Here is a 57450-nt window from a genome sequence, read left to right on the forward strand (position 1 = left end):
GGGTTGGGGGGGGGGGGGGGGGGGGGGGGGGGGGGGGGGGGGGGGGCCCCCCCCCGGGGGGGGGGGGGGGGGGGGGGGGGGGGGGGGGGGGGGGGGGGGGGTTAACCCCAGTGGTGAGAGGCCGACTCGCCGCATGGTTCGGGGGTGGGGTGGGGCGGCAGGGTGGGGGTGTAGACGAGGAGCGGAAGGGCGGGTCGGGATCATGGACAACGGCAAGGGCACGGGCGGTGGTGTCGGCGCGGTGCTGCGGGCTCCCGTCGAGGGGCGGACCTGGCGGGAGTTCGGGTACCTGCTGATCGGGCTGCCGCTGAGCACGCTGTACTTCTCGCTCGCCATCACCGGTGTGAGCCTCGGCGCCGGGCTGCTCGTCACCTTCCTCGGCGTGCCGGTGCTCGCCGGCGTGCTCGCGATGTGCCGCGGGTTCGGGGCGGTGGAGCGGGCACGGGTGCGCGTGCTGCTCGGGGCGGACATCGCCGGCCCCGCGCCGATCCGGGCCGCGAAAGCCGGGCCCCTCGCCGCCATGGGGGCGCTGCTCAAGAGCGGGAGCGCCTGGCGGCACGTGCTGTACTCCGTGATCCACTTCCCGTGGGCCGTGTTCGGGTTCTGCCTGGCACTGACGTTCTGGGCGTCGGGCTGGACGCTCCTGCTGTACCCGCTCTGGTTCTGGGTCTTCCCGACCTACACCGACCAGCCCGGGATGATGCTCTTCCAGAACGGCGACTACTCCTTCTTCGTCGATTCGCCCGTGGAGATCGCCCTCGCCTGCCTCGCCGGGCTGGCGCTCACCCTCGCCACGCCCTGGGTGGTCCGGGCCCTGACCACCGTCGACCGGGTGATGGTCGGCGGGCTGCTCGGGAGTTCCCGTCTGGCGAGCCGCGTCACCGAGCTGGAGTCGGACCGGGGCGTGGTGGTGGACACCGCCGCGGCCGACCTGCGGCGCATCGAGCGCGATCTGCACGACGGGGCGCAGGCCCGGCTGGTATCGCTAGCGATGGACCTGGGGCTGGCGAAGGAGAAGCTCACCGAGGATCCGCGGGCCGCCGCGCGCATGGTGGACGAGGCGCACGGCGAGGTGAAGATCGCCCTGCAGGAGCTGCGGGACCTCGCGCGGGGGATCCATCCGGCCGTGCTGACGGACCGGGGGCTGGACGCGGCGCTGTCGTCGGTGGCGGCGCGGTGTGCGGTCCCGGTGCGGGTGGCCGTGGATCTTCCGGCCCGGCCGGTGGCGGCGATCGAGGGGATCGCGTACTTCACCGTCTCGGAGCTGCTCCAGAACGTGAGCAAGCACGCGATGGCCCGGTCGGCCTCGGTGGACGTGTGGAAGTCCGGGGAGCGGCTGCTGATCCAGGTGGCGGATGACGGGCGGGGCGGGGCGGGTGCCTCCGGCGGGGGGAGCGGGTTGGCGGGGTTGACGGGGCGGTTGGATGCGGTGGACGGCGTGCTGGTGGTGGATTCGCCCGCGGGGGTCGGGACGACGGTGACGGCGGAGCTGCCGTGGCGTGACCGGGGGTAGCCCCCGGGCCCCCTTTTTGTGGTGGTGAGCGGGACTCCCGTCCGGGGTGGGCGGGGGTCCCGCTCGTGTGTCGGGTGCGGGTGCGTTTCCCGGGGCTCCGCCCCAGACCCCGCGCCTCAAACGCCGGCGGGGCTGGATTTGGCGGCCCCCGCTTCGAAGGGCCGCGGGTGGGCGGGGGCGCCTCGAACGCCGGCGGAGTGGAATTGGCGGCCCCTGCTTCGAACGCCCCGGGTAAGCGGGGGCGCCTCGAACGCCGGTGGGGCTGGAAGGGGACGTCGGCGCTTCGAACGGCCGCGGGGCGGCATGTGACCTTCCGGTTCGGGAAAAGTGGCCCCGGACGCCCACGGGTTGGCTCGGCTCTGCCTTCACCAGGACTTAAGGCTGGGATGCTTGGCTGAGTCGTGTAGTGCGGGAACGAGTGGACGCGGGAGCTGCGAAGTCGTGGAAGACAGGGTGCGGGTGGTCATCGCCGAGGATTCAGTGCTGCTGCGTGAGGGCCTGACCCGGCTGCTGACCGACCGGGGGCATGACGTCGTGGCGGGCGTCGGGGACGCTGAGGCCCTGCTCAAGACGATCGCGGAGCTGGCGGCCGAGGACGCGCTGCCGGATGTGGTGGTGGCGGACGTACGGATGCCGCCGACGCACACCGACGAGGGCGTACGGGCGGCCGTACGGCTGCGCCGGGAGCATCCCGGGATAGGCGTGCTCGTGTTGTCGCAGTACGTGGAGGAGCAGTACGCCACCGAACTGCTGGCCGGTTCGAGCACCGGGGTGGGTTACCTGCTCAAGGACCGGGTGGCCGAGGTGCGCGAGTTCCTGGACGCGGTGGTCCGGGTGGCCCGGGGCGGTACGGCCCTGGACCCCGAGGTCGTCGCCCAGCTGCTCGGCCGCAGCCGCAAGCAGGACGTCCTGGCGGGGCTGACCCCGCGCGAGCGCGAGGTGCTCGGGCTGATGGCCGAGGGACGCACCAATTCCGCCGTGGCGAAGCAACTGGTCGTGAGTGACGGAGCGGTGGAAAAGCACGTCAGCAACATCTTCATGAAGCTGGGCCTCTCGCCGAGTGATGGGGATCACCGGCGTGTACTGGCCGTTCTCACCTATCTGAAATCTTGATCCACTGACACTCTGTCAGATACGGCATACCGGTCGGGCCGTCTCAAGGGGCGGTCCTACGGTCCAGAATGTGGTCGCCTCCGGGGAGCCTGATCCCTACGGACGTAGGGTGGGTTCTGGGGGTGCTCACGCCTCGAAGGAGGTCCAGTTCAGTGACCAGCCAGGTCAGCAGCCCAGCCGAGCAGGCCGACGGGGCCGGGGGTGCGGTTGTCGGCGGACAACGCACCTCGGCGAGCCCGGGCAGCAAGGAAGTACGCCGTCTCGATCGTGTGATCATCCGGTTCGCGGGTGACTCCGGTGACGGTATGCAGCTCACCGGTGACCGGTTCACCTCGGAGACGGCGTCGTTCGGAAACGACCTGTCGACGCTGCCGAACTTCCCCGCCGAGATCCGCGCCCCCGCCGGAACCCTCCCGGGTGTCTCCTCCTTCCAGCTCCACTTCGCCGACCACGACATCCTCACGCCGGGCGACGCCCCGAACGTGCTGGTGGCGATGAATCCGGCGGCGCTGAAGGCGAACATCGCGGATGTGCCGCGCGGCGCGGAGATCATCATCAACACGGACGAGTTCACCAAGCGCCCCATGGCCAAGGTCGGCTACGAGACCTCGCCGCTGGAAGACGGTTCCCTGGACGCGTACAACCTCCACCCGGTGCCGCTGACCACCCTGACGGTCGAGGCGCTGAAGGACTTCGGGCTCTCCCGCAAGGAGGCCGAGCGCAGCAAGAACATGTTCGCGCTGGGCCTGCTGTCGTGGATGTACCACCGGCCCACCGAGGGGACCGAGGCGTTCCTGCGGCAGAAGTTCGCGAAGAAGCCGGAGATCGCCGAGGCGAACATCGTCGCCTTCCGGGCCGGCTGGAACTTCGGGGAGACGACGGAGGACTTCGCGGTCTCCTACGAGGTCGCCCCCGCCACCCGCGCCTTCCCCACCGGCACCTACCGCAACATCTCGGGGAACCTGGCCCTCTCCTACGGCCTCCTCGCCGCGAGCCAGCAGGCGGACCTGCCCCTCTACCTGGGCTCTTACCCGATCACCCCGGCCTCGGACATCCTCCACGAGCTGAGCAAGCACAAGAACTTCGGCGTACGGACCTTCCAGGCCGAGGACGAGATCGCCGGCATCGGCGCGGCGCTCGGGGCGGCCTTCGGCGGGGCGCTCGGGGTGACCACCACCTCCGGGCCCGGTGTGGCGCTCAAGTCGGAGACCATCGGTCTCGCGGTGTCGCTGGAGCTTCCGCTGCTCGTCGTGGACATCCAGCGGGGCGGGCCCTCCACCGGTCTGCCGACGAAGACGGAGCAGGCGGACCTCCTCCAGGCCATGTTCGGGCGCAACGGCGAGGCGCCCGTCCCGATCGTGGCGCCGCGGACCCCCGCGGACTGCTTCGACGCCGCCCTCGACGCGGCCCGGATCGCGCTCACCTACCGGACCCCGGTCTTCCTGCTCTCCGACGGCTACCTCGCCAACGGGTCCGAGCCCTGGCGGATCCCGGAGGTCACGGACCTGCCCGACCTGAAGGTCAAGTTCGCCACCGGCACGAACCACACCCTCGCCGACGGCACCGACGTCTTCTGGCCGTTCAAGCGGGACCCGGAGACCCTGGCCCGGCCCTGGGCCGTTCCCGGCACGCCCGGCCTCGAACACCGCATCGGCGGCATCGAGAAGCAGGACGGCACCGGCAACATCTCCTACGACCCGGCCAACCACGACCACATGGTCCGCACCCGTCAGGCGAAGATCGACGGCATCCGGGTACCGGACCTGGACGTCGACGACCCGGACGGAGCAACCACCCTGGTCGTGGGCTGGGGTTCCACCTTCGGCCCCATCACCGCGGCCGTGCGCCGGCTGAGGAGCGCCGGACTGCCCGTCGCCCAGGCCCACCTGCGCCACCTGAACCCCTTCCCCAGGAATCTCGGAGAGGTCCTGGAGCGTTACGAGAAGGTAGTGGTGCCGGAGATGAACCTCGGGCAGCTCGCCACCCTGATCCGGGCGAAATACCTGGTCGACGCGCAGTCGTACACCCAGGTCAACGGAATGCCGTTCAAGGCGGAGCAGCTCGCAAAGGTCCTCGAGGAGGCCGTCAATGACTGAGGTGACCGTGACCGACGGGTCCCGCACACTGCTTTCGCTGGTGCCCAAGGCCGAGTCCAAGCAGTCGATGAAGGACTTCAAGTCGGACCAGGAGGTCCGCTGGTGCCCCGGCTGCGGCGACTACGCCGTGCTCGCCGCCGTGCAGGGCTTCATGCCCGAACTGGGGCTGGCGAAGGAGAACATCGTCTTCGTCTCCGGCATCGGCTGCTCCTCCCGCTTCCCGTACTACATGAACACGTACGGGATGCACTCCATCCACGGCCGTGCGCCCGCCATCGCCACCGGCCTCGCCACCTCCCGGCGCGACCTGTCCGTATGGGTGGTCACGGGCGACGGCGACGCGCTCTCCATCGGCGGCAACCACCTGATCCACGCCCTGCGCCGCAACGTCAACCTCAAGATCCTGCTGTTCAACAACAGGATCTACGGGCTGACCAAGGGGCAGTACTCCCCCACGTCCGAGGTCGGCAAGATCACCAAGTCCACGCCGATGGGCTCGCTGGACGCGCCGTTCAACCCGGTGTCGCTGGCGATCGGCGCCGAGGCCTCCTTCGTGGCCCGTACGGTCGACTCCGACCGCAAGCACCTCACCGAGGTGCTGCGTGCGGCGGCCGACCACCAGGGCACGGCGCTCGTGGAGATCTACCAGAACTGCAACATCTTCAACGACGGCGCCTTCGATGTCCTGAAGGACAGGGAGCAGGCGCAGGAGGCCGTGATCCGGCTGGAGGACGGCCGGCCGATCCGCTTCGGCGCGGACGACGCGAGAGGCGTCGTGCGCAATCCGGACACCGGTGACCTGGAGGTCGTGGACGTCACCCCGGCCAACGAGTCGCGGATCCTGGTCCACGACGCGAAGACCGCCAGCCCCACGACGGCGTTCGCACTCTCCCGCCTGGCCGACCCCGACACCCTGCACCACACCCCCATCGGGGTCTTCCGCAGCGTCGAACGGCCCGTCTACGACACCCTCATGGCCGACCAGCTCGACACGGCCATCGACCGCAGCGGCAAGGGCGACCTCGGTGCGCTGCTGACCGGCAACGACACCTGGACCGTCGTCGGCTGACCCGCGTGGCACGGCCACGGCCGTACGGAGCCTCACGAAGCCCGGATCTCGCAGGAGGTCCGGGCTTCGGCGCATGTCCCCCACGCGCTGTCGAAAGTGAGCGCTTTCCGCGGGGTGGTGTGGAGCCACGCAAGACCCTGGAGATGTCATGAGTATCTCGGAAGAACGGGCATGACATCCGGGCCGCGCGGCGCTACGGTCGTGAAGTTGGCTGGAAGTCGTACAGGAGGCCCCGTGAAGGCGGAGAACGAGCAGCGCACGGGTTTGCTCTACGGATTCGGCGCATACGGGATGTGGGGGCTGGTCCCCCTCTTCTGGCCGCTCCTGATGCCCGCGGGGGCCGTCGAGATCCTGGCCCACCGCATGACGTGGTCCCTGGCCGTGGTCGGGCTGGCGCTGCTCGCGGTGCGCCGCTGGGGCTGGATACGGGAGCTGCTGCGCCAACCGCGCAAGCTCGGCCTGACCGCGCTGGCCGCGTCGGTGATCAGCGTGAACTGGGGTCTCTACATCTGGTCGGTCAACAACGGCCACGTCGTCGAATCGAGCCTCGGCTACTTCATCAACCCGCTGGTCAGCATCGCGATGGGCGTGCTCGTCCTGGGCGAGCGGCTGCGCCGGGTGCAGTGGGTGGCGGTCGGCCTCAGCTTCGTCGCCGTCCTCGTGCTCGCCGTCGGCTACGGGCGGCCGCCGTGGATCTCGCTGGTCCTGGCCTGCTCCTTCGCGACGTACGGGCTGATCAAGAAGAAGCTCAACATGGGCGGGCTGGAGTCGCTGGCCGCCGAGACGGCCATGCTGTTCCTGCCGGCCCTGGGCTACCTGCTGTGGCTGACCGCGCAGGGCCGGTCCACCTTCGCGTCGCAGGGCGTCGGGCACGCGCTGCTGCTGGCCGCGACCGGACTGGTCACCGCGATCCCGCTGGTGCTCTTCGGGGCGGCCGCCATCCGCGTCCCGCTGTCCACCCTCGGGCTGCTCCAGTACATGGCTCCCGTCTTCCAGTTCGGGCTGGGCGTCCTGTACTTCCACGAGGCCATGCCGCCCGAGCGCTGGGCCGGGTTCTCCCTGGTGTGGGCCGCGCTCGCGCTCCTGACCTGGGACGCGCTGCGCACGGCTCGCCGCTCCCGGGCGGCCCTCGCGGCGGCCCCCGTCGTCGTGGCGGCGCCGGCCCGCGAGCCCGCGTAACAGCCACCGCCGGGTACGCACCGGCAAACGCTCCACCCTCACGATCCCCGGCACGGACCACCCGTCCCGGGGATCGTCCGTTTTCCGAACTGCCCTGACCGAATTGTGGTCTTGACGGACAGTCATACTCTCGCTGAACATCAGGCTCGCACTGACGCACTAACGCTCACCTGCTCTATCCCGCTCGTTCCGTCATATCCCCGCGGAATCCCGGAGCCCCCACATGAGCCTGTCCGTCTCCCGGCGCCTTGCTGCCGTGACCGCCTTCGCGGTCGCCGGCCTGATCGCCTCCACCGCCCCCGCCGCCCTCGCCGCCCCCACGGCGGTCACCGCGGCGCCGACCCCGCCCGACATACCGCTGGCCAACGTCAAGGCCCACCTGTCGCAGCTCTCCACGATCGCCGCGAACAACGGCGGCAACCGCGCCCACGGCCGGACCGGCTACAAGGCCTCGATCGACTACGTGAAGGGCAAGCTCGACGCGGCCGGCTTCACGACCACGCTGCAGACCTTCACCTCCAGCGGAGCCACCGGATACAACCTGATCGCCGACTGGCCGGGCGGCGACCCCAACTCGGTGCTGATGTCCGGCTCGCACCTGGACTCGGTGACCGCGGGCGCCGGCATCAACGACAACGGCTCCGGCAGCGCCGCCGTCCTGGAGGCCGCGCTGGCCGTCTCCCGTGCGGGCCTGCAGCCGACGAAGCACCTGCGCTTCGGCTGGTGGGGCGCGGAGGAGCTGGGCCTGATCGGCTCGAAGTACTACGTCAACAACCTGCCGGCCGCCGAGAAGGCGAAGATCTCCGGCTACCTGAACTTCGACATGATCGGCTCGCCGAACCCGGGCTACTTCGTCTACGACGACGACCCGACGATCGAGCAGACCTTCAAGAACTACTACGCGGGCCTCGGCATCCCGACGGAGATCGAGACCGAGGGCGACGGCCGCTCCGACCACGCGCCGTTCAAGAGCGCGGGCATCCCCGTCGGCGGCCTGTTCTCCGGCGCCGACTACACGAAGACGGCGGCCCAGGCGCAGAAGTGGGGCGGCACCTCCGGTCAGGCCTTCGACCGCTGCTACCACTCCTCCTGCGACAGCCTGTCGAACATCAACGACACGGCCCTGGACCGCAACGCCGACGCCATCGCGTACGCGATCTGGAACCTCGGGGCGGGCACCCCGATCCCGCCCGGCCAGTCCTTCGAGAACACGACGGACGTGAACATCCCCGACTCCCCGGCCGCCGCGGTCAACTCGCCGATCACGGTCTCGGGCGTCGCGGGCAACGCCCCGGCCACCACCAAGGTGGACGTGAACATCGTCCACACCTACCGCGGTGACCTGATCGTCGACCTGGTCGCCCCGGACGGCACGGTCTACAACCTGCACAACCGCACCGGCGGCAGCGCCGACAACCTCGTGCAGTCGTACACCGTCAACGCCTCCAGCGAGGTCGCGAACGGGGTCTGGAACCTGCGGGTCAAGGACGCCGCCGCGCAGGACGTCGGCTACGTCAACAGCTGGAAGATCACCTTCTAGGCGCACCGCCGGCCACGCGGCACACGGCCCGGGCCCCGAAAGCGCCACGAGCACCAAGGGGCACCGCGAGCTCCGGCACGATCCGAACCGATCGTGCCGGGGCTCGTCGCCGTCCCGGACCGGGCCTACGCGTCCTCGGCGCGGCCCTGCAGCGACGCGGGCAGCGGTTCCTGGATCCGGGCGCGCAGCTCCTCGGCCACGGCCGCGATGTCCGCGCGCCCCAGCTTCGCCGCCTCCACGAGGTCGCCGAGCTCCTCCGGCGAGGGCAGCTGACGGGCCCCGGCCACGCGCAGGTACGAGCGGGTCGCGGCGGCCGCGTAGAACTCGTTCATCGGGGATTCCAGCGCCGGGCACACCGCGAGGGTGTGCAGAAACGCGGCGGCCCGCCACGCGGTGTCCGGGGCGGGCTGTTCGGGCACGAGGACGAGGTCGTTCTGGTGCCGGGCGACCGCGGCGGCCACCCCGGAGGGGTCCCACACGGCGGGGTCGGACGGGAGATGGTGGGCCAGAGCGGTCCAGGCCCACTCCATGGTGATCTTCAATGCCCGAACCGCTCCTGGAAGTAGCTCCAGTGGTCGGCGAACTCCTCTATGCCGGACAGGAACTTCTTCCGGTCCTCGTCGAGTTCGCGTTCCGTGACTTCGGTGATCAGCGCGGTGACCGTCGTCCCCAGCGCCGCCGCACGCGCCTTCAGGCGTTCGTGGAACTCCTCGTCCAGGCGGATGGTGACGTGTCTCGACATGTCCCACACCGTACAGCGGCCGTGCTGTACGGGCAGCCGGAATGCCGCAAGGGTGGGCAGGGACACAGTCCCGGCCCACCCTCGCGGCGCTCTCGTGGGCGGTGACCGCCCGAGTGACTACTTGTTGGCGTCGGCCGCCTTCACCAGCGCGTCCTTGGTGACCGCGCCGACGTAGACCTTGCCGTCGTCCGTGACCAGGGCGTTGACCAGGCGGGTCGACAGGACCCGGCCCTCGCCGAACTTCCCGTTGACCTTCTCCCCGAGCGAGTCGAGGAACTGCTTGGCCTCCTTCGGGGCGTTCTTGTCGTTCGCCGGGTCCTCGAAGTCCTTGAGGCCCTTGCCGGCGCCCGAGTCGATCCGCGCGACGGTCGCCCAGCCCTCGCCGAGCACCTTCACGTCGCCCTGGCCGTTCGGGCCGCCCAGCAGGCCGTCCAGGCCCGGGAAGGACTCCAGCGCCTTGAGCCCCTCGCCCTTGTCGCCCTTGCCCGCCTCGTCGACGCCCTCGGTCAGCTTGGCGCCCTTGGGCGGGGTGAAGGCGAAGGTGTCGGCCGCCGGCTTGGCGAAGTCCACCTTGGTGAAGCCGGCGTCCACGATCGGCTTGCCGCCCTGGGAGGAGAGCAGTTGCACGCGCAGCGGCACGCCGTTCTTGGCGTCCACCGCGATCTGGACCGAGCCGACGGTGGAGCCGCTCTGCTTGGGCTTGAGGACCAGCTGGTAGGCGTCACGGCCGGCCACCTGCGCGGTGTCGCCCACGCTGACGTCGGTGGTCGGGCCGGCGGCCTTCAGGAGCTCCTCGGCCATCTTCTGGGGGGAGGCGGCCAGCCGGTCGGCCGTCTTGTGGTCCGTGCGCTTGTCCTTGTCGCCGTCCTTGCCGGACTGCGGGTCCTTCTCGTGGAAGACCTCGTTCGACTTGGAGTCGTAGCCCCAGACGTCGTCGCCGTTGTGGATGAGGCTGTACTCGTCCTTGCCGTCCAGGAACGTGAGCTTCTGGCGGTCCGGGCCGTCGGCCGCGACGCGGAAGGTGTGCGTGCCGTTGGCCAGCTGCGCGACCTTGTCCTCCGGGTTGGCGGAGCCGCCGGCGACCCCACCGCCGCCGAGCAGGCCGGTCGCGATCTTCGGAAGGCCCAGGTCGGTGCTGATCTTGGCCGTGCCCGACAGCTGCTGTACGTCGGAGGCGGCGACCTTCTCGATGAGCTGCTGCGCCGTCACCTTCGGCAGGTCGGGCCCGCCGGCGTTGGCGAAGGCCGGGACCATCGCCACGGTCGCCGCGGCCACACCCGCCACCGCCACCGGTACGGCGTACCGGGCGACCTTGCGAGAAGTCTTCGTGTTCGCTGCCATGTCAGTGCCCTGCCCTCTTGTGTCGACGGCGGCGACCGCCGTGTCGCCGCGCTCACCCGATCTGGTGGGGTTTGATGACTCCATCTGACCAAATCACCGGCGTCGGGGCGTCAGTCCCCGGACGCAACTGCGCGTACGACCGTGGGATGACACGGGGAGGGCCCTCCTGCCCGGACCCGTAGGGGTCACCGGGGCGGAAGGGCCCGTTCCGATCTGTGGGGTGTCGGCCACCCGCACGGCAGGTCTAGCCGGCGCGGTGCACCACGGCGTCGCAGAGCTCTTCGAGCGCCGACTTGGCGAAGCACTCGGGGAGCGGCGCGAGCGTGGCCCGCGCCTCCTCCGCGTACCGGATGGTGTCGCGGCGGGCCTGCTCCAGGGCGGGGTGTGCGCGCAGCCGGGTCAGCACCTCGGCGTGGCGGGCGTCGTCCGTCAGGTCGCCGTCCAGGAGGCGTACGAGCTCCAGGTCCTCGGGGCGCCCGTCCCGCTCGGCCATCTCGCGCAGCCGCAGCACGGGCAGCGTGGGAATGCCCTCGCGCAGGTCGGTGCCCGGGGTCTTGCCGGACTCGTGCGCGTCGGAGGCGATGTCGAGGACGTCGTCAGCGAGCTGGAAGGCGGTGCCGAGGCGCTCGCCGTACTGGGTGAGGATGTCGACGACCGACTCGTCGGCGCCGGCCATGAGCGCGCCGAAGCGGCCGGAGACGGCGATCAGCGAGCCGGTCTTGCCGGCGATGACGTCGAGGTAGTGGGCGACGGGGTCGCGGCCGTCGCGCGGGCCGGCCGTCTCCAGGATCTGACCCGTCACCAGCCGCTCGAAGGCCTCGGCCTGGATGCGGACGGCCTCGGGGCCGAGGTCGGCCAGGATGTGCGAGGCGCGGGCGAAGAGGAAGTCACCGGTCAGTACGGCGACCGAGTTGCCCCAGCGGGCGTTGGCGCTCTCCACGCCGCGGCGCACGTCGGCCTCGTCCATGACGTCGTCGTGGTAGAGGGTCGCCAGGTGGGTGAGCTCGACCACCACGGCGGAGGGGACAATTCCGGGCGCGTGGGGGTCCCCGAAGCGGGACGCGAGCATCACCAGCAGCGGCCGGAACCGCTTGCCTCCGGCCCGGACCAGGTGCTGTGCGGCCTCGGTGATGAAGGGGACTTCGCTCTTGGTGGCCTCCAGCAGACCCGCCTCGACGGCGGCCAGTCCGGCCTGGACATCGGTCTCAAGAGCCTGGTCCCGCACGCTCAGTCCGAACGGCCCGACGACGGTCACGAGGGGTACTCCTGTCTGCTGACGATCACGCTGACGATCACATGGATTGTCGATGTGTCGCTGCCATCACTCAAGCCAGCGTATCGGGTCTGTTTTCGATCACCGAGAGCGCCTTCCCGGCCACCACCCGAGCACTGTCCGATGCGCACCGGTATGTTCTGGAGGAGCCGAAACAACCGGAGCATACGTTTTGTCCAGAACTGCGACCGAGAGGGACGAGCCCGCGGACCCGGCGGACGAGCAGCCGCCGCCCCGCGACGACCACGCCTTCCTCGGCCACCCGCGCGGCCTCGCCACGCTCTCCGGCCTGGAGGTCTGGGAGCGCTTCTCCTTCCTCGGCATGCAGGCGATCCTCGTCCTCTACTTCGCGGACGCAGTGGCGAGCGGCGGCCTGGGCATGGCCCCGGGCACCGCGGCCTCCGTCTCGGCGGCGTACGGGACCATGGTCTACCTCGTCTCCGTCGCCGGCGGATGGCTCGCCGACCGCATCCTCGGTTCGTACCGGGCCGTGCTCTGGGGCGGCGTCCTGATCGCCGGCGGCCACTACGCGATGGCCGTGCCGACCGCGGCGATGACCTGGGTCGGCCTCGGCCTGATCAGCGCGGGCACCGGCCTGCTCAAGCCGAACGTGGCCACCATGGTCGGCAAGCTGTACCGGACGGACGACGACCGGCGCGACGCCGGTTTCGCCCTCTACTACATGGCCATCAACATCGGCGCCTTCGCCGGCCCGCTGGTCACCGGCTGGCTCGGCGAGCACCAGGGCTGGCACTGGGGCTTCTCCGCCGCCGCCATCGGCATGACCGCGGGCCTCGTCCAGTACGTGCTCGGCCGCCGCCACCTGGCCGGACGCAGGCACTCCGCCGAGTACGCGCTGGCGCCCGACGCGATGCGCAGGGCCGTGTGGCGGATCATCGGCGGCTGCCTCGCCTTCGCCGCGCTCGCCACCCTTCTGGCGGCCGCCGGTTGGCTGACGATGGACCGCTTCGTGGACCTGCTCACCCTCGTCTCGGTGATCGCCCCCGTCGTCTACTTCGCGGTGATGTTCCGCAGCCCGCGGGTGACGGGCGAGGAGCGCGGGCGGCTGCGCCCGTACGTGGTGCTCTTCCTGGCCTCGGTCGCCTTCAACTTCATCCTCTTCCAGGCCTACTCGACGATGATGCTGCTGGCCTCGACCAACGCCCGCACCACCATCCTGGGCTTCGACTTCCCCGCGAGCTGGTACGCCTCCGCCCTCGGCGCCTTCGAGGTGGCCCTCGCACCCGTCGTCGCCGCGCTGTGGGCCCGGATGGGCCACCGCCAGCCGCACGCCTCGAACAAGATCGCGATCGGGGTGATCCTGGGCGGCCTGTCCTTCCTGCTGATGGTGATCCCGACCTCGGGTCACGAGGGGGACGCCTACGAGATGGCCGCCTGGTGGATCGTCGGCTCGTACCTGCTGCTCGGCCTCGGCGACGTCCTGCTGGAGACCTCCGGCATGTCGGCCACCACGAAACTCGCCCCGAAGGCCTACCGCAGCCAGACGATGGCGCTGTGGTTCCTCTCCCTCGCGCTCGCCAACGGCATCCAGGCCCAGGTGGTCAAGGTCTACGGCCAGGTGTCGAACCCCGTGTACTTCGGCCTGAACGGCGCCGTCGCGGTGGCGGTGGGCCTCGCCGTGATCGCGCTGGCCCCGTGGCTGCGGCGCACGATGCACCCCGTCCACTGAGGTCCATGGAGGTGGTTCCCGCATGATCATCCGTACCGCGTTCCCGTACGAGACCACCCACGAGGATGTCCGGATCCCGATGGCCGACGGCGTGGAACTGTACGCGCGCGTCTGGCGGCCGGTGACGGACGAGCCGGTTCCGGCCCTGCTGGAGTACCTCCCGTACCGGCTGACCGACTGGACCGCCCCGCGCGACTGGCAGCGCCATCCCTGGTACGCGGGCCACGGCTACGCGTCGGTACGGGTGGACGTGCGCGGCCACGGCTGCAGCGGAGGCCGTCCCGGCGACGAGTACGACGCCCGGGAGCTGGCCGACGGCGTCGCGGTGGTGGAGTGGCTGGCGGCGCAGCCGTGGTGCACGGGCTCGGTGGGGATGTTCGGGATCTCCTGGGGCGGTCTCAACTCCCTCCAGATCGCCGCCCTCGCCCCGGAGGCGCTGAAGGCGGTCGTCACCGTCTGCTCGACGGACGACCGCTACGACAACGACGTGCACTACATGGGCGGCTCGGTGCTGGCCGTGGACATGCACGCCTGGTCGGCGACCATGCTGGCCTTCGCCTCCCGGCCGCCGGACCCGCTGTTCGTCGGCGACGGCTGGCGCCGGCAGTGGCTGGACCGGCTGGAGGCCGTCGAACCGCTGATCCACACCTGGCTCTCGCACCAGACCCGCGACGCCTACTGGCGCCACGGCAGCGTCTGCGAGGACTACGGGGCGATCGGCGCGGCGGTGCTCGCGGTGGGCGGCTGGCACGACCCGTACCGGGACGCCGTGCTGCGGCTGGTCGAGCACCTGCCGTCCGGGCGGGTACGGGGTCTGATCGGGCCCTGGTCGCACCAGTACCCGGACCGCGGACTGCCCCCGGGACCGGCGATCGGCTTCCTCCAGGAGACCCTGCGCTGGTGGGACCACTGGCTGCGGGGCATCGACAACGGGGTGACGGACGAGCCGCTGCTGCGCGCCTGGATCAGCGAGTCGCACCCGCCGGCGACGGTGTACGAGGAGCTGCCGGGCCGCTGGGTCGGCGAGAAGGCCTGGCCCTCGGCGTCCGTGATCCCCGTCCCGTACGTGTTCCAGGGCGCGCCGGTGGACGTCGCCTCGCCGCAGCACACCGGGGTGGACGCAGGCCGCTTCTTCCCCTTCGGCAACGACGCCGACCTGCCGCCGGACCAGCGGGAGGAGGACGCGAAGTCGGCCTGCTTCGAGTTCCCGGTGGGGGACGGGGAGCCGGTGGAGATCCTGGGCCGGCCCTCGGTGACCCTGCGGCTGCGGCTCGACGTGCCCTACGGGCAGGTCGTGGCCCGGCTGTGCGACGTCGCCCCGGACGGGTCCTCGACGCTGGTCACGCGGGGCGCGCTGAACCTGTCGGCCCGCCAGGGCCGGGACCGGGCCGTGCCGTGGCCGGTGGGCTCGTACGAGGACGTCACCTTCGAGCTGAACGGCATCGGCCACGCCTTCCCGCCCGGGCACCGGATCCGGCTCGCCGTGTCCTCCGCGTACTGGCCGTGGATCTGGCCGCGGGCCGGGTCGGAGGCCGGCTGGACCCTGGACCCGGCGGGCAGCGCGCTGACCCTGCCGGTGCGGGCGGCCTCGCCGGCCGGGGACGGGGGGATCGTCTTCGAGCCGCCGGAGCAGGCGCCGCCGCTGGGGGTCGCCTTCCCGGCGACGCTGGACGAACCGCGCCCGGAGCGCGTGGTCGTACGGGACGTCGCGCGCGGGACGTGGCGGCTGGAGGTGGACCCGCGGTACGGGGGCACGCGCGTGTACCCGGACGGCCTGGAGTTCGACGAGGACGCGGAGGACGTGTACGAGATCCAGGACGCCGACCCGCTGTCCGCGCGGGCCCGGTCCCGGTGGCGGATCCGGCTCCACCGGCCCGAACTGGCCTGGGACGTACGGGTGGAGACCCGCTCGGAGATCTCCTGCGACGAGGGCGGATTCCTGACGTCGAACGAGGTGGTGTGCCGGGAGGGCGGCGAGGTGGTCTTCCACCGCACGTGGGAACGCCGTCTGCCGCGCGCGGCGGGCTGAGCCGCCCCGGCGGGCGGCCCCCGCGGCGGCGCCCCGGAGGCGGGTGTCAGCCGTACAGGCGCTCCAGTACCACCGCGATGCCGTCGTCCTCGTTGGACAGGGTGATCTCGTCCGCCACCGCGACCAGCTCGTGGTGGGAGTTGGCCATGGCCACCCCGTGGGCGGCCCACGCGAACATCGGGACGTCGTTCGGCATGTCCCCGAAGGCGATCGTCGCGGCGGCGGACGCCCCCAGCACTTCGGCGGCCCGCGCGAGCCCACTGGCCTTGTCGATGCCCGGCGGCTGGAGTTCCACCGTGTGCTCCCCCGCCATCGTGACGTTCACCAGGTCTCCGACGACCGCCCGTGCCACCCGCGTCAGCTCGTCGTCGTCCAGTTCGGGGTGCTGGAGCAGCACCTTGTTGATGGGGGCGGCCCACAGGTCGGACCGCCGCGGCACCGACACCGTCGGCAGGTGCGGGTGCCACATCCGGTAGCCGGGCCCTATCAGCATCTCCGCGTCCAGCCCCTCCTGGTTGACCGCCGCGTAGACCTCGCCGATCTCCGCCTCGATCTTGCCGAGGGCCACCTCGGCCAGTTCCCGGTCCATGGCCGCGGAGTGCAGCAGGCGCCCGCGCGCCGCGTCGTACACCTGCGCGCCCTGCCCGCACACCGCGAGCCCTGTGTAGCCGAGGTCGTCGAGGACGTGTCGGACCTGGGGGACGGGGCGGCCGGTGACGATGATGTGCCGGGCGCCGGCCGCGCGGGCCGTCGCGAGAGCCTTGCAGGAGCGGGCCGAGACGGTGTCACCGGCGCGCAGCAGAGTCCCGTCCAGGTCAGTGGCGATCAAGGCATAGGGGAGGGCCGGAGGCGGGGCGCAAGTCACGGCGCCAAGGATACGGACCCCTTTGGACAAGTCCTACAAATAGAGCGCGAATCCGGCCTCCCACACGCCCCGCCAGCCACGTAACGTGTCAACCAGCTCCCGGGACACCCCCGGACCGCGTCGAAAGCGAGGCAGCACCCCATGCCCCAGCAGAGCCCCCTCGATCTCCCCGAGGGCGACCCGTTCGGGCCGCACAACCTCCCGTACGGCGTCTTCTCGACCTCCGCCGAGGACCGCCGCCGCATCGGTGTGCGGATCGGCGGGCACGTGCTCGACGCGGGGGCGGCCGCCGCCGCGCTCGGTTCCCCGTACGCCGGGCTGCTCGGGCAGTCCTCCCTCAACCCGCTGCTGGCCGCCGGGCGCACCGCCTGGCGCGACGTGCGCCGCGCGCTCACCGCCTGGGTGACCGACCCCGGCCACCGGGTCACGGTCGAGGCGCACCTGCTGCCGCTCGACGAGGTCACGCTGCACCTGCCGTACGAGGTCGCCGACTACGTCGACTTCTACGCGAGCGAGCACCACGCCACCAACGTCGGCCGCATCTTCCGCCCCGACGGCGACGCGCTCACGCCCAACTGGAAGCACCTGCCGATCGGTTACCACGGCCGCTCCGGCACCATCGTGGTCTCCGGGACCGACGTCGTACGCCCCTCGGGGCAGCGCAAGGCGCCCACCGACCCGGCGCCCGTCTTCGGCCCGTCCGTCAAGCTCGACATCGAGGCGGAGGTCGGCTTCGTCGTCGGCACCCCCTCCGAGCTGGGCCGCCCGGTGCCGCTGGCCGACTTCGAGGACCACGTCTTCGGGCTGTTCCTGCTCAACGACTGGTCCGCGCGCGACATCCAGGCCTGGGAGTACGTGCCGCTGGGCCCCTTCCTCGGCAAGTCCTTCGCCACCTCCGTCTCCGCGTGGGTGACCCCGCTGGAGGCGCTGGACGCGGCCCGCGTCGCCCCGCCGGCCCGGGACTTCCCGCTCCTGCCCTACCTGGACGACGCCGAGCTCGACCGCCCCGGCGGCTTCGACCTGCGCATCACCGTCTCCATCAACGGGCAGGAGGTGGCGCAGCCGCCGTTCGCGTCGATGTACTGGACCGCCGCCCAGCAGCTCGCGCACATGACCGTCAACGGCGCCTCCCTGCGCACCGGTGACGTGTACGGCTCGGGCACCGTCAGCGGCCCCGAGACCGGCCAGCGCGGCTCGCTGCTGGAGCTGACCTGGAACGGCCGGGACGCGATCGAGCTCGCCGACGGCAAGCGCACCTTCCTGGAGGACGGGGACACCGTCACCCTCACCGCCTGGGCCCCCGGTCCGGACGGCACGCGCGTCGGCCTCGGCGAGGTCACCGGCCGCATCGTGGGACAGCGCTAGTCCACCCATCGGTCGGCGGGGTGGCGGATCTGTCCGCCATCCCGCCGAAACCGCAGCTCAGAGCCTTGCGGAAGCGCCGTCAGGTGGCGCAACACTGTGGCAACACCACCGCCCCGGGGCCCCCGGTACGTTCCCTGCCATGCCAGCCGAACGCACCGCCACGCACACCGTCCCGGTCGCCGCCGCGCGCCGCCGGCGGCTGCGCGCGGACCAGGCGCGACAGCTCGCCGACCTGCTCCGCCACCAGATCCTGGCGGGCGGCTACCCCGGCGGGGTCCTCCCCCTGGAGAGCACCCTCGCCGCCGACTACGGCGCCGGCCGCAACACCGTCCGCCAGGCCCTCGACCTGCTGCGCGGCGAGCAGCTGGTGGAGCGCCGGCCGGGCGTCGGCACGGTCGTCGTCTGCGAGAAGTACCCGCACGGCCTGGACCGCCTGCAGGGCCTGGCCGAGACCTTGCACGAGCACGGCCGGGTCACCAACGAGGTCCGCACCGTCGGACCGGTCCGCGCCCCCGCCCCCGTCGCCGGACGCCTCGGCCTGCCCGAGCACGCCGACGTGCTGTACATCGAACGGCTGCGGCGCCTGAACGGGCTGCCGCTCTCCCTCGACCTCACCTACGTGCCGATGGACATCGGCGCCGAACTGCCGGTCTGCGACCTGGAGAACACCGACGTCTTCCGGCTCCTGGAACAGCTGACCGGGCAGCCGCTCGGCCACGCCGAGATCACCCTCGAGGCCGTCAACGCCGACGCGCACTCCGCCGCCGTCCTGCAGGCCCCGCGCGGGGCCGCCGTCCTGATGCTGGAACGCCTCACCCACCTGCGCGACGGCCGGCCCGTGGACCTGGAGTTCATCCGCTTCCGCGGCGACCGCATCACCATGAGCGGCCTGCTGCGCCGCTCCCTCTAGACCACCGCCCCACCCCCTTCCCTGGAGACAGCCATGCCTCTGGTCCCCCAGCGCGGCGACGTGCCCGTGACCATCGACGAGTCCCTGTGCATCGACGGCTGCACCCTCTGCGTCGACATGTGTCCGCTCGACTCGCTCGCGATCCGCGAGGACAACGGCAAGGCCCACATGCACGTCGACGAGTGCTGGTACTGCGGCCCGTGCGCCGCCCGCTGTCCCACCGGCGCGGTCACCGTCAACATGCCCTATCTGCTCCGGTGAAAGGCCCCACCCCCATGCGTACGAAGGCCCTCGCGCCCGCGCTCGTCCTGCTGCTCGCCCCGCTCGCCACGGCCTGCGGCGGCGACGCCTCCGGGGCGTCCGGGCCCAGGACGGTCACCGTGACCGTCGGCTACCAGTCCAAGACCATCAACACCGTCACCGCCGGCACCCTGCTGCGCTCCCTCGGCTACTTCGAGCAGGAACTCGCCGCGCGCGGCAAGCAGGACGGCGTCACGTACAAGGTGGACTGGCAGGACTACGCCACCGGCGCCCCGATCACCGCCCAGATGACCGCCGGGAAGGTCGACATCGGCTCGATGGGCGATTTCCCGCTCCTCATCAACGCGGCGCGCGGCAAGGAACTGGGGCAGCCCACCCACCTCGTCTCCGTGACCGGCTACAACCTGCGCGGCGGCTTCAACACCGTGGTCACCGCCCCGGATTCGAAGCTGGGATCCCTCGCCGACCTGCGCGGCAAGAAGGTGTCGACCAGTGTGGGATCCGCCGCCGACGGAACCCTCGTACGGGCCCTGCAGCGCGCCGGGATCGACCCGGAGAGCGGCATCCAGAAGCTCAACCAGCAGCCCAGCGTGGGAGCTTCGGCCCTCCAGGCCGGCAGCGCGGACGCGCTGTCGCAGTTCGTGGCGTGGCCGGGCCAGCTGGCGTACGAGGGCAGGGCGAAGGCCCTGTACGACGGCGCCGAGCTGAACCTGCCGACCTTCCACGGGGTCACCGTGCGCGAGAAGTTCGTGAAGGAGCGGCCGGGCGTGCTGGACGACTTCCTGAAGGCGCAGCGCAAGGCCACCGACCAGCTGCGCGCGGAGCCGGTGGCGGCCGCCGAGTCGGTGGCGAAGGAGACGGGCCTGCCGGCGGAGGTCGTGTACCTCTACAACGGCGCGAACGGCATCGCCACCTTCGACCCGGCCCTGCGCCCGGAGCTGATCGACGCCCTCAAGCAGGACGTGCCGGTCCTCCAGGCGGGCAAGCTGGTGGGCGACGTGGACGTGGACGCCTTCGTGGACTCCGAGCCCCTGAAGCGGGCGAGCTCCGGCGCACCGGAGTACCCGAAGGCGGCGGCCCCCCGGTCCGAGCTGTGGCTGAAGGGCGAGAGCGGCACGCGGTCCTTCGACTCCCCGCGCGAGCTGCTGAAGGCGGCGCGCGGCGCGGACGTCCGCGCGGCGTACGTACCGGACGCGGTGACCGGCACCCTGTGGTTCGCGGACAAGGCGGTGTGGGTGGCCGAGGGGCCGGAGCTGCGCGCCTTCGTCACGCAGGCGGGCGCCACGGCGTACGTCGACCAGCACCGGGGATCGGGGGCGCGGATCCTGGGCTACGCCGAGGCCGCGGCCCTGGCGTCATGACGGGCGGCCGCTGGCCGCTGCGGGCGGCCTCGCTCGGGGCGGCCCTCCTGCTGTGGCAGGGGCTGACCTCGCTCGACATGAACCTGTGGCTGCGCTTCGAGCAGTTCCCGACGGTGGGCGAGATCGCCTCGACGTTCGCGGAGCGGGCCCGGACCCCGGACTACTGGCAGGACCTGGCCTCCAGCCTGCGCCGGATCGTGACGGGCTTCGTGCTCGCCGCCGTCCTGGGCGTGGTCGTGGGCACGGCCGTCGCCCGGTCCCGGATCGCGGCCGACGTACTGGGCCCGCTGCTGGAGGTGCTGCGTCCGGTCCCGGCCATCGCGCTGGTGCCGGTGGCGATCCTGATGTTCCCCTCCAACGAGCAGGGGATCGTCTTCATCACCTGCGCCGCCGCCTTCTTCCCGGTGCTGGTCTCGACGCGGCACGCGGTGCGGGCGCTGGCCCCGGTGTGGGAGGAGGCCGTCCTGACGATGGGCGGCGGGCGGGCGCGGGTGCTGTTCTCCGTGGTCCTGCCGGGGGCCCTGCCGGGCATCTTCGGGGGCCTGTCGGTCGGCATCGGCGTGTCGTGGATCTGCGTGATCTCGGCCGAGATGATCTCCGGCGAGTACGGGGTCGGCTACCGCACCTGGCAGGACTACACGGTGGTCGACTACCCGGGCGTCTTCGTCGGCATGGTCACCATCGGCGCGCTGGGCTGGCTGACGTCCACGGCGGTGGAGCGCGCGGGCCGCCGACTGACGTCCTGGCTCCCCCGGACCGCCGCGTCCTCGGCCGCCGCCACCCCGCCCCGGCCCCGCCCCTCGTTCCAGCCCGCCCGGCGCGTCAGCGCACCGGGCAGGGGAACGGCCCCGCAGCGCGCGACCACCGGAGGGACGCAGACGTGACCACCCTGACCACCCGGAAACCCGGCGCCACCCCGAAACCGGGCGCCACCCTCGCCCTGCGCGGCGTACGGCTCGGCCACCGCGGGCACGTGGTGCTCGACGCGGTCGACCTGACGGTCGAGGCGGGGGAGGTGCTGTCCGTCGTGGGGCCGTCCGGATGCGGGAAGTCCACGCTGCTGCGCACCCTGGCCGGCCTGCTGCCCCCGCTGGGCGGCACGGTCGAGCAGGACGCGCGGCCGCTGACCGGCCCGGGCGCCGACCGCGCCCTGGTCTTCCAGGACGACGCCCTGCTGCCCTGGCGCACGGTCCGCGCCAACGTCGAACTCCCCCTCGCCATCCGGCACTCCCGCGGGCTGCCGCGCGCCGAACGGCGGCGGATCGCCGAGGAGTGGCTGGAGCGCGTCGGGCTCGGCGGCCACGCCCACCGGCTCCCGCACCAGCTCTCCGGCGGGCAGCGCCAGCGCGTGCAACTGGCCCGCGCCCTCGCCGCGCGCCCGCGCGCCGTCCTGATGGACGAGCCCTTCGGGGCGCTCGACGCCCAGACCCGGGCCGAGATGCAGGACCTCCTCGTGGACGTCCTCGCCGGCACCGGAGCGAGCGTCGTCTTCGTCACCCACGACGTGGACGAGGCCCTGTTCCTCGGGGACCGCGTCGCCCTGCTCGGCACGAGTGAGGTGGTCCGCGTACCGCATCCCCGCGACCGTGGGCGCGCGCCGGCCCATGCCGCCCTGCGCCAGCAGATCATCGACTCTCTCTGAAAGGCAGCACCGTGGACATCCCCGCGATCGGCGACGCCGAGGAACTCTCCTGCGACGTCCTCGTCATCGGCGGAGGCACCGCCGGCACGATGGCGGCGCTGACCGCCGCCGAGCACGGGGCTCGCGTCCTGCTGCTGGAGAAGGCCCACGTACGCCACTCCGGCGCCCTCGCCATGGGCATGGACGGCGTCAACAACGCCGTCGTGCCCGGCCGCGCCGAGCCCGACGACTACGTCGCCGAGATCACCCGCGCCAACGACGGCATCGTGGACCAGTCCACGGTCCGCCAGACCGCCACCCGCGGCTTCGCGATGGTGCAGCGCCTGGAGTCGTACGGTGTGAAGTTCGAGAAGGACGAGCACGGCGAGTACGCGGTGCGCCAGGTCCACCGCTCGGGCTCGTACGTGCTGCCCATGCCCGAGGGCAAGGACGTCAAGAAGGTCCTCTACCGGCAGCTGCGGCGCCGCGAGATGCGGGAACGGATCCGGATCGAGAACCGGGTGATGCCGGTGCGCGTCCTCACCTCGCCCGAGGACGGCCGGGCGATCGGCGCGGCCGCCTTCAACACCCGCACGGGCGCCTTCGTGACCGTGCGCGCGGGCGCGGTGATCCTGGCGACCGGCCCCTGCGGGCGCCTGGGACTGCCCGCCTCCGGGTACCTGTACGGGACGTACGAGAACCCGACCAACGCCGGTGACGGCTACGCGATGGCCTACCACGCGGGAGCGGCCCTCACCGGGATCGAGTGCTTCCAGATCAACCCGCTGATCAAGGACTACAACGGGCCGGCGTGCGCGTACGTGGCGAACCCCTTCGGCGGCTACCAGGTCAACCGGCACGGCGAACGCTTCGTGGACTCCGACTACTGGTCGGGGCAGATGATGGCGGAGTTCGCGGCCGAACTCGCCTCGGACCGCGGCCCGGTGTACCTGAAGCTCAGCCACCTCCCGGAGGAGTCGGTGGCCTCGCTGGAGTCGATCCTGCACACCACCGAGCGTCCGACGCGCGGCACCTTCCACGCGGGCCGCGGCCACGACTACCGCACGCACGACATCGAGATGCACATCTCGGAGATCGGGCTGTGCGGGGGCCACTCGGCCTCGGGCGTCCGCGTCGACGACCACGCCCGCACCACGGTCCCGCGGCTGTACGCGGCCGGGGACCTGGCGTCGGTACCGCACAACTACATGATCGGGGCGTTCGTCTTCGGTGATCTGGCGGGCGCCGACGCCGCCCGGTACGCGGCGTACGAGGGCGAGTTGCCGACCGACCAGGTGGCGGCGGCCCACGAGCTGATCTACCGGCCGCTGCGCCGTCCGGACGGGCCGCCGCAGCCGCAGGTGGAGTACAAGCTGCGGCGGTTCGTGAACGACTACGTGGCCCCGCCGAAGACGGGCGCGAAGCTCTCCCTCGCCGTGGCCGCCTTCGACCGGATGTCCGGCGAGATCGCGGAGATGGGCGCGACCACCGCGCACGAGCTGATGCGGTGCGCGGAGGTGTCCTTCATCCGCGACTGCGCGGAGATGGCGGCCCGCTCCTCGCTGGCCCGTACGGAGTCCCGCTGGGGCCTCTACCACGAGCGGCTCGACCACCCGGAGCGCGACGACACCGGCTGGCTGCACCACCTGGACCTGCGCAAGTCGGCTTCGGGAGCGATGGAGTTCACGGCCCGGCCGGTGGAGCCGTACCTGGTGCCGGTGGAGGGCTTCGCCCCGGCCGGCGGTCCCGCGCGGCACCTGGGCGAGGTCGCCCTGGTGCCGGTGGCCACGGCGGGGCGGCCGGAAGCACCGCCGGCGCCCGGGCCGGGGCCCTCGGGCGAGGAGGCCGTACCGCCGGAGGGGGCCGCCGGACCGGAGGAGCTGCCCGCCGAGCGGACGGGGAGCGCCTCGCCCCGGATCCTGGAACTGCTCGCCCTGGCCGAGGAGTCACCCGGCCTGGACCTCCTCGGCCCGTATCTCGACGATCCCGATCCCGCGGTCCGGGCGGCGGCCGTCGCCGCGCTCGGCGAGACCGTCCCCGCGGGGGCCGGGCCCGCCCTGGCCGCACGGCTCGCGGACGCGGCTCCCGCCGTACGGGCGGCCGCCGCGGCCGCGCTGCGCGAGCTGGTCGAGGTGCTGCCGGGCGGGCCGGAGCTGGCGGCCGGGCTGCGCACCGCGCTGGCCGTGCCCGACGCGGCGGTGCGCTCGGCCGCGCTCGAAGCCCTGCGGGCCCTGCGGTTGGGCGACGCCGGGCTGTACGCGGCCTCGCTGGCCGATGCCGAGCCGGAGGTCCGCATCCACGCGGTGCGGGCCCTGGTCTCGGTGGACGCGGTCCCGGCGCTGGCCGCGGCCGCGGCGGATCCGGCCCGTGAGGTCCGGGTGGCGGTGGCCAAGGGGCTGGCCGCGGTGCACGCCCCGGCCCCGGCCCCGCTGGACCCGCTGCTGGGCGATCCGGATCCGCTGGTGCGGGGCGCCGCCCTGGCGGCGCTTGCCTCGACGGGCTGCCCCGCCGGGTACGCCGGGCGGGCGGTGGCGGCCCTGGCGGACGCCGCCTGGCAGGTCCGGGCCGGGGCGGCGGCCGCGCTGTCGGCTGCCGCGCCCGGACCGGCCGTACCGGCCCTGGCGGGGGCGCTGGCCGACGCCAACGCCGATGTGCGCAAGGCCGCGGTCCTCGCCCTGCGGTCCCATCGGGACACCCCGGCGGCTCGGGCGGCGCTCGCCACGGCGGTGACGGACCCGGACGCGGACGTCCGCGCGTACGCCGGCCGCGCCTGAGGGCGCGGCGGGCCCCGTTCGGAGGCGCGCCGCGTGCGGCGGGCCGGACGGGCCGGGATGGTGGACGGACGAACGGTAGCGGGAACCCGTACCCCGTACCCCCACCGCCAGGAGCCGCCGCCATGTCCGTACGCAGCCTGAAGACCGTCCTCACCTGTGCGGCCGCCCTGTCGCTCGGCCTCGTCGCCGTGGCTCCGGCCCACGGGGTCGAGGGGCCCGCCCCCGATCCGCGCAACGCCAAGGCCATGAAGGACATGGCGACGGCCATCGCGGTGACGGCCAGGTACGTGGACGAGCGGGAGGCCCTCAAGGACGGCTACGTCCCGAAGGGCGAGTCGTGCATGACCAACCCGTTCGGGGTGGGCTCGATGGGCTACCACTACGTCAAGCAGGCCAACTGGGGCTCGATGGACCCGGCCAGGCCGACCGCGCTCCTCTACAGCACCGAGAAGGACCACAACGGCCGCCGCAAGCTCCAGACCGTGGAGTGGATGTACACCGACCGGGACCAGGACCTGAAGACCGCCGACGACCGTCCGAGCATGTTCGGGCTGCCCTTCGACGGGCCGATGCCGGGCCACTGGGCGGGCATGCCCAAGCACTACGACCTGCACATGTGGGCGTACAAGGAGAACCCGGCCGGCCGCTTCCACAACTGGAACCCGGCCTTGACCTGCCCGAAGAAGGCGACCGCCGGCGCGAAGCCCGCCCCCGCGTCACACGGCCACGGCCACTAGGCCGCGCCTACCTGTTCGGTCAAGTGCCGCACACATATGACTCACTCATCAGGGCGGCTTCTCCCGGAATCCCGGGCGATACGCTGGTCGGACTCGCGAGACTCCGTGGCATGGGAGCACTACCGATGAGCGTCGATCCCGAGACCCCCGAGCAGGAGCCCGCCCCGCGCTGGCCCGTACCGCCCGCGGGCGGGTGGACGGCCGACGACCTTGACCGGCTTCCCAACCTGCCTCCGCACACGGAGCTGATCGACGGGAGCCTGATCTTCGTGAGTCCGCAAACCCGTTTCCACATGCGAGCCCTGCGATTCTTCGAATGGCAACTCGCATCGCTGGTTCCGGACGGACTCGAAGTGATGAGAGAGTTCACCATCGACATCGACCGGCTGAACCGGCCCGAGCCGGACGTGCTTGTCGTCGATGAGGAACTGGCCCGGGGCCCCGAGCAACAGACGCGGATCCCCGCCGCGTCCGTCCGGCTGGCCATCGAGGTCGTCTCTCCCGAATCGATCGGCCGGGACCGCGAGACCAAGCCGGCCAAGTACGCCCGGGCAGGAATCCCCCACTACTGGCGGGTCGAGAACAAGAACGACCGAGCAGTCGTCTATGTGTTCGAACTCGAACCGGCGACGCGTGTCTACGTCGCGACGGGCATCTTCCACGACCGGCTGAAAGTGTCGGTGCCCTTCCCCATCGACCTGGACCTCACCACGATCAAGCCGAAGGGGCTGCCGGAGTAGACCCGCACACGGCGAAGGGCCCGGCTCCCCCGTGGGAGCCGGGCCCTTCGCCGTCGTGCGAACCGGTCAGCGGACGAAGGTGCTCGCCTGCCCCGCCAGGTCCAGGAAGTACTGCGGGGCGAGGCCCAGGACCAGGGTGACCGCGACGCCCACCGCGATGGTGGTCATCGTCAGCGGCGAGGGCACCGCCACCGTCGGGCCGTCGGCCTTCGGCTCGCTGAAGAACATCAGGACGATCACCCGGATGTAGAAGAACGCGGCGATCGCGGACGACAGGACACCGACCACGACCAGCGCGCCCGCGCCGCCCTCCGCCGCCGCCCGGAACACGGCGAACTTGCCCGTGAAGCCCGACGTCAGCGGGATGCCGGCGAAGGCCAGCAGGAAGACCGCGAAGACGGCCGCCGTCAGTGGCGAACGCCGGCCCAGCCCCGCCCACTTGGACAGGTGCGTCGCCTCGCCCCCCGCGTCGCGCACCAGCGTGACCACCGCGAAGGCGCCGATCGTGACGAAGGAGTACGCGCCCAGGTAGAAGAGCACGGACTGGACGCCCTGCGCCGAGGTCGCGATCACACCGGCCAGGATGAAGCCCGCGTGCGCGATCGAGGAGTAGGCGAGGAGCCGCTTGACGTCGGTCTGGGTCACGGCGATGACCGCGCCCGCCAGCATGGTGACGATGGCGATGGCCCACATCACCGGCCGCCAGTCCCACCGCAGCCCCGGGAGCACCACGTACAGCAGCCGCAGCAGGGCGCCGAACGCGGCGACCTTCGTGGCGGCGGCCATGAACCCGGTGACCGGGGTCGGGGCTCCCTGGTAGACGTCGGGGGTCCACATGTGGAACGGGACCGCGCCGACCTTGAAGAGCAGGCCCATCAGGATCAGCGCGCCGCCGATCAGCAGCAGCGCGTCGTTGCCCATGGTGGAGGCCAGCGCCGGGTCGATCTTCGTGACCGTGCCGTCGACCACGTCGGCGATCACGGCGTACGAGACCGAGCCCGCGTACCCGTAGAGCAGCGCGATGCCGAAGAGCAGGAAGGCGGAGGAGAAGGCGCCCAGCAGGAAGTACTTGACCGCGGCCTCCTGCGACATCAGCCGCTGGCGGCGGGCGACGGCGCAGAGCAGGTACAGCGGGAGGGAGAAGACCTCCAGCGCGACGAACAGCGTCAGCAGGTCGTCGGCCGCCGGGAAGATCAGCATCCCGGCGATCGCGAACAGCGCCAGCGGGAAGACCTCGGTGGTGGCGAAGCCCGCCTTGACAGCGGCCTTCTCGCTGTCGCTGCCCGGTACGGACGCCGCCTGGGCGGCGAAGGAGTCCACCCGGTTGCCGTGCGCGGCCGGGTCGAGGCGCCGCTCGGCGAAGGTGAAGATCGCGACGATCGACGCCAGCAGGATGGTGCCCTGGAGGAACAGCGCCGGACCGTCGACGGCGATGGCGCCCATCGCGGCGATGTGGGCCTTGGTCGAGCCGTACCCGCCGGCCGCGAGGCCGACGACCGCCGCGAAGGCCGAGGCCAGCGCGGCGACGGCGAGGAACACCTGCACGTGGTAACGGGCCTTGCGGGGCACGAAGGCCTCCACGAGGATCCCGAGGACCGCCGCGCCCACCACGATCAGCGTGGGCGCGAGCTGCGCGTACTCGATGGTCGGTGCCGGGATCCGGTCGACCGGCGCCTCGGCCGCCACTGTCCACAGGCTGTGGGCGGAAGTCACTGTGCTCACTTCGCCGCCTCCCCGTTCTTGGCCTCGACAGCCACCTCGGGCTTCGGGTCCGTCTGCTTCACGTCCGACATGGTGTGCTCCACCGCCGGGTTGACGATGTCGGTGAGCACCTTCGGGTAGACGCCCAGCCCGATCAGCAGCGCGATCAGCGGGGCGACCACCAGCAGCTCCCGCAGGCGCAGGTCCGGCATCGTGCGGACCTCCTCCTTCACGGGGCCGGTCATCGTGCGCTGGTAGAGCACCAGCGTGTAGAGCGCGGCGAGCACGATGCCGACGGTGGCGATGATGCCGACGACCGGGTACCGGGCGAACGTGCCGACCAGGACCAGGAACTCGCTGACGAAGGGCGCGAGGCCCGGCAGCGAGAGGGTGGCGAGGCCGCCGATCAGGAAGGTGCCGGCGAGGACCGGGGCCACCTTCTGGACGCCGCCGTAGTCGGCGATGAGCCGCGAGCCGCGCCGCGAGATCAGGAAGCCGGCCACCAGCATCAGCGCCGCCGTCGACAGGCCGTGGTTGACCATGTAGAGCGTGGCGCCGGACTGGCCCTGGGAGGTCATCGCGAAGATACCCAGGATGATGAAGCCGAAGTGCGAGATCGAGGCGTAGGCGACCAGCCGCTTGATGTCCCGCTGGCCGACCGCGACCAGCGCCCCGTAGACGATGCTGATCAGGGCCAGGACCAGGATCACCGGCGTGGCCCACTTGCTGGCGTCCGGGAAGAGCCCGAGGCAGAAGCGGAGCATCGCGAAGGTGCCGACCTTGTCGACGACCGCGGTGATCAGGACGGCCACCGGGGCGGTGGACTCGCCCATCGCGTTCGGCAGCCAGGTGTGCAGCGGCCACAGCGGGGCCTTCACCGCGAAGGCGAAGAAGAAGCCGAGGAAGAGCAGCCGCTCGGTGTTGGTCGCCATGTCGAGCGTGCCCGCGGCGCGGGCGGCGGTGATCTCCTGGAGCGAGAAGTTCCCGGCGACCACGTACAGCCCGATGACGGCGGCCAGCATGATCAGGCCGCCGACCAGGTTGTAGAGGAGGAACTTGACCGCCGCGTACGAGCGCTGCGCGGCCGCGTTCTCGTCGGTGCCGGAGTGCGCCCGGTCCCCGAAGCCGCCGATGAGGAAGTACATCGGGATCAGCATGGCTTCGAAGAAGATGTAGAAGAGGAAGACGTCGGTGGCCTCGAAGGAGATGATCACCATCGCCTCGACCAGCAGGATCAGGGCGAAGAAGCCCTGGGTCGGCCGCCACCGGGAGCTCTTGGTCTCCAGCGGGTCGGCGTCGTGCCAGCCGGCCGCGATCACGAAGGGGATCAGGAGCGCGGTGAGCCCGATGAGGACCACCCCGATCCCGTCGACGCCCAGTTCGTAGCGGACGCCGAAGTCGGCGATCCAGGGGCGGGATTCGGTGAGCTGGTAGCGGTCGCCACCGGGGTCGAAGCGGACCGCGACGAGCACGGCCAGGGCCAGTGTCGCCAGCGAGAAGAACAGCGCGAGCCACTTGGCGGCGGTCCTGCGGGCGGCCGGGACGGCCGCCGTCAGGATCGCGCCGGCCGCGGGGACCGCGGCCGTCACCGTCAGAAGCGGGAAACTCATTTCACACCGCCCTCATCAGCAGGGTCGCGGCGATCAGGACCACCGTGCCCCCGAACATCGAGACCGCGTAGCTGCGGGCGTAGCCGTTCTGCAGCTTGCGGAGCCGGCCCGAGAGCCCGCCGACCGAGGCGGCCGTCCCGTTGACCACACCGTCGACCAGGCTGTGGTCGACGTACACGAGCGAGCGGGTCAGGTGCTCCCCGCCGCGCACCAGCACGACGTGGTTGAAGTCGTCCTGGTACAGGTCCCGGCGGGCCGCCCGGGTGAGGAGCGAGCCGCGCGGGGCGACGACCGGGACGGGCCGCCGGCCGTACATCGCCCAGGCGAGGGCGACGCCGACGACCAGGACGACCATGGTCGAAGCGGTCACCGTCAGGGCGCTGACCGGCGGGTTGCCGTGCTCGTAACCGGTGACGGGCTCCAGCCACTTGAGGAAGCGCTCGCCGATCTCGAAGAAGGCGCCGGCGAAGACCGAACCGAAGGCCAGGATGATCATCGGGATGGTCATGGACTTCGGGGACTCGTGCGGGTGCGGCTCGTGCCCGGCGCCCGCGGCGGAGCCGCTGTCGGACGCCGTGGGCTGCCAGCGCTTCTCGCCGAAGAAGGTGAGGAGCATGACCCGGGTCATGTAGAAGGCGGTGATGCCGGCGCCCAGCAGGGCCACCCCGCCGAGGATCCAGCCCTGGGTGCCGCCCTTCGCGAAGGCCGCCTCGATGATCATGTCCTTGGAGAAGAAGCCGGACAGACCGGGGAAGCCGATGATCGCCAGGTAGCCGAGTCCGAAGGTGACGAAGGTGACCGGCATGTACTTCCGCAGGCCGCCGTACTTGCGCATGTCCACCTCGTCGTTCATCCCGTGCATCACGGAACCCGCGCCGAGGAAGAGGCCTGCCTTGAAGAAGCCGTGCGTCACCAGGTGCATGATCGCGAAGACGTAGCCGATCGGGCCGAGGCCGGCGGCGAGGATCATGTAGCCGATCTGCGACATCGTCGAGCCCGCCAGGGCCTTCTTGATGTCGTCCTTCGCGCAACCGACGATCGCACCGAAGAGCAGCGTGACCGCGCCCACGATGGTGACCACCAGCTGCGCGTCCGGCGCCCCGTTGAAGATGGCGCCCGAGCGGACGATCAGGTACACGCCCGCGGTCACCATGGTGGCGGCGTGGATGAGGGCCGAGACCGGGGTCGGGCCCTCCATCGCGTCACCGAGCCAGGACTGCAGGGGGACCTGCGCGGACTTGCCGCAGGCGGCCAGCAGCAGCATCAGGCCGATCGCCGTCAGCGTGCCCTCGGAGGTCTCGCCCACCGACGCGAGCACCGGCCCGAAGGTGAAGGTGCCGAAGGTGGTGAACATCAGCATGATCGCGATCGACAGGCCCATGTCGCCGACGCGGTTGACGATGAAGGCCTTCTTCGCGGCGGTGGCCGCGCTGGGCTTGTGCTGCCAGAAGCCGATCAGGAGGTACGAGGCGAGGCCCACGCCCTCCCAGCCGAAGTACAGCAGCAGGTAGTTGTCGGCGAGGACCAGCAGCAGCATGGCCGCGACGAACAGGTTGAGGTAGCCGAAGAAGCGGCGGCGGCGCTCGTCGTGCTCCATGTACCCGATCGAGTACACGTGGATGAGCGTGCCCACCCCGGAGATCAGCAGGACGAACGTCATCGACAGCTGGTCCAGCTGGAAGGCCATGTCCGCCTGGAAGCCCTCGACGGGGATCCAGGTGTACAGCCGCTGGTACAGGGTCCGGTCGTCACCGCCGCGCGACAGCATGTCGGCGAAGAGGGCGACGCCGATCCCGAAGGAGACGGCCGCGAGCAGGGTGCCGATCCAGTGACCGACCTTGTCGAGGCGCCGGCCGCCGCAGAGCAGCACCACCGCTCCGAACAGGGGCGCTGCCACCAGCAGCGCAATCAGGTTCTCCACAGCGACCCCTTACAGCTTCATCAGGCTGGCGTCGTCGACCGAGGCCGAGTGGCGGGTACGGAACAGCGACACGATGATCGCGAGGCCGACCACGACCTCCGCGGCGGCGACGACCATCGTGAAGAACGCGATGATCTGGCCGTCGAGGTTGCCGTGCATCCGCGAGAAGGCGACGAAGGCGAGGTTGCAGGCGTTGAGCATCAGCTCGACGCACATGAACAGCACGATCGCGTTCTTGCGGATCAGCACGCCGGTCGCGCCGATGGTGAACAGCAGGGCCGCCAGGTACAGGTAGTTGACCGGATTCACTTGGATGCCTCCTCGCGGCCGAGGCGCTCCGCCGACGCCTGCTCCAGCGCCTTCAGGTCGTTCAGCGCCTCGCTCGACACGTCACGGATCTGACCGCGGGCGCGCAGCGTCTTGCTGACCGTCAGCTCGGACGGGGTGCCGTCCGGCAGCAGACCGGCCACGTCCACGGCGTTGTGCCGGGCGTAGACGCCGGGCGCGGGCAGCGGCGGGAGCTGCACGCCCTCGCGGACGCGCTTCTCGGCCAGCTCGCGCTGGGTGGCGGCCCGTTCGGTGCGCTCGCGGTGGGTGAGCACCATCGCGCCGACGGCCGCGGTGATCAGCAGGGCGCCGGTGATCTCGAAGGCGAAGACGTACTTGGTGAAGATCAGCTGCGCCAGGCCCTCGACGTGTCCGGCGGAGTTGATCCGGCCGAGCCCGTTGAAGTGGGTGAGCTTGGCGTTGCCGATGCCGGCGATCAGCAGGATGCCGAAGCCGAGCCCGCACAGGGCGGCCAGCCAGCGCTGCCCCTTGATGGTCTCCTTCAGGGAGTCGGCGGCGGTGACGCCGACGAGCATGACCACGAAGAGGAAGAGCATCATGATCGCGCCGGTGTAGACGATGACCTGGACGACGCCCAGGAAGTACGCCCCGTTCGCGAGGTAGAAGACCGCCAGGATGATCATCGTCCCGGCCAGGCTGAGGGCGCTGTGCACGGCCTTCTTCATGAGGATCGTGGCCAGGGCGCCGATGACGGCGACCGTGCCGAGGACCCAGAACTGCACGGCCTCGCCGGTGGAGGTGAGGCTTGCCGCGGTGGTGCTCACGCCTGCACCTCCTCGGACGCGGGCGCCGCCACCGACTCGTCGGGCTTCTCGCCCTTGGTGACCGCGACCTGCCGGACCGTGCCGGGGGCGGCCCCCGTCACCTGCCCGCGGTAGTAGTCGGTGTCCTCCGTGCCGGGGTACATCGCGTGCGGCGCCTCGACCATGCCCTCGGTGAGGCCGGCGAGCAGCTGCTCCTTGGTGTAGATGAGCGACTCACGGCTCGCGTCGGCCAGTTCGAACTCGTTCGTCATGGTCAGGGCCCGGGTCGGGCACGCCTCGACGCACAGCCCGCACAGGATGCAGCGGGCGTAGTTGATCTGGTAGACGGCGCCGTACCGCTCGCCCGGGGAGTAGCGCTCCTCCTCGGTGTTGTCCGCGCCCTCCACGTAGATCGCGTCGGCGGGACAGGCCCAGGCGCACAGCTCGCACCCGATGCACTTCTCCAGACCGTCGGGGTGCCGGTTGAGCTGATGCCGTCCGTGGAAGCGCGGGGCGGTCGTCTTCTGCTGCTCCGGGTACTGCTCGGTGAGGCGCTTCTTGAACATGGCCTTGAAGGTCACGCCGAAGCCCGCCACCGGGTTCTGCCACTTGTCGTCGTCGGACATCTCTCAAGCCTCCTCTCGGTCACTCTCAGTATTCGTCCCACCACTGACAATCAGCTCCCGCTCGCTGCGGGACCGCCTGCGGGGTACGGGTGCCAGGTGCTGGCCGGGCTTGGGCGGTACGGGGAACCCGCCCGCCAGCGGGTCGAAGGGCGCGGCGTCGTCGACGGCGTCGGCGGCCTGGGCCTTCTCGCGCTTGTCACGGAAGAGGTCCGCGACGAAGGAGAGCAGCAGGATCGCCACGACTCCGCCGCCGACGTAGAGGACGATCTCGCTGAAGTCGTAGGCCTCGTTGCGCAGCGCGCGCACGGTCGCGACCAGCATCAGCCAGACCACGGAGACCGGGATCAGGACCTTCCAGCCGAGCTTCATCAGCTGGTCGTAGCGCACGCGCGGCAGCGTGCCGCGCAGCCAGATGAAGAAGAACAGCAGCAGCTGCACCTTGATGACGAACCAGAGCATCGGCCACCAGCCGTGGTTCGCGCCCTCCCAGAAGGTGCTGATCGGGTACGGGGCCCGCCAGCCGCCCAGGAAGAGGGTGACCGAGACCGCCGAGACGGTGACCATGTTGACGTACTCGGCCAGCATGAACAGCGCGAACTTGATCGACGAGTACTCGGTGTTGAAGCCGCCGACGAGGTCGCCCTCGGACTCCGGCATGTCGAAGGGGGCGCGGTTCGTCTCGCCGACCATCGTGATGACGTAGATGATGAAGGACACGGGCAGCAGGACGATGAACCAGCGGTCCTGCTGCGCCTCGACGATCGCCGAGGTCGACATCGACCCGGAGTAGAGGAAGACCGACGCGAAGGCCGCGCCCATCGCGATCTCGTAGGAGATCATCTGCGCGCAGGAGCGCAGTCCGCCGAGGAGCGGATAGGTGGAGCCGGAGGACCAGCCCGCCAGCACGATGCCGTAGATGCCGACCGAGGCCACCGCAAGGATGTAGAGCATCGCGATGGGCAGGTCGGTCAGCTGCATGCTGGTGCGCTGGCCGAAGATGGAGACCTGGTCGTCCGCGGGCCCGAAGGGGATCACCGCGATGGCCATGAAGGCCGGGATCGCCGCGATGATCGGGGCCAGGACGTAGACCACCTTGTCGGCCCGCTTGACGACGAGGTCTTCCTTGAGCATCAGCTTCACGCCGTCGGCGAGCGACTGGAGCATGCCCCAGGGGCCGTGCCGGTTGGGGCCGATACGCAGCTGCATCCAGGCGACGACCTTGCGCTCCCACACGATGGAGAAGAGCACGGTCACCATCAGGAAGGCGAAGCAGAACACCGCCTTGAGGACGACGAGCCACCAGACGTCCCGGCCGAACAGGGACAGGTCCTCGGCGGCCAGTTGTACGAAGTCACCGTGTACCGCGTTCACGCGTCCACCTCCGCAGTGGTGTCGCCGGCGCCGGCCGGGGTCGCCGGGCCGATGCGTACGAGGCTGCCCGGGCGGGCACCGGCGTCGGCGAGGACGCCGGAGCCGGTGGAGTTCAGCGGGAGCCAGACCACGCGGTCGGGCATCTCGGTGATCCGCAGCGGGAGTTCCACGGAGCCGGCCGGGCCGGTCACCGCGAGGACGTCGCCGTCCTTGACGCCCGTCTCGGCGGCCGTGGCGGCCGACAGCCGGGCGTTCGCCTCGTGCCGGGTGCCGGCCAGGGCCTCGTCGCCCTCCTGGAGCCGGCCCAGGTCGAGGAGGAGCCGGTGGCCCGCGAGGACCGCCTCGCCGACGCCCGGGCGGGGCAGCGGCGCGGTGTCGGCGGACTGTTCGGCGGCGCGCTCCCCGGCCCACGGGCCGAGCGCGTCGAGCTCCCGGCGTACGGCGTGCACGTCGGGCAGCGCGATCGGCCGGTCGGCGGCGTCGGCCAGCATGTGGAGCACGCGGGCGTCGGCCGGGGCGAGCCGGCGGGTCATCTGATCGGGCTTGAGCGCCGCCTCGAACGGGCGGAGCCTGCCCTCCCAGTTGATGAACGCGCCGGCCTTCTCGGCCACCGCGGCGACCGGGAGGACCACGTCCGCATGGGCGGTGACCTCGCCGGGCCGCAGCTCCAGGGAGACCACGAAGGCCTCCTGGAGGGCGATCCGCGCGCGGATCGGATCGGGCAGGTCGCCCACCTCGACGCCCGCGACCAGCAGGGCCGAGAGCTCGCGGGAGGCCGCGGCCTCGACGATCTGGCCGGTGTCACGGCCGTAGCGGTGCGGCAGCTCGTCCAGGCCCCACGCGGTGGCGACCTCGTCGCGGGCCCGCGGGTCGGTGGCCGGGCGGCCGCCCGGCAGCAGGGACGGCAGCGCGCCCGCCTCGACGGCGGCCCGCTCACCGGCCCGGCGCGGGATCCACACCAGCTTCGCGCCGGTCGCGGCGGCCGCCCGTACGGCGGCGGTCAGCGCGCCGGGGACGCCGGCGAGCCGCTCCCCCACGACGATGACGGCGCCGGGCGCGCGCAGCGCCTCGGCGGCCGCGGCCCCGCCGGCCTCCAGGCCGGTCCGGGAGGCCAGTGCGTCGAGCCACTCCGGCTCGGTGCCGGGGGCGGCGGCCAGCAGCGTGCCGCCCGCCTTCTCCAGGCCGCGGGTGGCGAACGGGGCGAGGGCGAAGGTCCGCTGCTTGTGCTTGCGGTGGGCCTTGCGCAGCCGCAGGAAGACGCCGGGGGCCTCCTCCTCCGCCTCGATGCCGACGAGGAGGACGGCCGGGGCCGCCTCCAGCGAGGCGTTGGTGACGCCCGTACCGTCGAGGTCCTTGCCGGTGCCGGCGACGGTGGCGGCCAGGAACTCGGCCTCCTCCGCGCTGTGCACGCGGGCCCGGAAGTCGATGTCGTTGGTGTCGAGGACCACCCGGGCGAACTTGGCGTACGCGTAGGCGTCCTCGACGGTGAGCCGGCCGCCGGTGAGCACCCCGGCCCGGCCGCGCGCGGCGGCGAGCCCGTTCGCGGCGGCCTCCAGGGCCTCGGGCCAGCTCGCCGGCTCCAGCACGCCGGCGGCGCTGCGCACCAGCGGGGTGGTGAGGCGGTCCGGGCGCTGCGCGTAGCGGAACCCGAAGCGGCCCTTGTCGCAGATCCACTCCTCGTTGACCTCGGGGTCCTCGGCGGCGAGGCGGCGCAGCACCTTGCCGCGGCGGTGGTCGGTGCGGGTCGCGCAGCCGCCCGCGCAGTGCTCGCACACGCTCGGGGAGGAGACGAGGTCGAACGGGCGGGAGCGGAACCGGTACGCGGCCGAGGTGAGGGCGCCGACCGGGCAGATCTGGATGGTGTTGCCGGAGAAGTAGGACTCGAAGGGGTCGCCTTCGCCGGTGCCGACCTGCTGGAGCGCGCCGCGTTCCAGCAGCTCGATCATCGGGTCGCCGGCGATCTCGTTGGAGAAGCGGGTGCAGCGGGCGCACAGCACGCAGCGCTCGCGGTCCAGCAGCACCTGCGTGGAGATCGGGACCGGCTTCTCGTAGGTGCGCTTCCTGCCCTCGAACCGCGATTCGGCGTTGCCGTGCGACATCGCCTGGTTCTGCAGCGGGCACTCGCCGCCCTTGTCGCAGACCGGGCAGTCCAGCGGGTGGTTGATGAGCAGCAGCTCCATCACCCCGCGCTGGGCCTTGTCGGCGACCTCGGAGGTCAGCTGGGTCTTGACGACCATCCCGTCGGTGCAGGTGATGGTGCAGGAGGCCATCGGCTTGCGCTGGCCCTCGACCTCGACGATGCACTGGCGGCAGGCGCCGGCCGGGGACAGGAGGGGGTGGTCGCAGAACCGGGGGATCTCGATGCCGAGCTGTTCGGCGGCCCGGATGACGAGGGTGCCCTTGGGCACGGACAGTTCGGCGCCGTCGATGGTCAGCGACACCAGATCCGCGGGCGGAACGGCCGCGTCCCCTCCGGAGGCGGCCGTAGTGGTGACGGTCATGCGTTCACCTCCGTGTCGGCCCAGAGGGTCGACTTCCTGGGGTCGAAGGGGCAGCCCTTGCCCGTGATGTGCTGCTCGTACTCCTCGCGGAAGTACTTGAGCGAGGAGAAGATCGGGCTGGCCGCGCCGTCGCCGAGCGCGCAGAAGGACTTGCCGTTGATGTTGTCGGCGATGTCGTTCAGCTTGTCGAGGTCGGACATGACGCCCTTGCCGGCCTCGATGTCGCGCAGCAGCTGGACCAGCCAGTACGTGCCTTCACGGCACGGCGTGCACTTGCCGCAGGACTCGTGGGCGTAGAACTCCGTCCACCGGGTCACGGCCCGCACCACGCAGGTGGTCTCGTCGAAGCACTGGAGCGCCTTGGTGCCGAGCATGGAGCCGGCCGCGCCGACGCCCTCGTAGTCGAGGGGGACGTCGAGGTGCTCGTCGGTGAACATCGGGGTGGAGGAGCCGCCCGGGGTCCAGAACTTCAGCCGGTGCCCGGGCCGCATGCCGCCGCTCATGTCGAGGAGCTGGCGCAGGGTGATGCCGAGCGGGGCCTCGTACTGGCCGGGGCCGGCGACGTGCCCGGAGAGCGAGTACAGCGTGAAGCCGGGGGACTTCTCGGTCCCCATCGACTTGAACCAGTCCTTGCCCCTGTGCAGGATCGCGGGAACCGAGGCGATGGACTCGACGTTGTTCACGACGGTGGGGCACGCGTAGAGGCCCTCGACGGCAGGGAAGGGGGGACGCAGCCGGGGCTGACCGCGCCGGCCTTCGAGGGAGTCGAGCAGCGCCGTCTCCTCGCCGCAGATGTACGCGCCCGCGCCCGCGTGCACCGTGATGTCGAGGTCGAGCCCGCTCCCCAGGATGTCCTTCCCGAGGTAACCGGCCTCGTACGCCTCGCGCACCGCCTCGTGCAGGCGCCGCAGGACCGGCACCACCTCGCCGCGCAGGTAGATGAAGGCGTGCTGCGAGCGGATCGCGTAGCACGCGATGATCATTCCCTCGATGAGGGAGTGCGGGTTGGCGAAGAGGAGGGGGATGTCCTTGCAGGTTCCCGGCTCCGACTCGTCCGCGTTCACGACGAGGTAGTGCGGCTTGCCGTCGCCCTGCGGGATGAACTGCCACTTCATCCCGGTGGGGAAGCCGGCGCCGCCGCGTCCGCGCAGCCCGGAGTCCTTGACGTAGGCGATGAGGTCGTCCGGGGTCATCGCGAGCGCCTTGCGCAGGCCCTCGTAGCCCTCGTGGCGCCGGTAGGTCTCCAGCGTCCACGACTGCGGCTCGTCCCAGAAGGCCGACAGTACGGGCGCGAGGAGCTTCTCCGGGCTCGTGCCGCCGCCGGCCTCGGGCCGGGAGGTGCTGCCCCCATTGCTCAGTTCGGAGGACACGGTCATCCCTCCCCTCCCTCGGTGGTGGTGTCGCCACGGGTCTCGCCGCGCGCCTCGGACCTCGGGTGCACGATCGAGGCGTGCGGGGACTCGCCGCGGGCGATGCGCAGCCCGATCAGGGAGGCGGGACCGGCGCCGCCGGTCGCCTCGACCGCGCCCGCGCGCTCGTCCGGGAACCCGGCCAGGATCCGGGCGGTCTCCTTGTACGTGCACAGCGGCGCGCCCCGGGTCGGCGAGACCTCGCGGCCGGCCAGCAGGTCGTCCACCAGCGCCGTGGCGGACTCGGGCGTCTGGTTGTCGAAGAACTCCCAGTTGACCATCACGACGGGGGCGAAGTCGCAGGCCGCGTTGCACTCGATGTGTTCGAGGGTGACCTTGCCGTCGGGGGTGGTCTCGTTGTTGCCGACCCCGAGGTGCTCCTTGAGCTGCTCGAAGATGGCGTCGCCGCCCATCACCGCGCACAGCGTGTTCGTGCACACGCCGACCTGGTAGTCGCCGGAGGGCTTGCGCCGGTACATGGTGTAGAAGGTCGCGACGGCCGTCACCTCGGCGGTGGTCAGGCCCAGCACCTCGGCGCAGAAGCGGACGCCTGTGCGCGAGACGTGGCCCTCCTGCGCCTGGCACAGGTGCAGCAGCGGCAGCAGGGCCGAGCGGCTGTCGGGGTAGCGGGCGATGACCTCCTTCGCGTCCGCTTCGAGGCGCTCGCGTACCTCCGCCGGAAAGTCGGGAGCCGGCAGCTGGGGCATGCCCAGCGGGACCCCTTGGTTCTGAGGACTGGCGGTCATCGGTCGACGCCTCCCATCACGGGGTCGATGGAGGCGACGGCGACGATGACGTCGGCGACCTGGCCGCCCTCGCACATCGCGGCCATGGCCTGCAGGTTGGTGAAGGACGGGTCGCGGAAGTGGACCCGGTAGGGGCGGGTGCCGCCGTCGGAGACGACGTGCACGCCGAGCTCGCCCTTGGGCGATTCGACGGCCGCGTACGCCTGTCCGGCCGGTACCCGGAAGCCCTCGGTCACCAGCTTGAAGTGGTGGATGAGGGCCTCCATGGAGGTGCCCATGATGTTCCTGATGTGGTCGAGCGAGTTGCCGAGGCCGTCCGGGCCCATCGCCAGCTGCGCCGGCCAGGCGATCTTCTTGTCGGCGACCATCACCGGGCCCGGCTCCAGGCGCTCCAGGCACTGCTCGACGATCCGCAGCGACTGGCGCATCTCCTCCAGGCGGATCAGGAAGCGTCCGTAGGAGTCGCAGCTCTCGGTGGTCGGCACGTCGAACTCGTAGTTCTCGTACCCGCAGTACGGCTCGGACTTGCGCAGGTCGTGCGGCAGGCCGGCGGAGCGCAGGATCGGGCCGGTGGCGCCGAGCGCCATGCAGCCGGTGAGGTCGAGGTAGCCGACGTCCTGCATGCGGGCCTTGAAGATGGGGTTGCCGGTGGCGAGCTTGTCGTATTCCGGCAGGTTCTTCTTCATCGTCTTGACGAACTCGCGCAGCTGGTCGACGGCGCCCGGGGGCAGGTCCTGCGCGAGGCCGCCGGGGCGGATGAACGCGTGGTTCATGCGCAGTCCGGTGATCAGCTCGAAGATGTCGAGGATCAGCTCGCGGTCGCGGAAGCCGTAGATCATGATCGTGGTCGCGCCCAGCTCCATGCCGCCGGTGGCGATGCACACCAGGTGGGAGGAGAGCCGGTTGAGCTCCATCAGCAGGACGCGGATGACGGTGGCCCGGTCCGGGATCTGGTCGGTGATGCCGAGCAGCTTCTCGACGCCGAGGCAGTACGCCGTCTCGTTGAAGAACGGCGTCAGGTAGTCCATACGCGTCACGAAGGTGGTGCCCTGCGTCCAGTTCCGGTATTCGAGGTTCTTCTCGATGCCGGTGTGCAGGTAGCCGATGCCGCAGCGGGCCTCGGTGACCGTCTCGCCGTCGATCTCCAGGATCAGCCGGAGCACCCCGTGGGTGGACGGGTGCTGGGGGCCCATGTTGACGACGATCCGCTCGTCGTCGGCCCTGGCCGCGGACTGGACGATCTCGTCCCAGTCGCCGCCGGTGACGGTGTAGACGGTGCCCTCGGTGGTCTCTCGCGCGGAGGCGTGGTTCGAAGTGGACATCAGCTGTACGACCTCCGCTGGTCGGGAGCCGGGATCTGGGCGCCCTTGTACTCGATGGGGATGCCGCCGAGCGGGTAGTCCTTGCGCTGCGGGAAGCCCTGCCAGTCGTCCGGCATCATGATCCGGGTGAGGGCCGGGTGCCCGTCGAAGACCAGGCCGAAGAAGTCGTACGTCTCGCGCTCGTGCCAGTCGTTGGTCGGGTAGACCGGGACGAGCGAGGGGACGTGCGGGTCGCTGTCCGGTACGGACACCTCCAGCCGCACGATCCGGCCGTGGGTGAGCGAGCGCAGGTGGTAGACGGCGTGCAGCTCGCGGCCCTTGTCCTCGGGGAAGTGCACCCCGGAGACGCCGGTGCAGAGTTCGAAGCGCAGGGCCGGGTCGTCGCGCAGGGTGCGCGCGACCCGGACGAGGTGCTCGCGGGCGATGTGGAAGGTGATCTCGCCCCGGTCGACCACCGTCTTCTCGATGGCGTTCTCGGGAAGCAGGTCCTGCTCCTCCAGGGCGCCTTCGAGTTCGTCGGCCACCTCGTCGAAGTAGGAGCCGTAGGGGCGGCTGGTCGCGCCGGGCAGGGCCACGGTCCGCACCAGGCCGCCGTAGCCGCTGGTGTCACCGCCGTTCCTGGCGCCGAACATGCCCTTGCGGACGCCGATGACCTCGGGTCCCTGATCGCGGGGCGCGGGGACGTTGCCGCCGTTGCCGCCGTTCTCGGCCGGGGTGCCGTTCTCCGGCTCTTGGGTCTCGCTCACCGGAGCAGCCCCTTCATCTCGATGGTGGGGAGGGCCTTGAGGGCCGCCTCCTCCGCCTCACGTGCCGCCTCTTCCCGGTTCACGCCGAGCTTTCCGCCCTGGATCTTCTGGTGGAGCTTGAGGATCGCGTCCATCAGCATCTCGGGGCGCGGCGGGCAGCCGGGCAGGTAGATGTCCACCGGGACGATGTGGTCGACGCCCTGGACGATGGCGTAGTTGTTGAACATGCCGCCCGAAGAGGCGCAGACGCCCATGGAGATGACCCATTTCGGAGCGGGCATCTGGTCGTACACCTGCCGCAGCACCGGCGCCATCTTCTGGCTGACCCGGCCGGCCACGATCATCAGGTCGGCCTGGCGCGGGGAGCCGCGGAAGACCTCCATGCCGAAGCGGGCCAGGTCGTACCGGCCCGCTCCGGTGGTCATCATCTCGATGGCGCAGCAGGCCAGGCCGAAGGTCGCCGGGAAGACGGACGACTTGCGCACCCAGCCCGCGGCCTGTTCGACGGTGGTCAGCAGGAAGCCGCTCGGCAGCTTCTCTTCCAGTCCCATGGAAAATTCAGCCCCTCAGTCCCATTCCAGGCCGCCGCGGCGCCACACGTAGGCGTAGGCGACGAAGACGGTGAGCACGAAGAGCAGCATCTCGACGAGCCCGAAGATCCCCAGGGAGTCGAAGGTGACGGCCCAGGGGTAGAGGAAGACAACCTCGATGTCGAAGACGATGAAGAGCATCGCCGTCAGGTAGTACTTGATGGGGAAGCGGCCGCCGCCGGCCGGCATCGGTGTCGGCTCGATGCCGCACTCGTACGCTTCGAGCTTCGCCCGGTTGTACCGTTTTGGGCCGATCAGCGTGGCCATGACCACGGAGAAGATCGCAAACCCTGCGCCGAGGGCGCCGAGCACGAGGATGGGTGCGTACGCATTCACGCTCCTCGCTCCTTCCAGTCGTCCTTGACCGTTGGACCGCCGCCGGCACCGCGTGCGCCGCCTCGCGAAGATCACGCTTCAATCGAGCGCTTGCATGTGAGGCAGTTCACAAGCCGGACTGGTGCGCATCTTATGCCCGCTCGTCTGTGATCTGCGACACGGGTTACAACACCGAGTTTGTGATCTCCACCACCTGACGAACGATCATGAAGCTCACCGAGTGGTGATCTTCATACGGGAAGCATCCACATGATCACCAAAGGTGACATCCGACCGCGTTACCGCAGGTAGAGAGCGCGCAGCACTATCAAACGATGTCCGGTGCAGGCAAATTGGCACCACACGCGTGGTGGTGATAAAGGGAGGCGTCGCCCGGTCGGGGGAGGGGCGCGTACGGAGGTGGACGCGGGGCAGAGGAGGGGGGCGGAGGGCGCCCGTGCGCGTGCATCCGTTCACGAACCCCTCGGGCTCTTCACAGGAAGGTCACGGACGGGGCACAGCGTCCGCATGGCGTGACACTCCTGTGACCTGCGCCACTATGAATCCGTCCTTCCGAAAGAGGGCTTGGCCATCTGTGCGGAGGGATGGTAGGTCGTGGATCATTTCGGACTTATTTCAGAAACCCCATGATCACAGCCTTGTGAAGGCCTGTCCGTTTCGCCCGTTACGGCGTCAATAAGGAGTCGGACGCGCCCGGTTAGCGCCGTTCGCGGGCAACTGTGGCGCAACCCACGTTTCTTGAAGGGACCCCGGACGCCCTGATAGCGGTTGTCCTCATGTCCCACACCGCTCACATACCCAGCCACCGGAAGCCCCGTCGTAGCGCCTCGAAGCTCGCGGTCCGCGCCGGAGTTGCCGGTGGCGTCCTCAGCACCCTGGCCATGGCCGGCACCGCGAGCGCGTCGCCGTCCGAGCCCGTGGCCGAGACGACGCTCGAAATGCCGGTCCTCAACCTGGATCTGGCCGCCGAGGTCGCCTCCGCCGTCACCACGGCCGCCGAGAACACCCGTCTCGCCGCCGTCGAGGGCGAACTGACCGCCCAGGAGGAGAGCGCCCGCACCGGCGCCGCCGCCGAGGCGAAGCAGGCCAAGGAAGAGGCCCAGAAGAAGGCCGACGAGGAGAAGAAGGAGCAGGAGGAGGCGGACCGCAAGGCCGCTGCCGAGCGCGCCACCCGCTCCTCCGCCCGCACTTCCCTCAACAGCACCTCGGCGTCCGGCTCCGGCTCCGGCAGCTCCCTGGGCACCGGTACCGTCACCGCCCCGGCCACCGGCTCCGCCGCCGCGATCGTCAACTTCGCCCGCGCGCAGGTCGGCAAGGCGTACGTCATGGGCGGCACCGGCCCGTCCTCGTTCGACTGCTCCGGCCTCGTCCAGGCCGCCTACCGCCAGGCCGGCATCTCCCTGCCGCGCATGTCCCAGGCGCAGTCCTCGGCCGGCACCTCGGTGTCCCTGAACGCCCTTCAGCCGGGCGACATCCTGTACTGGGGCTCCAAGGGCAGCGCGTACCACGTCGCCATCTACGTCGGCGGCGGCAAGTTCGTCGGCGCGCAGAACCCCAGCACGGGCATCGTCGAGCGCAACCTGAGCTACGACAAGCCGACGGGCGCCGTCCGCGTCCTCTGATCCTCCGGATCGTCACCAAGGCGCGAAAGGGCCGGTGCTCCCCCGCTCGGGGGTGGAGCACCGGCCCTTCGGCCCGCCTCAGACGAGGCTCGCCGCCAGCTTGAAGCGTGCGTCGCGCTGCTTCTTGTAGAGCGCCAGCGTCTCGGCGTGCTCCTCGACGAGCCGCTCCTGGTAGGCCTTCTCGACCGCGGCCCAGATCCCGACGAGGTTCACCTCGCGCTTGCAGGCGACATCGGCCTTGGCGGCCGTGACGGCCTTCGCGCCGCCCTTGTCGTCCTGCAGGCCCAGCTTCTCGATGACCTCGTACGGCGTGGCGACCCCGCCGTATCCCGATTTGTCCATGCATGCCGCCCAGTTCTTCAACATGCCGACGACCCGGGAGTCCTGCCGGGACCGCTCGTGCGCCTCCGATGCCAGCCCGAACGTGAAGAGCAGGTCCACGCTGTCCTTCGTCGGCGCGTACAGCTTCCGGTAACCCTCCCGCGCGCATCCGCCGGGCGGCACCTTCTGCCCGCCCGCCGTGAGGCCGCTGTCCAGTTGCGCGGCCTCCTCCTCGGTGTTCGCGTCGGGGGTCCTGCCGCCCTGGGCGCCCGGCTGTTCGCCGTTCATCACGACGTAGGCGCTGTCGCTCAGCGGGGGCGCCGGGGGCTTGGCCGCGATCCCCTCCCCCGCGGTCTTGTCGTACCCGTGGGCCGCCGCGTACGCCGCATCGGCCAGGCCGAAGAGGTACCGGTGCCGGTCCTCGGGCGCCCCGCCGCCGGACGGGGCGGCCGCCCTCACCCCCTCGTACGTGAACCCGTACCGGGCCATGCACCGGGAGACCAGCATCTGCTGGACCTGGCCCATGCGGATCCGCTCGGCTTCGGTGTCCGTGTACGCGTCCATCGGGAAGGACAGCGCGGCCGTCACCGGATTGGACGCGACGGGGCCGAGCTCCGGTTCGCCGCCCTCCGCACCGCCGGCGCCGGAGCATCCGGCCAGCGCCGTGGCCAGCAGGACGGCCGGGGCGACGAGACGCAGGCGCCGGGCGGTGCGCATAGCGCGGAACTCCTTCGTCCGGATCAGGGGTGGAGGGTGTAGGTGGCCGAGCTGATCTTGTTCTTGAAGGTGGTCGAGGCGTTGCCGGAGTAGTTCGACGGGACCTCGCCGACATTGCCGTCGATGTTCGCGTCGGTGGCGACCTTCCAGGCGTAGACGTCGCGGTTCCTGTACGACTCGGTGTTGTCGTTCACGAGGCCCCCGGCACCCGTGCACCCGCTCTTGAAGTAGTTGTCGTTGAAGTTCAGGTCCTCGCCGTACAGGTCGAAGACACAACCGGACTGATTCTGGTAGTAGAAAAGGCCGAACTCGTCGACTTCCAGATTTCCGTCCTTGCCCATGGCCGCCGCCGGTCCGGCCGCCCCCAGGAGAATCGCGCCCAGCGATACGGCGGCGACGCCGCCCGTGGTCAGCGCGCGGAATACCTTGTTCATGATCTGCTCCTCTGCAGGTGGAATGGCGACTTCGAGCCGGACATGATCACGACTCTCCGTCGGCCGGGATTCAACAGGTCACGGCGCCCGAAAACCAAGTCCTTCTCACCTGATGGACAGTCATGTCTGGTTACCGACCAGGAACTTGTGCGCGCACTTTCCGCTCTCTACTATCGCCCGGCGCGCACTCCTCGCACTTCTCGCACGGGCGCGCCGATCCCACTTCTACCGCCGCAAGGGAACTCCCGTCGTGCACGCACGCTATTTCGCTCCACTGCTCCTCATATGCATTTCACTGACGGGATGCGGCGGCGGGGACAAGGAACCCGGGGCGAGCGACAGTCCGCCGCCCACCGCCGCGGAAATCGCCTACTACGACTGCCTGAAGAACCACGGCGTGGCCATCGTCCACACCGATTACGGCGCGCCCCGCGAGGACAAGTCGAAGCCTTGGAACGAAGAGGCGCACAAGGCCTGCGAGGCGGTGCTGCCGCCCCCGGCCAAGCCCCGGCCGGCCGAGCCGGAGCAGCTCGCCGCCGCGCAGAGGGAGGCCGCCTGCCTGCGCGCCGAGGGCGTGTCCTGGTACCCGGACCCGGACCCGGTCACCGGTGAGACCGACCAGACCAAGGGCACTCCCGAGCAGTGGTCCGCGCTCAAGCGCGACCACGTGGACGCGTTGAAGAAGTGCCGGACGCCGAGGTGAGCGAGCTCGATCACGTCGTGGAGCACACCGAGGTCCCGGACGACGACCGCAGCGGGCTCGCCCGGGGGCGGCGCGTGGTGCTCGCAGTCGTCGGCGGGGCCGCGCTGATGGCCGTCGGGGGGCTGCTGGCCACCACGCTCGTGAAGTCCCCCGCGCAGGTGGCCGCGGAGACCGGCCCGCCCGCGCAGGGCGCCCTGACGGCGGAGGTCGAACGGCGGGTCCTCGCCCGGACCCTGGTGATGCGCGGCTCCGTCGTCGCCGACCAGAGCGTCGAGGTGTCCCCGCAGGGAATCCGCTCCGGTGACGGCGCGGGGTCGGGGGCGGCCATGGTGACCAAGCTGCCGTCGAAGGCCGGGGACCCGGTCACGGCGGGCCGGCTGATCGCCGAGGTCTCCGGGCGGCCGGTGTTCACCCTGCACGGCACGCAGCCGATGTACCGGGACCTCAGGCCGGGGGCCACCGGGGACGACGTCGCACAGGTGCAGGAGGCGCTGCGCGAGCTCGGGCACGGCACCGGCGCCGACCCGAAGGGCGTCTTCGGGGCCGGTACGAAGGCCGCGCTCGCCGCCCGCTACCGCGCCATCGGGTACGAGCCGCTGCCCGCGGTCGCGGACGGCGGCGCGGCGCTCAAGTCGGCGCGGGAGGCGGTCCGGGCGGCGACGTGGGCCGTCGAGGACGCGAGTGGCTCCGCCGGCTCCGCCGGTCAGGGCAGCGGGCCCACCCCCGGGCCGGGCCCCTCGGACACCCCCGCCCCCGCCGGCTCCGGCAAGGGCGGGACGACGGCGGGTCCGGGAGCGGGCGGCGGCGCCGGCCGCATTGCGGGCTCCGGCTCCGGCTCCGGGCGGGAGCTGGCGCGGGCCCGGCAGGCCCTCACGGAGGCGCAGGCCGCGCTCGCGGCCGCCGAGGCCGCCGACGGGCCGATGCTGCCCGCAGCCGAGACCGTGTTCCTGGGCTCCTTCCCCGCCCGCGTCAGCTCCGTCGGCGCCCGCGTCGGCTCCCCGGTCTCGGGCCCGGTGCTCACGCTCTCCGCCGGGGAACTCGTCGTCGAGGCCTACCTCAAGGACGACAAGAAGCAGCTGCTGCGCCCCGGCATGGCGGTGGTGGTCTCCTCCGAGGTCTCCGGCACCGACGTCCGCGGGAAGGTGGCGCTGGTCGCCGCCGAGCGGTCCGCCGGGCAGCCCGTGGGCCTGCCCCGGCAGCAGGACCAGGGCCAGAGCGCCAAGGGCGGCGGTGGGGACGGCCCCGGCGCGGGCGGCGGGGCCGATCTCGGTTACCGGATGGTGGTCCGCGCGGACCAGCCGCTGCCCGCCGGCTTCGCCGGTCAGGACGTCCGGCTGACCATCGAGTCCGCCGCCACCGACGGCGAGGCGCTCGTGGTCCCGGTCACCGCCGTGTCGGCCGGCGCGGACGGGCGTACGGTCGTCACCGCCGTGTCCGCCGAGGGCACCCAGCGGCGCATCGAGGTACGCACCGGCACCAGCGGCGACGGCTTCGTGGCCGTCACCCCGGCCCGGGCGGGCTCCCTCGTGGCCGGCACGCGGGTGGTGATCGGGGTCGCGCCCGGCGGGACCCGCGAGCACCGCGGGACGGCCAAGTGAGGCTCCTGCCCCGGCGCTCCCGGGCCGGCTCCCCGGCTGCCGGGCCGCCCGAGGCCGACCCCGGGGCGTCCCGCGTCGACGACTGCGAGGCCGCCCCCGTGATCGAGTTCCGCGGGGTCGGCCTGACCTACCCCGGACCGCCGCCCGTCGAGGCCCTCCACCCCTGCGAGCTGGTCGTCCGGCGCGGCGAGTTCCTCACCGTCGTCGGCCCCTCCGGCTCCGGGAAGTCCACCTTCCTCAACGTCGCCGGACTGCTCGACTCCCCCACCAGCGGCCGGTACCTCCTCGACGGGATCGACACCGCGGCCCTGCCCGACCGGGAGCGCACCGCCCTGCGCGGCCGCCGCATCGGCTTCGTCTTCCAGTCCTTCCACCTGCTGCCCCACCGGTCCGCCCTGGAGAACGTCAACCTCGCCATGCTCTACACCGGAATTCCGCGCGCCCAGCGCCTCGTACGGGCCCGCGAGGCCCTGGACCAGGTCGGTCTCGGGCACCGGGCCGGCGCCGTGCCCGGGCGGCTGTCGGGCGGCGAACGACAGCGCGTGGCCATCGCCCGCGCGCTCGTCGGACGGCCCTCGCTGTTGCTGTGCGACGAGCCGACCGGCAACCTCGACTCGGCCAACGCCGCCTCCGTCCTCGGGCTGCTGGACGACCTCCACCAGTGCGGGATGACCGTCCTCGTCATCACGCACGACCTCGAAGTGGCCCGGCGCGGTCGCCGGACCGTCACCATCCGCGACGGGCGGCTGCACCTGTGAGCACCGTCGCACCGACCCGGCTGTCCCTGCGCGACGCCCTGTCCGAGGCCGTCGCCGGCATGCTGCGCCGCCCCGGCCGGGCCGCGCTCACCGCCCTCGGCACGGTCCTCGGCGTCGGCAGCTTCGTGGCCGTACTGGGCCTCACCGCCACCATCTCCTCGCAGATCGACGGCCGGTTCAACGTCCTGACCGCCACCGAGGTGAGCATCGAGGACGTCGCCGGGCAGCAGGACGAGTTCGCCGGGCCCGGCCTCCCCGCCGATGCCGAACGGCGGCTGCAAGCCGTCGCCGGCATCGAGCACGCCGGGGTGATGTGGACCGTACGGCTGGACTCGCGGACCTCCGTCGGCCCGCTGCCGTCCGGCGCCGGCGAGGCCACCACCGGCGCGGCCGTCGTCGCCGCCTCCCCGGGGGCCGTCGCCGCGCTCGTCCCGACCCTCCAGCAGGGGCGGCTCTACGACGACTTCGCCGAGCGCGGCCACGAGCGCGTCGTCGTCATCGGCAGCGGGCTCGCCGCCCGCCTCGGGATCACCACCCTGGCCACCCGGCCCGCCCTCTACATCGGCCAGGAGCCCTTCACCGTGGGCGGCATCGTCGCCGACCTGGAACGCCGGCCCGAGCACCTGATGTCGGTCCTCGTCCCGCGCAGCACCGCGGAGCAGCTGTGGGGTCCGCCGTCGCCCGGCTCCGCGAGCATGCTGGTCTCCACCGAGCTCGGGGCCGCCCGGCAGGTCGCCGAGCTGGCCCCGCTCGCGCTGCGGCCCGACCACCCCGAGTACCTCAAGGCCGTCCCGCCGCCGGACCCGCGCACCCTGCGCTCCGGCGTCACCTCCGACCTGAGCGCGCTGTTCCTGCTGCTCGCCGGGATCTGCCTGGTCATCGGGGCCGTCGGGATCGCCAACACCACGCTCGTCGCCGTGCTGGAGCGGACCGGGGAGATCGGGCTGCGGCGGGCGCTGGGCGCCCGCGGCCGGCACGTCTCGGCGCAGTTCCTCACGGAGTCCGCGGCCCTCGGCGCCCTGGGCGGGCTGGTCGGCACCTCGCTGGGCGAACTGACCGTCGTCGCCGTCTCCCTCGCCCGCGACTGGACCCCGGTGATCCATCCGGTCACCGTCGCCGCGGCCCCGCTCGTCGGCCTGGTCACGGGGCTGCTGGCCGGCCTCTATCCCGCCTGGCGGGCGGCCCGTGTCGAACCGGCCGAGGCCCTGCGAAGATAGCGACGGCGCCCTGACCGTCAGAGCGACCCGCCCCGGAGGTGGTGGTCCCGTGCATCCGAAGCCCTACGAGTCCCACGGCACCGGCGACCCCACGTCCGTTCCGGCCGCGCTCGGGCTCGGCCTGCTCGCCGTGGGGGGCTGGCTGCTGACGACCGCCCGCCCCTGGCAGAAGCCGGGGCATCCGATCACGCTGGGGCTCGGCTGGACCGCCTCGGCCGCGCTGCTGGTGTGCGGGCTGGTGCTGTTGGCGAGGTGCGTCCGTACGGTGCACGGCCGCCCCGACACCGACGCCGACACGGCTGTCGCCGAAGCCACGACCGCGGACCCGCACCCGCGCCCGCACACGCACGCGGAGGACTGAACGAGCGGCGCCCGCGCGGGCGCCGCCGTCCACCGCCCGGTTCAGGCCTTCGGGGCCACCTTCGAGAGGCCGTTGATGATGCGGTCCATCGCGTCGCCGCCCGTCGGGTCGGTCAGGTTGGCCAGCATCTTCAGCGTGAACCGCATCAGGACCGGGTGGGTCAGGCCGCGCTGCGCGGCGATCTTCATCACCTTCGGGTTGCCGATCAGCTTCACGAAGGCGCGGCCCAGCGTGTAGTAGCCGCCGTAGGTCTCCTTGAGCACCTTCGGGTAGTTGTGCAGCGCCAGTTCGCGCTGGGCCGGGGTGGCCCGGGCGTGCGCCTGCACGATGGCGTCGGCCGCGATCTGGCCGGACTCCATGGCGTACGCGATGCCCTCGCCGTTGAACGGGTTGACGAGCCCGCCCGCGTCGCCGACCAGCAGCAGGCCCTTGGTGTAGTGCGGCTGCCGGTTGAAGGCCATCGGCAGGGCCGCGCCGCGGATCGGCTGCGTCATGTTCTCGGGGGTGTAGCCCCAGTCCTCGGGCATGGACGCGCACCAGGCCTTGAGGACCTCGCGCCAGTCCAGCTCCTTGAAGGCGGAGGACGAGTTGAGGATGCCGAGGCCGACGTTGGAGGTGCCGTCGCCCATGCCGAAGATCCAGCCGTAGCCGGGCAGCAGCCGGTCCTGCGCGCCGCGCCGGTCCCACAGCTCCAGCCAGGACTCCAGGTAGTCGTCGTCGTGCCGGGGCGAGGTGAAGTACGTGCGGACGGCGACGCCCATCGGGCGGTCCTCGCGCCGGTGCAGGCCCATCGCGAGGGACAGCCGCGAGGAGTTGCCGTCGGCCGCGACGACGAGCGGGGCGCGGAAGGTGACCGGGGTCTTCTCCTCGCCCAGCTTCGCCTGCACGCCGGTGATGTGGCCGGTGCGCGGGTCGCGCACGGGCTCGCCGACGTTGCAGCGCTCGTACAGCCGGGCGCCGGCCTTCTGCGCCTGGCGGGCCAGGGTCTCGTCGAAGTCGTCGCGCTTGCGGACGAGTCCGTAGTCCGGGTAGGAGGCGAGTTCCGGCCAGTCCAGCTGCAGCCGCTGCCCGCCGCCGATGATGCGCAGACCCTTGTTCCGCAGCCAGCCGGCCTCTTCGGAGATGTCGATGCCCATCGCCACCAGCTGCTTGGTGGCGCGCGGGGTGAGGCCGTCACCGCAGACCTTCTCGCGCGGGAACGCCGTCTTCTCCAGCAGCAGGACGTCCAATCCGGCCTTGGCGAGGTAGTAGGCGGTGGTCGAGCCGGCGGGCCCGGCCCCGACGACGATCACGTCCGCGGAGTGTTCGGAGAGGAGCTCGGTCACTGCGGGGTCTCCCGAAGGCTCGATAAAGGGTGCCCAACGGCACCGGACATGTGCAGTCTATGCAGCGAGAGAGATCGCGATCCGAAGGGTGCCTCCGATGACCACCTCGCCGACCCGGCCGCTTCCCGCCGTACAGCTCCGCGTGCCCACGGACGAGGACGCGCACGCCTGGCACGCGGTCTTCGCCGACCCCGACGTCATGGAGTTCCTCGGTGGTCCCGCGGAGCTGTCCGCGTACGAGGAGCTGTCCGCGCGCCAGCGCATGCACGACGCACAGCTCGGCTACTGCCTGTGGACCCTGCTGGACGGGGAGGGCGCGGTGATCGGCTTCACCGGCGCGCAGCCGTGGCCCGCGGAAAAATCATGGGGGCCGGTCGGCGAGATCGAGATCGGCTGGCGGCTGGGGCGCGCCGCGTGGGGGCGGGGCTACGCGTACGCCGCTGCGCTGGCCACGCTGGACCGGGTCCGGGCGGCCGGTGTCCCGCACGTGGTGGCGATGATCGACGCCCGCAACGCGCGGTCCGTGGCCGTGGCGGAGCGGCTCGGGATGGATCTGTCCGCGGAGTTCACCACTCCGGGTGGCAACCCGGGCCGGCGCTACGCCCTCTCCCTGCGGGGCGAGTGACCGGGCTCCGCCGGCCCCCGCGCCTCGGACGCCGGCGGAGCCGGATGTGCGTTCGAGGCGTGGGGGCGTGCGTCAGAAGACCGAGAGGCCCGTCAGGGTGGTGAAGCGGTCGAGGGCGGCAACGCCCGCGACCGAGTTGCCGCGGGCGTCGAGGCCGGGGCTCCAGACGGCCAGGACGCACCGGCCCGGGACCACCGCCACGATCCCGCCGCCGACCCCGCTCTTGCCCGGCAGGCCGACGCGGTACGCGAACTCGCCCGCCGCGTCGTACGTCCCACAGGTCAGCATCACGGCGTTGACCTGCTTCGCCTCGCTGCGCGTCAGCAGCCGCGAGCCGTCCGCCCGCAGCCCGTGCCGGGCCAGGAAGCGGCCGGCGCGGGCCAGGTCGGCGCAGCTCATCTCGATGGAGCACTGCCAGAAGTAGTGCTCCAGCAGCGCGGGCACCGGGTTGACGATGTTGCCGTACGAGGCCATGAAGTGGGCGACGGCGGCGTTGCGGTCGCCGTGCGACTGCTCGGAGGCCGCGACCTCGGCGTCGAAGCCTATGTCGGGGTTCTGGCTCTCCTGCCGGAGGAACTCCAGCAGTTCGCTGCTCGCGTCGCCCGTCAGGGTCTGGAGCACGTCGGTGACCACGAGGGCGCCCGCGTTGATGAATGGATTGCGTGGAATGCCGTTTTCGTACTCCAGCTGTACGAGCGAGTTGAACGGGTTGCCCGAGGGCTCCCGGCCGACCCGCTCCCACAGGCTGTCGCCGCCCTCGGCCAGGGCGAGGGCGAGCGCGAAGACCTTGGTGATGGACTGCGCGGAGAAGGGCACCTGCCAGTCGCCCACCCCGAAGACGTTGCCGTCGAGGTCGGCGACCGCCATCCCGAACTGCCCCGGGTCCACGGAGGCGAGCGCCGGGATGTACTCGGCCGGCGTGCCGCTGCCCAGCAGCGGGGCGATGTCCGCCGCGATCCGCTCCAGCAGCCCGCCGTAGTCAAAGGGCGCGGTGTCCACCCTCAGGCCTTGGTGCCCCGGTGCAGGGCCACGATGCCGCCCGTCAGGTTGCGCCAGGCGACCTTGGACCAGCCGGCCTTCTGCAGCAGCCCGGCGAGCGTCGGCTGGTCGGGCCATTCGCGGATGGACTCGGCGAGGTACACGTACGCGTCGGGGTTGGACGACACGGCGCGGGCCACCGGCGGCAGCGCGCGCATCAGGTACTCCATGTAGAGCGTCCGGAAGGGCGCCCAGGTGGGCTCCGAGAACTCGCAGATGACGACCTGCCCGCCGGGCTTGGTCACCCGGTACAGCTCGCGCAGGGCGGCGTCGGTGTCCTGCACGTTGCGCAGGCCGAAGGAGATCGTCACGGTGTCGAAGACGTCGTCCTTGAACGGCAGCCTCGTCGCGTCGCCGGCGGTCAGCGGCAGCCAGGCGTGCTTCTTCTTGCCCTCCTGGAGCATGCCCAGGGAGAAGTCGCAGGGGACGACGTACGCGCCGGTCGCGGCGAACGGCAGCGAGGAGGTCGCGGTCCCGGCGGCCAGGTCGAGGACCCGGTGCCCGGGGCGCGCGCCGACCGCCTTGGCGACCTCCTTGCGCCACACCCGGTCCTGGCCGAGGGAGAGGACGTCGTTGGTCAGGTCGTAGTTCGCCGCGACCCTGTCGAACATGGAGGCGACTTCGTGCGGCTGCTTGTCCAGGGAGGCCCTTGTCACTGGCGTTCGCCCCTCGGTGTGCGATGCGGATCGGCGGGTACGGCCCCATCCTCTCAGGCCGCGCCGCCGCCGACGGCCGGGGCTCCGCCCGTACCGGGCGGTGGCGGAACCGCTCCCCACCGTAGAACTGGTCCGAAGGCCAGTTGCGCCGTGCCCCCGCGGACGCGTTGACTGCCACGGTGCGGCCCGGTGAGGGTCACCCACCGGATCAGAGCCCAGTCGCGGCCGGTCCGGCAGTGGCCGCCGCGAACAGAGGGCTCCACGATGCCGGCAGGCCATTCCACCGGTCGTTCCCGCCGCAACGGCCCGCGCGCCAGGCGCCGGGCCGAGCGGCGCAAGCGGCTGCGGCGCACCATCCTCCTCGGCTCGGCCGCGCTCGTCGCGGTCTCGGCGACCGCGTACGCGCTGATCCCGCAGGACGAGGCCACCACGGCCGCCGCGGGCCGGACGGCGGTCCAGCCGGAGCCGACGGACGGGGAGTCCGCCGACGAAGCCGGGAACGCGGTCCCCAACGGCGGCAAGCCGTCCCCCGCACCGTCCCCGTCCGCCGCCGCACCCTCCCAGAAGCCGTCGGACCCGCCGACGGGCGCCGCGACGCCCGCCCGACCGGGCGCCTTCACCGCCTCCAGCACCGCCGGCGCGCCGAAGGGCAAGGGTCCCGCGCTGCGCTGGCGGATCGAGGTCGAGGAGGGCAGCGGGGTCGACCCGGAGTCGGCCGCCCGCTCGGTCGAGGCGATCCTCTCGGATCCGCGCGGCTGGACCCGGGACCCGGCGTACGGCTTCCAACTCGTCGCAGCGGGCCAGCCGGTGGACTTCACCGTCAAGATCGCGACGCCCAAGACCACCGACCTGCTGTGCGACGTGGTGACGCCCGAGCTCATCGGCGAGACCAACTGCCGGGCCGGACACACCGTCGTGGTGAACCTCAAGCGCTGGCAGGAGGGTTCACCGCAGTTCGACGGCCCGGTGGAGGAGTACCGGGCGCTGATCGTCAACCACGAGGTCGGGCACGAGATCGGCCGCGACCACGAGAGCTGCCCGGGTCCCGGCCAGCCCGCACCTGCGATGATGCAGCAGATCAAGGGCTTGCTCGGCTGCAAGGCGAACGCGTGGCCGTTCGACCCGAAGGGAACCTACCTGTCCGGTCCACGCGTCCCATAAGGGGGAGAGTCGCCCGCAGGAGGGCGGTTCGGGGGGAGTGGATTTCGTGCGCGTCGTCAGCTTCAGCGTCCCCTCGTGGTTCCCCTCGTACGCGTCGTACGGGGAACCGGCCGGGCCGAGGACGACGGGCGAGGCCCTGCCCGAGGCCCCGCACTCCGCCGAGGCGCAGCTGACCGAGCAGGAGTCGGCCGTGTTCCTGTGCCTGGCCACCGGCGCCTCCAACCGGGAACTCGCCGTCGAGCTGCAACTGTCCGTCAGCACGGTCAAGTTCCACGTGGTCAACATAAGAGCCAAGCTCGGCGGCATCAGCCGCCTGCAGGCCTGCCTGCTCGCGGCCCTCGCCCGCGAGGACACCCGGCGCGCCGAGGTCGAACGCCTCAGCGGCGACGGTGGAGCAGTCGCCCGCCGATGACCGTGGCCACGCAGGTGGTCGCGCCCCGGGCGAGCAGCTCCCCCTCGTCCGCCACCGCGAAGACCGCGAAGCGGGCCGCGACGCCCGGCTCCAGCAGCCCGTGGAAGGCCTCTCCGGCCGTGTCCCGGCCGGCGAGGGGATCCAGGCCGGGCGGCCCCTCGGAGGCGGCCGGCGGCAGGATCACGAGCCCCGAGCGGCTCACCGCCGTGCGCACCGAGGCGACCGTGAAGCGGCCGCACACGGCGACCACCCCGCGCGCGAGGAGCTTCTGCGTGCCGCGCCGGGCACTGTTGCCCCAGCGCGCCTCGGTCATCTTCAGCGCCTCCAGCGCGTCCGCACCGCTGATCGGGTCGGCGCCGAGCTCGGGAACCTCGTACGGGTCGTCCGGGTAGTACGTCCGCTCCAGCAGTTCGTCCGCGCCGGGCGCCCGCAGCCCCGGGGTGAGGACCCCGGGCCAGCGGCGGGTGCGGGCGTGCGGAAAGGCCGCGGCGAGGTCGTCGTACGGTCCCACGCGGGCGATGCGGTCGCCCTCGACGAGGACCGCCCCGCCGGGCAGCGGTGCGCCGCCCGGCCCGGGCACGAGGAGTTCGGCGGTGTGGAGCGTCAGCATCGTGTCGGACGCGTCAGTTCGTGGAGATGAGCTTCAGTTCGGGGTGCGCCGTGCCGCCTTCGATGGCGGTGGAGGAGATGTGCGAGACGACGCGGTCGTCGACCGGGTCGTTCGCCGGGTCGTCGTGCACCAGGAGGTGCTCGTAGGTCGTCGCGCGCTGCGCCGGGGTCCGGCCCGCCTTGCGGATCAGGTCGATGATCTCCTGGCGGTTGGAGCGGTGCTTGGCACCGGCCGAGGAGACGACGTTCTCCTCCAGCATGATCGAGCCGAGGTCGTCGGCGCCGTAGTGCAGCGAGAGCTGGCCCGCCTCCTTGCCGACGGTCAGCCAGGAGCCCTGGATGTGGGCGATGTTGTCGAGGAAGAGCCGCGCGATGGCGATCATGCGCAGGTACTCGAAGATCGTCGCATGGGTGCGGCCCTTGAGGTGGTTGTTCTCGGGCTGGTAGGTGTACGGGATGAAGGCGCGGAAGCCGCCCGTACGGTCCTGCGTGTCCCGGATCATCGCGATGTGCTCGATGCGCTCGGCATTGGTCTCGCCGGTGCCCATCAGCATGGTGGAGGTGGACTCCACGCCCAGCTTGTGGGCGATCTCCATGATCTCCAGCCAGCGCTCGCCGGACTCCTTGAGCGGGGCGATCGCCTTGCGCGGCCGCTCCGGCAGCAGTTCGGCGCCGGCGCCCGCGAAGGAGTCGAGGCCGGCCGCGTGGATCCGCTGGATGGCCTCCTCCGCCGAGACGCCCGAGATGCGGGCCATGTGCTCGACCTCGGACGCGCCGAGGGAGTGGATGACCAGCTGCGGGAAGTCCTTCTTGATGGCGGAGAAGTGGTGCTCGTAGTACTCGACGCCGTAGTCCGGGTGGTGACCGCCCTGGAACATGATCTGCGTGCCGCCGAGCTCCACGGTCTCCGCGCAGCGGCGCAGGATGTCGTCGAGGTCGCGGGACCAGCCCTTCTTGGCGTCCTTGGGGGCCGCGTAGAAGGCACAGAACTTGCACGCCGTGACACACACGTTCGTGTAGTTGATGTTCCGCTCGATGATGTACGTCGCGATGTGCTCGGTACCGGCGTAGCGGCGGCGGCGCACCGCGTCGGCCGCCTGGCCGAGCGCGTGCAGCGGCGCGTGGCGGTAGAGGTCGAGCGCCTCTTCCTTGGTGATCCGGCCCCCCGCGGCGGCGCGGTCGAGGACAGACTGGAGAACGGCCTGGTCGGTCACCGGTGCGTCACCTTTCGGCGGTGTGTCTGTGTCAAGGTCCGGACCGATCCAGCCTACGCCAGGGGTTCCGGCGCCCCGTCACGGGCTTCGGGTCAGGTCGCCCTCGGGGTTTCCCGCGGGGGTGTCGCCGGACTTGTAGTGCAGCGTCCCGTTGGCGTTGAGGGTGAAGCGTTCGTCGGCGGAGCCGTTGGAGCAGATCCCGGGAGCCGGGTTGCGGTTGCCCGACGTGTCCAGGACGAGCGAGCGGTCGGTGGCGGAGGACAGCTTCCAGTCACCGCTGCAGTCGGTGCCGAGGACCGCCAGGACCGACTTGTCCCGGGCGACGACCTCACCGGTCCTGCCGCCCTTGATGGTGATCTCGAACTCGGTGGAGGCCCCGAGCCGGGCGGTGGTGACGGTGCCCTTCCAGGTGCCGACGAGCTCCTTGGGGACGTCGGTGCGGGTCCCGGTGGGGGCCCCGGAACTCGCGCTCGGCGCCCCCGGGGGCTGG

General features: G+C 71.6%; 53 protein-coding genes (1 of these 53 only partly in view). 26 read left to right on the top strand and 27 right to left on the bottom strand.

Features of this window, described 5'->3' with window-relative positions; translation table 11 throughout:
- Window positions 1-133: 133 nt before the first annotated feature.
- The 6 genes from ACFYP3_RS20875 (at window position 134) to ACFYP3_RS20900 (ending at window position 8510) form a co-directional block, all read left to right on the top strand.
- A complete protein-coding gene (locus ACFYP3_RS20875) occupies window positions 134-1513 on the top strand; it encodes a sensor histidine kinase (protein WP_388834507.1) in 1380 nt (459 codons plus the stop codon).
- A gap of 453 nt (window positions 1514-1966) precedes the next feature.
- Window positions 1967-2626, top strand: a complete 660-nt coding sequence (locus tag ACFYP3_RS20880) for a response regulator (protein ID WP_388834799.1) — start codon at window positions 1967-1969, stop codon at window positions 2624-2626.
- Window positions 2627-2778: 152 nt separating this feature from the next.
- Entirely contained in the window at window positions 2779-4722 is a 1944-nt protein-coding gene (locus ACFYP3_RS20885) for a 2-oxoacid:acceptor oxidoreductase subunit alpha (RefSeq protein WP_388834510.1), read from the top strand.
- Window positions 4715-5791: a 2-oxoacid:ferredoxin oxidoreductase subunit beta gene (locus ACFYP3_RS20890; RefSeq protein ID WP_388834513.1), complete on the top strand. Its 1077-nt coding sequence runs from the start codon at window positions 4715-4717 to the stop codon at window positions 5789-5791. Before ACFYP3_RS20885 ends, ACFYP3_RS20890 begins: the two co-directional genes overlap by 8 nt.
- Window positions 5792-6025: 234 nt before the next feature.
- The gene (gene rarD, locus ACFYP3_RS20895) at window positions 6026-6970 is read left to right on the top strand and encodes an EamA family transporter RarD (protein ID WP_388834515.1); all 945 of its coding nucleotides are present in this window, start codon (window positions 6026-6028) and stop codon (window positions 6968-6970) included.
- A gap of 223 nt (window positions 6971-7193) precedes the next feature.
- Window positions 7194-8510: a M28 family metallopeptidase gene (locus ACFYP3_RS20900; protein ID WP_388834518.1), complete on the top strand. Its 1317-nt coding sequence runs from the start codon at window positions 7194-7196 to the stop codon at window positions 8508-8510.
- Window positions 8511-8635: 125 nt separating this feature from the next.
- Here the strand turns inward: ACFYP3_RS20900 and ACFYP3_RS20905 are convergent, their stop codons facing one another.
- The 4 genes from ACFYP3_RS20905 to ACFYP3_RS20920 form a co-directional block, all read right to left on the bottom strand.
- Window positions 8636-9052 carry a hypothetical protein gene (locus ACFYP3_RS20905; RefSeq protein WP_362805829.1) on the bottom strand — a complete coding sequence of 139 codons (417 nt, stop codon included), beginning with the start codon at window positions 9050-9052 and terminating at the stop codon, window positions 8636-8638.
- Complete coding sequence (locus ACFYP3_RS20910; protein WP_234323499.1) at window positions 9049-9252, bottom strand: hypothetical protein; 204 nt, start codon at window positions 9250-9252, stop codon at window positions 9049-9051. The genes ACFYP3_RS20905 and ACFYP3_RS20910 overlap by 4 nt, the downstream gene beginning before the upstream one ends.
- Window positions 9253-9369: 117 nt before the next feature.
- Window positions 9370-10593 (bottom strand): outer membrane lipoprotein carrier protein LolA, encoded by a 1224-nt coding sequence (locus tag ACFYP3_RS20915; RefSeq protein WP_388834521.1) that lies wholly within the window; start codon window positions 10591-10593, stop codon window positions 9370-9372.
- Window positions 10594-10837: 244 nt separating this feature from the next.
- Window positions 10838-11848, bottom strand: coding sequence for a polyprenyl synthetase family protein (locus ACFYP3_RS20920; RefSeq protein ID WP_388834524.1), 1011 nt, complete (start codon window positions 11846-11848; stop codon window positions 10838-10840).
- A gap of 190 nt (window positions 11849-12038) precedes the next feature.
- Here ACFYP3_RS20920 and ACFYP3_RS20925 point away from each other — a divergent pair, with 190 nt between their 5' ends.
- The gene (locus ACFYP3_RS20925) at window positions 12039-13556 is read left to right on the top strand and encodes a peptide MFS transporter (RefSeq protein ID WP_388834526.1); all 1518 of its coding nucleotides are present in this window, start codon (window positions 12039-12041) and stop codon (window positions 13554-13556) included.
- A 22-nt stretch (window positions 13557-13578) separates the two neighbouring features.
- Window positions 13579-15585, top strand: coding sequence for a CocE/NonD family hydrolase (locus tag ACFYP3_RS20930; RefSeq protein ID WP_388834528.1), 2007 nt, complete (start codon window positions 13579-13581; stop codon window positions 15583-15585).
- Window positions 15586-15631: 46 nt separating this feature from the next.
- Here the strand turns inward: ACFYP3_RS20930 and ACFYP3_RS20935 are convergent, their stop codons facing one another.
- Entirely contained in the window at window positions 15632-16450 is an 819-nt protein-coding gene (locus tag ACFYP3_RS20935) for a Cof-type HAD-IIB family hydrolase (protein ID WP_388834530.1), read from the bottom strand.
- A gap of 141 nt (window positions 16451-16591) precedes the next feature.
- Between ACFYP3_RS20935 and fahA the strand changes: the two genes are divergently transcribed.
- The 9 genes from fahA to ACFYP3_RS20980 all read left to right on the top strand — a co-directional run bounded on the left by fahA (window position 16592) and on the right by ACFYP3_RS20980 (window position 26219).
- Window positions 16592-17815 carry a fumarylacetoacetase gene (gene fahA / locus ACFYP3_RS20940; protein ID WP_388834532.1) on the top strand — a complete coding sequence of 408 codons (1224 nt, stop codon included), beginning with the start codon at window positions 16592-16594 and terminating at the stop codon, window positions 17813-17815.
- A gap of 139 nt (window positions 17816-17954) precedes the next feature.
- Entirely contained in the window at window positions 17955-18725 is a 771-nt protein-coding gene (locus ACFYP3_RS20945; RefSeq protein WP_388834534.1) for a GntR family transcriptional regulator, read from the top strand.
- 33 nt (window positions 18726-18758) lie between these two features.
- Window positions 18759-18986, top strand: coding sequence for a ferredoxin family protein (locus ACFYP3_RS20950; protein ID WP_362395366.1), 228 nt, complete (start codon window positions 18759-18761; stop codon window positions 18984-18986).
- A 14-nt stretch (window positions 18987-19000) separates the two neighbouring features.
- Window positions 19001-20347 carry an ABC transporter substrate-binding protein gene (locus tag ACFYP3_RS20955; RefSeq protein WP_388834536.1) on the top strand — a complete coding sequence of 449 codons (1347 nt, stop codon included), beginning with the start codon at window positions 19001-19003 and terminating at the stop codon, window positions 20345-20347.
- On the top strand, window positions 20344-21231 hold the full coding sequence (locus ACFYP3_RS20960) for an ABC transporter permease (RefSeq protein WP_388834539.1): 888 nt from the start codon (window positions 20344-20346) through the stop codon (window positions 21229-21231). Before ACFYP3_RS20955 ends, ACFYP3_RS20960 begins: the two co-directional genes overlap by 4 nt.
- Window positions 21228-21989 carry an ABC transporter ATP-binding protein gene (locus ACFYP3_RS20965; RefSeq protein WP_388834541.1) on the top strand — a complete coding sequence of 254 codons (762 nt, stop codon included), beginning with the start codon at window positions 21228-21230 and terminating at the stop codon, window positions 21987-21989. The genes ACFYP3_RS20960 and ACFYP3_RS20965 overlap by 4 nt, the downstream gene beginning before the upstream one ends.
- 11 nt (window positions 21990-22000) lie before the next feature.
- The gene (locus tag ACFYP3_RS20970; RefSeq protein WP_388834544.1) at window positions 22001-24742 is read left to right on the top strand and encodes a fumarate reductase/succinate dehydrogenase flavoprotein subunit; all 2742 of its coding nucleotides are present in this window, start codon (window positions 22001-22003) and stop codon (window positions 24740-24742) included.
- Between the two features lie 122 nt (window positions 24743-24864).
- Entirely contained in the window at window positions 24865-25479 is a 615-nt protein-coding gene (locus ACFYP3_RS20975; RefSeq protein ID WP_388834546.1) for a hypothetical protein, read from the top strand.
- A gap of 125 nt (window positions 25480-25604) precedes the next feature.
- A complete protein-coding gene (locus tag ACFYP3_RS20980) occupies window positions 25605-26219 on the top strand; it encodes a Uma2 family endonuclease (protein ID WP_388834548.1) in 615 nt (204 codons plus the stop codon).
- Window positions 26220-26285: 66 nt separating this feature from the next.
- Here the strand turns inward: ACFYP3_RS20980 and nuoN are convergent, their stop codons facing one another.
- Genes nuoN through ACFYP3_RS21050 form a run of 14 tightly spaced genes read right to left on the bottom strand, consistent with a single transcriptional unit; the run spans window position 26286 to window position 42189 of the window.
- Window positions 26286-27932: an NADH-quinone oxidoreductase subunit NuoN gene (nuoN, locus tag ACFYP3_RS20985; RefSeq protein ID WP_388834802.1), complete on the bottom strand. Its 1647-nt coding sequence runs from the start codon at window positions 27930-27932 to the stop codon at window positions 26286-26288.
- Between the two features lie 5 nt (window positions 27933-27937).
- Complete coding sequence (locus tag ACFYP3_RS20990) at window positions 27938-29530, bottom strand: NADH-quinone oxidoreductase subunit M (RefSeq protein WP_030710196.1); 1593 nt, start codon at window positions 29528-29530, stop codon at window positions 27938-27940.
- Between the two features lies 1 nt (window position 29531).
- A complete protein-coding gene (gene nuoL / locus ACFYP3_RS20995) occupies window positions 29532-31451 on the bottom strand; it encodes an NADH-quinone oxidoreductase subunit L (RefSeq protein ID WP_388834551.1) in 1920 nt (639 codons plus the stop codon).
- 9 nt (window positions 31452-31460) lie between these two features.
- Window positions 31461-31760, bottom strand: a complete 300-nt coding sequence (nuoK, locus tag ACFYP3_RS21000) for an NADH-quinone oxidoreductase subunit NuoK (protein ID WP_030653455.1) — start codon at window positions 31758-31760, stop codon at window positions 31461-31463.
- On the bottom strand, window positions 31757-32563 hold the full coding sequence (locus ACFYP3_RS21005; protein WP_030710194.1) for an NADH-quinone oxidoreductase subunit J: 807 nt from the start codon (window positions 32561-32563) through the stop codon (window positions 31757-31759). Before ACFYP3_RS21005 ends, nuoK begins: the two co-directional genes overlap by 4 nt.
- Window positions 32560-33168 carry an NADH-quinone oxidoreductase subunit NuoI gene (gene nuoI, locus ACFYP3_RS21010; protein WP_388834554.1) on the bottom strand — a complete coding sequence of 203 codons (609 nt, stop codon included), beginning with the start codon at window positions 33166-33168 and terminating at the stop codon, window positions 32560-32562. Before nuoI ends, ACFYP3_RS21005 begins: the two co-directional genes overlap by 4 nt.
- A gap of 3 nt (window positions 33169-33171) precedes the next feature.
- Window positions 33172-34539: an NADH-quinone oxidoreductase subunit NuoH gene (gene nuoH / locus ACFYP3_RS21015; protein ID WP_388834556.1), complete on the bottom strand. Its 1368-nt coding sequence runs from the start codon at window positions 34537-34539 to the stop codon at window positions 33172-33174.
- Window positions 34536-37040 carry an NADH-quinone oxidoreductase subunit G gene (locus ACFYP3_RS21020; RefSeq protein WP_388834558.1) on the bottom strand — a complete coding sequence of 835 codons (2505 nt, stop codon included), beginning with the start codon at window positions 37038-37040 and terminating at the stop codon, window positions 34536-34538. The genes nuoH and ACFYP3_RS21020 overlap by 4 nt, the downstream gene beginning before the upstream one ends.
- Entirely contained in the window at window positions 37037-38416 is a 1380-nt protein-coding gene (gene nuoF, locus ACFYP3_RS21025) for an NADH-quinone oxidoreductase subunit NuoF (protein WP_376615680.1), read from the bottom strand. Before nuoF ends, ACFYP3_RS21020 begins: the two co-directional genes overlap by 4 nt.
- On the bottom strand, window positions 38413-39195 hold the full coding sequence (gene nuoE / locus ACFYP3_RS21030; protein WP_388834561.1) for an NADH-quinone oxidoreductase subunit NuoE: 783 nt from the start codon (window positions 39193-39195) through the stop codon (window positions 38413-38415). Before nuoE ends, nuoF begins: the two co-directional genes overlap by 4 nt.
- Entirely contained in the window at window positions 39192-40517 is a 1326-nt protein-coding gene (locus ACFYP3_RS21035; RefSeq protein WP_388834564.1) for an NADH-quinone oxidoreductase subunit D, read from the bottom strand. The genes nuoE and ACFYP3_RS21035 overlap by 4 nt, the downstream gene beginning before the upstream one ends.
- The gene (locus ACFYP3_RS21040) at window positions 40517-41263 is read right to left on the bottom strand and encodes an NADH-quinone oxidoreductase subunit C (protein ID WP_388834567.1); all 747 of its coding nucleotides are present in this window, start codon (window positions 41261-41263) and stop codon (window positions 40517-40519) included. Before ACFYP3_RS21040 ends, ACFYP3_RS21035 begins: the two co-directional genes overlap by 1 nt.
- Complete coding sequence (locus ACFYP3_RS21045; protein ID WP_030162005.1) at window positions 41260-41814, bottom strand: NADH-quinone oxidoreductase subunit B family protein; 555 nt, start codon at window positions 41812-41814, stop codon at window positions 41260-41262. Before ACFYP3_RS21045 ends, ACFYP3_RS21040 begins: the two co-directional genes overlap by 4 nt.
- 15 nt (window positions 41815-41829) lie before the next feature.
- On the bottom strand, window positions 41830-42189 hold the full coding sequence (locus ACFYP3_RS21050; protein WP_030010013.1) for an NADH-quinone oxidoreductase subunit A: 360 nt from the start codon (window positions 42187-42189) through the stop codon (window positions 41830-41832).
- Between the two features lie 776 nt (window positions 42190-42965).
- On the opposite strand from ACFYP3_RS21050, the gene ACFYP3_RS21055 reads away from it, so the two are divergent.
- Window positions 42966-43811, top strand: a complete 846-nt coding sequence (locus ACFYP3_RS21055; protein WP_388834570.1) for a C40 family peptidase — start codon at window positions 42966-42968, stop codon at window positions 43809-43811.
- Between the two features lie 78 nt (window positions 43812-43889).
- On the opposite strand, the gene ACFYP3_RS21060 is transcribed toward ACFYP3_RS21055, so the two are convergent.
- Both ACFYP3_RS21060 and ACFYP3_RS21065 read right to left on the bottom strand, forming a co-directional pair.
- Complete coding sequence (locus tag ACFYP3_RS21060) at window positions 43890-44849, bottom strand: hypothetical protein (protein ID WP_388834573.1); 960 nt, start codon at window positions 44847-44849, stop codon at window positions 43890-43892.
- Window positions 44850-44872: 23 nt separating this feature from the next.
- Window positions 44873-45283 carry a hypothetical protein gene (locus tag ACFYP3_RS21065; RefSeq protein WP_388834576.1) on the bottom strand — a complete coding sequence of 137 codons (411 nt, stop codon included), beginning with the start codon at window positions 45281-45283 and terminating at the stop codon, window positions 44873-44875.
- Between the two features lie 250 nt (window positions 45284-45533).
- Here ACFYP3_RS21065 and ACFYP3_RS21070 point away from each other — a divergent pair, with 250 nt between their 5' ends.
- From ACFYP3_RS21070 to ACFYP3_RS21090, 5 genes are read left to right on the top strand one after another with little or no spacing between them, the layout of a single operon-like run.
- Window positions 45534-45986, top strand: a complete 453-nt coding sequence (locus ACFYP3_RS21070) for a hypothetical protein (RefSeq protein WP_388834579.1) — start codon at window positions 45534-45536, stop codon at window positions 45984-45986.
- Window positions 45983-47584: a peptidoglycan-binding protein gene (locus ACFYP3_RS21075; protein ID WP_388834582.1), complete on the top strand. Its 1602-nt coding sequence runs from the start codon at window positions 45983-45985 to the stop codon at window positions 47582-47584. The genes ACFYP3_RS21070 and ACFYP3_RS21075 overlap by 4 nt, the downstream gene beginning before the upstream one ends.
- Window positions 47581-48342, top strand: a complete 762-nt coding sequence (locus tag ACFYP3_RS21080) for an ABC transporter ATP-binding protein (protein ID WP_388834585.1) — start codon at window positions 47581-47583, stop codon at window positions 48340-48342. The genes ACFYP3_RS21075 and ACFYP3_RS21080 overlap by 4 nt, the downstream gene beginning before the upstream one ends.
- Complete coding sequence (locus ACFYP3_RS21085; protein ID WP_388834588.1) at window positions 48339-49559, top strand: ABC transporter permease; 1221 nt, start codon at window positions 48339-48341, stop codon at window positions 49557-49559. Before ACFYP3_RS21080 ends, ACFYP3_RS21085 begins: the two co-directional genes overlap by 4 nt.
- Window positions 49560-49608: 49 nt before the next feature.
- Entirely contained in the window at window positions 49609-49920 is a 312-nt protein-coding gene (locus ACFYP3_RS21090) for a hypothetical protein (protein WP_388834591.1), read from the top strand.
- Window positions 49921-49961: 41 nt separating this feature from the next.
- On the opposite strand, the gene ACFYP3_RS21095 is transcribed toward ACFYP3_RS21090, so the two are convergent.
- Window positions 49962-51245: a geranylgeranyl reductase family protein gene (locus ACFYP3_RS21095; protein WP_388834594.1), complete on the bottom strand. Its 1284-nt coding sequence runs from the start codon at window positions 51243-51245 to the stop codon at window positions 49962-49964.
- Window positions 51246-51342: 97 nt separating this feature from the next.
- Here ACFYP3_RS21095 and ACFYP3_RS21100 point away from each other — a divergent pair, with 97 nt between their 5' ends.
- Window positions 51343-51870, top strand: coding sequence for a GNAT family N-acetyltransferase (locus tag ACFYP3_RS21100; protein ID WP_388834602.1), 528 nt, complete (start codon window positions 51343-51345; stop codon window positions 51868-51870).
- Window positions 51871-51942: 72 nt separating this feature from the next.
- On the opposite strand, the gene ACFYP3_RS21105 is transcribed toward ACFYP3_RS21100, so the two are convergent.
- Window positions 51943-52839 (bottom strand): glutaminase, encoded by an 897-nt coding sequence (locus ACFYP3_RS21105; protein ID WP_388834805.1) that lies wholly within the window; start codon window positions 52837-52839, stop codon window positions 51943-51945.
- A gap of 32 nt (window positions 52840-52871) precedes the next feature.
- Window positions 52872-53564, bottom strand: a complete 693-nt coding sequence (locus tag ACFYP3_RS21110) for a demethylmenaquinone methyltransferase (RefSeq protein WP_388834605.1) — start codon at window positions 53562-53564, stop codon at window positions 52872-52874.
- Between the two features lie 264 nt (window positions 53565-53828).
- Between ACFYP3_RS21110 and ACFYP3_RS21115 the strand changes: the two genes are divergently transcribed.
- The gene (locus ACFYP3_RS21115) at window positions 53829-54725 is read left to right on the top strand and encodes a DUF3152 domain-containing protein (RefSeq protein ID WP_388834608.1); all 897 of its coding nucleotides are present in this window, start codon (window positions 53829-53831) and stop codon (window positions 54723-54725) included.
- A gap of 46 nt (window positions 54726-54771) precedes the next feature.
- Complete coding sequence (locus ACFYP3_RS21120; protein ID WP_388834610.1) at window positions 54772-55137, top strand: response regulator transcription factor; 366 nt, start codon at window positions 54772-54774, stop codon at window positions 55135-55137.
- On the opposite strand, the gene ACFYP3_RS21125 is transcribed toward ACFYP3_RS21120, so the two are convergent.
- From ACFYP3_RS21125 to ACFYP3_RS21135, 3 genes are all read right to left on the bottom strand, one after another.
- Window positions 55103-55747: a hypothetical protein gene (locus ACFYP3_RS21125; RefSeq protein ID WP_388834613.1), complete on the bottom strand. Its 645-nt coding sequence runs from the start codon at window positions 55745-55747 to the stop codon at window positions 55103-55105. The two genes, ACFYP3_RS21120 and ACFYP3_RS21125, sit on opposite strands and share 35 nt — an antisense overlap.
- 13 nt (window positions 55748-55760) lie before the next feature.
- Window positions 55761-56960 (bottom strand): cyclic dehypoxanthinyl futalosine synthase, encoded by a 1200-nt coding sequence (mqnC, locus tag ACFYP3_RS21130; RefSeq protein ID WP_388834616.1) that lies wholly within the window; start codon window positions 56958-56960, stop codon window positions 55761-55763.
- 78 nt (window positions 56961-57038) lie between these two features.
- Window positions 57039-57450 carry the end of a serine/threonine-protein kinase gene (locus ACFYP3_RS21135; RefSeq protein WP_388834618.1) on the bottom strand. 1394 nt of this gene lie beyond the right edge of the window, so the window shows 412 of its 1806 coding nt (coding positions 1395-1806); the start codon falls outside the window, past its right edge; it ends in the stop codon at window positions 57039-57041.

Origin of the sequence: Streptomyces sp. NPDC005533, from assembly GCF_042871845.1 — a bacterium.
Lineage (GTDB): Bacteria > Actinomycetota > Actinomycetes > Streptomycetales > Streptomycetaceae > Streptomyces.

Coding starts and splice junctions, on each gene's coding strand:
- ACFYP3_RS20875 (WP_388834507.1), top strand. CDS start 134: ATGGTTCGGGGGTGGGGTGGGGCGGCAGGGTGGGGGTGTAGACGAGGA.
- ACFYP3_RS20890 (WP_388834513.1), top strand. CDS start 4,715: ATGACTGAGGTGACCGTGACCGACGGGTCCCGCACACTGCTTTCGCTG.
- ACFYP3_RS20900 (WP_388834518.1), top strand. CDS start 7,194: ATGAGCCTGTCCGTCTCCCGGCGCCTTGCTGCCGTGACCGCCTTCGCG.
- ACFYP3_RS20910 (WP_234323499.1), bottom strand. CDS start 9,252: ATGTCGAGACACGTCACCATCCGCCTGGACGAGGAGTTCCACGAACGC.
- ACFYP3_RS20915 (WP_388834521.1), bottom strand. CDS start 10,593: ATGGCAGCGAACACGAAGACTTCTCGCAAGGTCGCCCGGTACGCCGTA.
- ACFYP3_RS20930 (WP_388834528.1), top strand. CDS start 13,579: ATGATCATCCGTACCGCGTTCCCGTACGAGACCACCCACGAGGATGTC.
- fahA (WP_388834532.1), top strand. CDS start 16,592: ATGCCCCAGCAGAGCCCCCTCGATCTCCCCGAGGGCGACCCGTTCGGG.
- ACFYP3_RS20945 (WP_388834534.1), top strand. CDS start 17,955: ATGCCAGCCGAACGCACCGCCACGCACACCGTCCCGGTCGCCGCCGCG.
- ACFYP3_RS20950 (WP_362395366.1), top strand. CDS start 18,759: ATGCCTCTGGTCCCCCAGCGCGGCGACGTGCCCGTGACCATCGACGAG.
- ACFYP3_RS20955 (WP_388834536.1), top strand. CDS start 19,001: ATGCGTACGAAGGCCCTCGCGCCCGCGCTCGTCCTGCTGCTCGCCCCG.
- ACFYP3_RS20960 (WP_388834539.1), top strand. CDS start 20,344: ATGACGGGCGGCCGCTGGCCGCTGCGGGCGGCCTCGCTCGGGGCGGCC.
- ACFYP3_RS20975 (WP_388834546.1), top strand. CDS start 24,865: ATGTCCGTACGCAGCCTGAAGACCGTCCTCACCTGTGCGGCCGCCCTG.
- ACFYP3_RS20980 (WP_388834548.1), top strand. CDS start 25,605: ATGAGCGTCGATCCCGAGACCCCCGAGCAGGAGCCCGCCCCGCGCTGG.
- ACFYP3_RS20990 (WP_030710196.1), bottom strand. CDS start 29,530: ATGAGTTTCCCGCTTCTGACGGTGACGGCCGCGGTCCCCGCGGCCGGC.
- nuoI (WP_388834554.1), bottom strand. CDS start 33,168: ATGTCCGACGACGACAAGTGGCAGAACCCGGTGGCGGGCTTCGGCGTG.
- ACFYP3_RS21020 (WP_388834558.1), bottom strand. CDS start 37,040: ATGACCGTCACCACTACGGCCGCCTCCGGAGGGGACGCGGCCGTTCCG.
- nuoF (WP_376615680.1), bottom strand. CDS start 38,416: ATGACCGTGTCCTCCGAACTGAGCAATGGGGGCAGCACCTCCCGGCCC.
- nuoE (WP_388834561.1), bottom strand. CDS start 39,195: ATGACCGCCAGTCCTCAGAACCAAGGGGTCCCGCTGGGCATGCCCCAG.
- ACFYP3_RS21035 (WP_388834564.1), bottom strand. CDS start 40,517: ATGTCCACTTCGAACCACGCCTCCGCGCGAGAGACCACCGAGGGCACC.
- ACFYP3_RS21045 (WP_030162005.1), bottom strand. CDS start 41,814: ATGGGACTGGAAGAGAAGCTGCCGAGCGGCTTCCTGCTGACCACCGTC.
- ACFYP3_RS21055 (WP_388834570.1), top strand. CDS start 42,966: ATGTCCCACACCGCTCACATACCCAGCCACCGGAAGCCCCGTCGTAGC.
- ACFYP3_RS21060 (WP_388834573.1), bottom strand. CDS start 44,849: ATGCGCACCGCCCGGCGCCTGCGTCTCGTCGCCCCGGCCGTCCTGCTG.
- ACFYP3_RS21065 (WP_388834576.1), bottom strand. CDS start 45,283: ATGAACAAGGTATTCCGCGCGCTGACCACGGGCGGCGTCGCCGCCGTA.
- ACFYP3_RS21100 (WP_388834602.1), top strand. CDS start 51,343: ATGACCACCTCGCCGACCCGGCCGCTTCCCGCCGTACAGCTCCGCGTG.
- ACFYP3_RS21115 (WP_388834608.1), top strand. CDS start 53,829: ATGCCGGCAGGCCATTCCACCGGTCGTTCCCGCCGCAACGGCCCGCGC.
- ACFYP3_RS21125 (WP_388834613.1), bottom strand. CDS start 55,747: ATGCTGACGCTCCACACCGCCGAACTCCTCGTGCCCGGGCCGGGCGGC.